Below are 57671 nucleotides of genomic sequence, written 5' to 3'. Positions count from 1 at the left end.
ACGCCTTCGGCATCGTGCTTGGCGGGCTGTTGATGTCGCTGCTTTTCCTCGGCGGCGAAGGCGTGCAGATGACGCTGGGCCTGCCCTCGGCACTGACGCGCATCTTCCAGGGCATCCTTCTGTTCTTCCTGCTCGCCGCCGACTTCTTCATTTTTTATCGCATCCGCCTGATACGGCCGGCCCGAGACACGCACGCGCTGGAGACAGCCTGATGGATTTGTTCATCGCCATCTTCACCGGCACCGTCATCGCCGCCACGCCGCTGATATTCGCGGCACTTGGCGAACTGGTGGTCGAGAAGTCCGGCGTGCTCAACCTCGGCATCGAAGGCATGATGCTGATGGGCGCGGCATTGGCTTTCTGGGCCGTCACAGCGGGCTATCCAATGCCGGTTGCGATCCTTGCTGGCGCCCTGGCAGGTGCCGCCGCCTCGCTGCTGTTCGGCGTTCTGGCACTGACCTTCCTCACCAATCAGTATGCGGCCGGACTGGCGCTGGCCATCTTCGGTTCCGGCGTGTCGGCCTTCCTTGGCCGCGGCTTCGGCAGCGAGCCTATCGAGGCGCTGCACGGCATCAACGTCCCTGTTCTGTCCGATCTGCCGCTGATCGGTCCGTTGCTCTTCCGCTTCGATCCGATGGTCTACCTGGCTCTGGTGATGTTCGCTGCCATCAGCTGGTTTCTCTACCGCACGAAGGCCGGGCTGATCCTGCGAACGATCGGCGAGTCACCGCAGACATCGCATGCGATCGGCTATCCCGTGATCAGGATCCGCTACATGGCCGTGCTGTTTGGCGGGGCGATGGCTGGCCTGGCGGGCGCCTATCTGTCCGTCGCCTACACACCGCTCTGGGTCGAGAACATGACTGCCGGCAAAGGCTGGATCGCACTGGCGCTGGTGGTTTTCGCCACATGGCGCCCGCTGCGCATCCTGCTTGGCGCCTGGCTGTTCGGCGGCATGACGATCCTCCAGCTGCAGGGACAGGCGCTCGGACTGGAAGTGCCGTCCGAACTGCTCTCGGCCCTGCCCTATCTCGCGACAATCATCGTTCTGGTGCTGATCTCGCGAAACCGGCAAATGCTGGCGCTGCACTTCCCGGCTTCGCTAGCAAAGCCTTTCCGCCCGGCGGGTTGAGCAGCAGGGTCTATTCCCTGTTGTAGGGAATGCCGAGCGCCACGGGCTGATGGGTGCGCGACCGCAGGCCCGCAAGCAGCACAAGTGACGCCACATAGGGCAAGACGAGGAACAACTGGTGGGGGACAGGAATCCCCACCACTTGCGCATGGATGCCCAACGCCTCCAGAAACGCGAAGATGAAGATCGCTCCAACGATCCGGAACGGCATCCAGTTGCCGGCGATGATCGCGACCACGACCAGCCAGCCGCGGCCGGCAATGAGATCGGGAACGAACTTGTCCGAATAGCCAAGCATCAGGAAGGCGCCGCCGAAGCCGGACATCATGCTGCCGAACATGATCGCGAGGCACTGCCTGAGGCCGACGTGCAGGCCCTTGACGTCAAGCGCCTTCGGATTTTCGCCGACACAGCGCACCTCAAGGCCGTATTTCGTTCGGTAGAGAAAGAACCAGACGAGGATGGGCACCAGGAAGCTGACATAGGTCAGCAGGCGTTGGGAAAACAGCACCGGCCCCAGGATCGGAATATCCGACAGATAGGGGATCGGAACCTGGTCGAAGCCGATGAAGGTCGGCGCCTCGCGACCGCCAATATAGGCCTGGAACCAGAACAGCGTCACGCCCGATGCCAGGAGATTAAGGGCAAGGCCGGCTACGAATTGCTCGGCCTTCAAAACAATCGTGACGAACGACATGATCAGGCTGCTCGCGGCGCAGGCCAGGATGGCTATCGCCAGAGCCAGCCAAGGCGATCCGGTTGTCGAGGCAACCATGTAGGCGACAATGGCGCCAATCAGCATGGTGCCTTCGACAGCGATGTTCCAGATGCCCGCGCGCTGCGTGACAAGTTCGCCCATTGCCGAAAAAAGCAATGGCGTGGCAATGCGGACCATCGCCGCCAGGAGGCTTATCAGAAGCGGGCCCTGCAGCAGCTCAAGCATGGACTTCCCTCCTCACGATCTGAAGGCGCGTTGCGACGGCGGCACTGAGAAAGAACAAAAGCACCAGCCCTTCCATCGCAGACACCAGGCCTGCCGGCGTGCCACTCTTCAGCCGCATGTAGATCGTGCCGCTTTCCAGCGCGCCGAAGAACAGGGCGGCGATCATCACGCCGCTCGGGCGCAGTCCTCCCACCATGGCAACGACGATCCCCGAACTGCCGATGCCAAGCAGCGTCTCGGCACGCAGCCGGTGCGAGACACCGAAAAGCTCGCCGGCGCCAGCCAGTCCCGCCAGGGCCCCCGACATCAGCATGACGGTCAGCAGAAGCCGGCGCACATTGGTGCCGCGAAACGTCAGCGCGGTCGGGTTTGAGCCGAACGCGCGGATTTCGTAGCCCAGCGACGTCTTGTCGAGCAGCACCGCTGCGAATGCCGAGGCGGCGAGAGCGAACAGGAAGCCGACATGCAGCTTTCCCGCCCCAACGGACAAGAGGATCGGCCACTCCAGACTTGGATCGATGGGCGGCGACTGGTGATAGGATACGGTCACGCCTGTCGCCATCCAGGGGCCGCCATCGAGAAGGTAGGCGAGCAGGTACATGACGACGTAATTCAGCATCACCGTCGAAATGATCTCGCTGGTGCCGAACCTGGTTTTCAGTGCGCCGGCCAACAGGCCGAGCACGCCGCCGCCCGCCATTCCGGCCAGCGCGAGTGTGCAGACGGCCAGCCAGCCTGGCAATGGCGCTATCCAGAAACTCACCCAATAGGCGGCCATCGCGCCGTCGAACACCTGCCCCTCCTGGCCGATGTTCCAGATCTTGGCCCTGAATGCGAACACCGTGCCCAGCCCGACAAGCAACAGCGGGGTCGCCTTCGCCAGCGAACCGAGCAATGCGCCTTGGCTGCCGAATGCGCCGACGATCAGGGCCGTGAAGGCCCTTGCAGGATCGCCGCCGGAAAGCCTCAGCAAAACAGCGGAAGCCAGGAGAGCACCTGATATCGCCGCCGAATAGCAGACGACGTTCCATCCCAGGCTGCTGCCCGAGCGTCGTTGAAATGAAATCATTGAATTCCCTGCGTAAGCTGGCTGGCATCGCCTGCCATCATCATTCCAAGTTTGAGGAGGCTGGTCTCCTCGGGTCGCACGATGCCCATGATCCGGCCCTTGAACATGACCGCTATGCGATCGCAAAGGCGCAGCAGGTCTTCGAGTTCCTCTGAGGCGAGCAGGATCGCAAAGCCGGCGGCCCGCTTTTCCAGGATTTTCTCGTAGACGAATTCGGAGGCCGCAACGTCGAGCCCTCGCGTCGGCTGGTTGGCCAGCAACAGCCGCCGCGCATGCTGGAACTCGCGGGCAAGAATGACACGCTGCGCGTTGCCCCCCGACAGTCGCTCCACCGGGAGGTCCGCCGAGGCGGTCGCGACCTTGTATTCGTCGATCTTGCGCCTCGCCAACTCAGCCAGTTTGCGGCGATCGAGGAACGGACCGCGACAATATTCCGGCGATCGCTGCCAGCCGAGGACAAGGTTTTCGGCGGTTCCGAACTCCGGGATCAACCCTTCGAGGAAACGATCGTCCGGAATGAAACCCACGCCGCTGTCGAGAATCTGGCGAGACGTCGGCGCGGTGACCGGGCTTCCTTCCAGCGAGAAACCGCCCGATTGAAGCGCGCGGACTCCCATCAGTACCTCGAACAGTTCCTTCTGGCCGTTGCCGGCAACGCCAGCCAGCCCGAGAACCTCGTTGGCGGCGACGGTAAACGTCACGTCCTTGAGGACATCCTCGCCCCATTCGCCAACCGCCGACACCTTCTCGACCGAGAGGATTTCTCCCGCCGGCATGACGGAATTGTCCCTGACGTTTTTCGTCACCTTGTGCCCGACCATGAGGGCGGTAATCGCCTCGGCTGTCGTATTGGCGGTGTCCACCGTAGCGACGACCTTGCCTTTGCGCAGGATGGTGACCCTGTCGGATTGCATCACCTCGCGCAGCTTGTGACTGATCAGGACAATCGACAATCCACGCTTGCGCATCCCATCAAGGATGACGAAGAGCTGGTCGGATTGCTGCGGCGTCAGGACCGCCGTCGGTTCGTCCAGGATCAGCAGCTCGGCACCGAAATAGAGTGCTTTGAGGATTTCCACCCATTGCTGTTCACCGACCGACAACTGCCAGATTTCGCGATCGAGGTCGATGTCGATGCCGCAGTCCCTGCAGAGGCCGAGAACCCTGCGGCGGGCATCGGCCTTCCTCAGCAGCAACCCGACATCGGCACTGCCGACGATGATGTTTTCGAGCACGGTGAAGTTCGACACCAGCACGAAATGCTGGTGAACCATGCCGATGCCTAACCGCAAGGCATCGCCGGGAGAGTTCAATTCCACCACCTCGCCCTTGAAGCGTATCTCGCCGCTATCGGCTTTGTAGTAGCCGTAGAGGCAGGACGACAGCGTCGACTTGCCTGCCCCGTTTTCACCGAAAAGGCAGTGGATCTCACCCTTGCGGATATCGAGATTAACCCCGTCATTGGCAATGACGCTGCCAAATCGCTTGGTAAGGTTCTGAACGTTCAGCAGGTCTTCCATTGGGTCGCACCGGGCTGCCTGGTTGATGTGTCTTACTTCACCTCGGCGGTGTTGAGCGGAACGACAAACTTGCCGGAAAGAATCTCCTGCCGCTTGGCAGATATTTCGCCCTTCACCGCCTGCGGGATCTTGCCGTCGAAATCATGATAGGGTGCGATGTCGGTGCCGCCTTCGGCCATCGAAAACCATTTCGGTTCGGCGTTGCCATTGAATTGCGCACCGGCCTTGTGTTTCAGCCATTCGCCGATGATCCAGTTGAGATCGGGCTTCCAGCTGATGATGGCGCTGGACGCAATGGCGTCGGGCGCGACCTTGCTCTGGTCGTTGATGTTGGCGAAGCACATGATCTTGTGCTCCTGGCAGGGCTTGAAATTGTCGGTCAGCATGAAAACGACGTCGGCGCCGGCCGCGATCTGCACATTGGCATGCTCAGCCGCCAGCGCATTGTCGGACCACGAGCCGATGAACGAAAGCCGATGCTGGATGTCCGGCCTGATCGACTTTGCACCCTCGAAGAACGCATTGATCTGGTCGTTGACGTCATTGGCTGGAAAGGTGCCGACGATGCCGACCATGCCTGTCTTGGTGGTATGGCCAGCCAGCATCCCAAGCAGATAGGAAGGCTCATGCAGCCGCTTGTAGATCCAGTATTGATTTGGCCCGGCTGGGTGATTGCCGGAGCCGGTGACAACAAACATCAGGTCGGGGAACTCGACGCTCAGCTTCTGGACCTGGTCCGAATAGGTGCCATGGCCCCAGATGATGTCGTATTCACCACTCTCTGCGTAGAAACGCATGGCGTTCTCAGCATCGTCTCCGTACAGCGGATCGGTATGTTCCCATGCAATCTCCAGCCCCTCGGGCCTTTCCTGTTTCAGTTGCTCAAGCGCGCCGAGCAGCGTCCGGTCCCAGCCGACGTCAGGCAGGTCCTGCAGGATAACAGCCAGTTTCAGCGTCTTTGGGACATCCGCGAATGAGCGTACAAGCCCCGACAGAAGCAGGGCGCCCGCCGTGCCCAGGATTGCCGTGCGTCGCGTAATGGTATTCGTCATCGCTTGATCCTCTCATTCCAGTCCGAGAACTGTCCAATGCCGCCCTGTCGTCATCCGGATGTTCTTGTCTTTTCCGGTTGCCTACTTGGAGGCGGCGATCGCCTGGACAACGTCCCCATGGCGTTGTTGGCAGCCGGTCTTCCGGCTTAGGTCCGAACTTCCACGGCGAAGGTCGGCTAACAATGGCTGCGATTTCTTTCGCGCATATCCACAATTAATCATGTCCGAAAATGCGCCCATGACTAGAGCATAGTGCCGAAAAGTGTGAAGCGGTTTTCACGGACAAACGGAAACCGTTTGTCCAGACATCATGCTCTATCTCTTTGATCTAGAGGCGGATTCCGATTTCAGGTCGATTCGACCTGAATTCATCCGGCTCTAGTGTGCGCCGATACCGTTGCCGGCCACGACGCCATAACGCAGGCCCCTTTCGCGCAGCCAGCGGCGGTAGGCGGCCGACGCGGCGTCGGCGCGGATCGGCACCTCGGAACGGGGATCCAGCGGCAGCCTCTTCGGAACCTGATTCTCCAGGATCGGCTTGTCCTGACCCAGGATGGTCTGATGAAATCGCCTCAGCGTCGCGAGGTCGCGGATCTCATCCAGCAAGCAGATGACGATATGGACGAGCACCCAGTCCTCTTCGACCGGCTGTCCGAACAGCGCGATGACGTCGCGTCGGTCGCGTTGCCGAGACCCCGTCTTGTAAAGGACGGCGCAGAACGGGTGCGGCACCCGGTAGATGTATTCCGTATCGGCCCCTGTCGTCGAATCCGCATTCGCCTGCGGCTGGTAGAACTCGCAATCGGTGACCATTATTTCGGGTGGCTCGGCCGAAACCTGCACTTTGTAAGGCTTGACCTCGGTGTGCGGCTCCTCGCCGAGAATGCCGGTGTGGACGAATGGGAAATGCCCCATGTCGAGAAAGTTCTCGACGGCCCTGGGCGCCGATACGTTTACCCTTACGACGCCCTGGATGATGTGGCGGCGATCGGCTTCGGAAAATTCCGGAATCTCGAACAGGTCGCGCTCCGGCGTGCCGAGCGTCGTCCAGACATAGCCGAACCGCTCGATGACAGGTAGCTCTGTTTGGGCAGCTTCGACGGTAGCGTGGCCTTGCCAGACGGCGGCCTTGCCCTCGCGCCGGCCAACGGCAATCGGCTCACCGAGCAGGACCGTCCTCACCGCCCGATCGATCGGCAAGTCCTCGACACAGGCGACGACATGCCAGTCGTTGAGCGCAACGGGATCGAGATGAGAGAAATTGCTCATGGTGCTGTCCAGCCTGGAATGTCTGTTGTCGGTGAACGGATCTGGCCAAGGCGCGACCGGCAACCAGGTTGCAAGACATCGGTCCGTTGCCTGACGCCGGATCAACCCTGATTGCCCGACAATTCATCTGTGCCTGGAAAACCGCCATGTCCGCTCTTGAGGAAAGCATATCGCCAGTTCACCCGCCCGGTTCTGGAGGCAATGCTTGCCTCGTCATCCGGAGGCACGTGGGCAACCATCAGGCGTTGCGCTTCTGCTCTCGGAGTTCGGTCGGTGAACAGTCGAACGCCAGCTTGACCTGCCGCGAGAAATGATAGGGGTTCTTGTAGCCGACCTGGTAGGCGATCTCGCTGATCGACAGTCCTGTCCGCTGCAGCAGATGCGTGCCGTAATCGAGGCGGCAACGCCACAGATATTTGGCCGGCGTCATGCCGAGATGTTTCTTGAACGCCGAGACCAGATATTGCGGGCTGACGCGCACCTGCTGCGCCACCCGCTCGATCGACAGATCGGCGGCAAAGTTCTCTTCGAGGAAACGGCGTGCCTGCAGGATCGTCTGCGGGATCGGCCGCTCCGCCTCGATCACCTCGGCCTCGTAGATGAAGGCGTGGAGCAAGGCGTTGGTCAGCGACTCGCGAACACCACTGCGGCCGCCACGCTCGCCGAGGCCAAGATCAACACCCAACTGCATGAGGGTGTGGACCATCGGCGAGGCGACGATGAACGGCGCGAACTTCTCGCGCTCCTTGTACAGCCACGCCGCGTTCTGCGGCCGGCCATCGCACCAGCTGACATGGGTCAGCGTTTCCGGCGCCACCGACGTCATGTAGCGATCACGCGTGAGCGACAGAGCACATTGTCCTGCCTCCAGTTGCAGGACGCTGTCATCCGCCTCAAGCGTCAGGGATCCGACGTGGACAAGCATGAAGGCCAGATAGTCGCCACCGATCGGCCCGTAGTCGCCGCCATTCTCATAGGTTAGTTCGCCGAAGGTGTTCTCGCGGCTAAGGTCGATCGGTGGCAGGCGCATATCGGCTTCCCCCTGTCAGACTGCCGGTGCCATGCAAATGAAGTCGATCCGCGTTCCGGCTGCGTCTCCAATTGTCGAAGCTATGGCCTCGTGACGCAAGATACCGCCAATCAACCTGCTCATGGCGGCAGACCGATGCTTCCACGCGCACAGCCCAGGCTAGCCGAGGCGATCCGCCAGGCGATCTCCAGAGAGGCCGCCCTTGAACGCTCGCTGGTCAACGGCTTGTCGAGATCGACGTCGAGCCGCGCTGGCCAGTCGTCGTCACTCGGGTGGGATCACACTGGTGGACATAGCCGAAATGAAGGGCGCCTTGGTCAAAGGCGCCCTTCGCATCGGCGGCGCGCTTCGGTCCTGGAGGTACGGACTCAAGCATTTTGAGAGGAGCCACCCGATGAGCTCACTGGGCCCGCTTGCCCAGCGAGCATTCGTATATTTCGGCGAAGTGCTACAACAATCCGCTAGAAATCGCGCTGGAAGCGGAGGAGGCCGCCGACACTATTCTCTTTCGTAGCGCCGACCCAGTTACGGTTGTCAATCTGGCCAAACTTGCCATCGTGGTTATAGTCAACTTCGGCCGTGACCGTGAAGCCGGGGACGACATCGTAGGCAACGTTTGCCGCGACACCGTAATTCTTGTCATCGTCAGCGGAAACCTGGAGATTGAACGAGGTCTTCTCGTTGAACTTGTAGGTGCCGCCTCCCCAGACTGCCCAGTTGCCGCCCCACTGCTTATAGAAGTTGCGGTCGATGTTCTTGTCGGTGCCGTAGCCGGCCATCAAGAACAGAGACAGAGCGCTCGAAGCGTTCACGTCCAAGCGAACCTTGCCGGCATATTCTTCGAAGGTGCTGTCATAAGCAGCGACGCCCGTGATCGCGCCCCAGCCCTGCGTGTACTTCACGCCGCCGACGACATGCGGGACATAGCTGTCGATCGTGTCGTAACCCGAACTGATGTACGCGAAAGGCGGGACGCCGGTCGGGCCAGCGCTGCCGCTACCTTCTTCGAGGGAAACCACGCCCGACAAACCGTTGCCGAGGTCGAAGTAGTACTGGACGACGTTGCTGTCGAAGCCGCCATAGGGGACGATCGTGTCGTTGATGACGTTGCCGGCGTAACCGATGAAGGTGTCGAAGGCCGGGTCGTCCTTACCGACGCGCAGACCACCGATCTGGATCCAGGCGAAGTTCAGCGTAATGCCCGTGTTGCGGGCCTGCCAGTTGTTGCGGCTGTCGTTGGTCGTGGCCTGGTTGGCATAGTCGCCGAAGCTGTTGCCGAAGTTGAAGCGGGTCTCGGTGTAGGTCTTCAACGTGCCGAGTTCGGTTTCCTGGCCGGTCCAGGTCTTCAGGTTGAAGCGGGCATTCTTCCAGTAGGTCGAGTGGTCGTCTTCGCCCATGCTGTCAGGAACGTGATTGACGCCATCGAACGAACCGGCATCACCCACGCCGACGTCGTAGCGGACATAGCCGCCGATGCGCAGGCAGGTTTCGGTGCCGGGGATGTAGAAGTAACCAGCGCCGTAGACGTCGCAGATCTTGACGTATTCAGCGGGTTCCGGCTCGGCAACAACGACGGCGTCGGCGGCGCGCGCACCGGAAACTGCGATCAGAGCCGCAGCTGAGCCGAAAAGAAGGCTCTTGATGTTCATTTTCCTCTCCATTCAAAAGATCAAAAAAAGCCAGGGTATCTTTCGAGGCTGGCAACCCGCTCCCCGGAAAACGCCGCACCCATGGATCCAAGCTCCTCCTGCCGTCCGCAGCCGAAGGCGCCACTTCCGTCAATCGACGGAAATTGCTTGCAAAATGGCTCGGACGACAAACTTGGCGGTGGATGTATGCGGTGATTTCGCGATGACGTTAGGACAGGCGCAACTCGTCACGAATGGCGCTGCTACGCAAAACCATATCTGTGGCTAATGCCCTGTCCGCGGCAGCCATGTATCTGCCTGTGGCGCGCTCCCGGACGGTCAACCGGGTCTGGGCTCGTAGATCGGGAATGCCTCGCAAAGCTCCTCGACCGACCGCCGAGCCGCCTTCTCCTGTTCGGCGCCCCATTGCGTTCCGACCGCATCCAGCACGTCGGCTATGAGATTGCCGACACGGGCAAACTCGCCCTCGCCGAAACCGCGCGTGGTGGCGGCCGGTGTGCCCAGCCGTATACCGGAGGTGACGGCAGGCGGCGCCGGATCGAAAGGAATGCCGTTCTTGTTGCAGGTCAGCCCTGCCCTGCCCAACGCCTCCTCCGCGTCCTTGCCGGACAGGCCTTTGCCGCGCAGGTCGACCAGCAGCAGATGCGTATCGGTTCCGCCGGAGACAATGTCGAATCCGCGCTCGCCAAGCGTCGCGGCCAGCTTTCTGGCATTCGCCACCATCTGCCGGGCATAGGTCTTGAACCCGTCCTCCAAGGCTTCACCCAGGGCAACGGCCTTGGCAGCAATGACATGCATCAGCGGGCCTCCCTGCAGGCCAGGGAACACCGCCGAATTCAGCTTCTTGGCGATGTCCTGGTTGTTGGTCAGGATCATGCCGCCGCGCGGGCCGCGCAGCGTCTTGTGCGTCGTGGTGGTGACGATATCGGCGACCTCGACCGGGTTGGGATGCACGCCGCCGGCGACCAGGCCGGCGAAATGCGCCATGTCGACCATCATCAGCGCGCCGACGGCATCGGCGATCGCCCGGATGCGCTTGAAGTCGATGATGCGCGGATAGGCCGATCCACCCGCGATAATCAGCTTTGGCCGTGTTTCCCGCGCCTTGGCCTCCAGCTCCTCAAAGTCGATAAGGCAGTCGCTCTGGCGCACGCCGTATTGCACGGCGTTGAACCATTTTCCCGACAGTGTCGGCCGGGCACCGTGCGTCAGATGCCCGCCGGCGGCGAGCGACAGACCCATGAAGGTGTCGCCCGGCTTCAGCATGGCGAGCATCACCGCGCCGTTGGCCTGGGCGCCGGAATGCGGCTGCACATTGGCGTGCGCCGCGCCAAACAGCCGGCAGGCCCTGTCGATGGCAGCCGCTTCGGCCAGATCGACATATTGGCAGCCGCCGTAGTAGCGGTGCCCCGGATAGCCCTCGGCATATTTGTTGGTCATCACCGAGCCTTGTGCCTCCAGCACAGCCGGCGAAACGATATTTTCGGATGCGATCAGCTCGATTTCGGACCGCTGCCGGCCCATCTCGCGTGCAATCGCATCGGCGACCACCGCATCCTGGAGCTTGAGGTTCCTCTGGAAAAAGCCGGTCATTCTGCTCGTCTCCTGGCGGCAAAAGGCGGACACGGTTTTCGGCGTCGCCATTGCCTGGTGTTGGAATTGAAACGGGGAGCTAGTTCACCGCGTCAGGCGGGGTGCGGCCTTCGAAGAAGGCCGACAGATTATCGATCACCCGCATGCCCATTGCGATGCGCGTTTCGCTGGTGGCGCTACCCAGATGGGGCAGCAGCACGACATCTTCACGCTCCGTCAAGGCGCGCGGCACAGACGGCTCCGTCTCGAACACGTCGAGCCCGGCACCAGTAATCCGACGCTCACGCAGCGCCTGGACCAGTGCGTCCTCATCCACCACATCGCCGCGCGCGGTGTTGATCAGGAAGGCTGATTTCTTCATGCGGGCAAGACGACGTTCGTTGATGAGGCGGGTGTTTTCGCCACCGCCCGGACAATGCAGCGACACGAAATCCGAGGCCGCCAGCACCTCGTCCACAGTCGCCAGCTGCCGCGCCGGCATGCCGGGGTGGGGAACCGGCTGGCTGTCGAAGAAGACGACCTCCATGCCGAAGCCGAAGTGACAGCGCCTGGCCATGGCCTGGCCGATCCTTCCCATGCCGATGATGCCGACGGTCTTGCCGCTGACCTGGGTGCCGCAGAGATGCGTCGGCCGCCAGCCGGTCCATTTGCCGGAGCGCAGCTCGCGCTCGCCCTCTCCGGCACGGCGCGCGCACATCAAAAGCAGCGTCATGGCGAGATCGGCGGTGGCATCGGTCAACACGGCGGGCGTGTTGGTGACGATCAGCCCTGCTGCGCTGGCGGCGGCAATGTCGATGTGGTTGAAGCCGACACCGAAATTGCCAAGTATTCTTGCCCTGACTCCGCCTGCAAAGAGATCCGCGCCAAGCCGATCGGTTACGGTCGGCAGCACGGCATCGGCAAGCAGCAGGGCCTGGCGAAGCTCTTGTTGCTCATAGGGCCGATCGGCTTCATTCAGCGTGACATCGAAATGGTCGCCAAGGCGCTGTTCGACCTCATGCGGCCAGCGCCGTGTAACGATTACCTTCGGTTTGCTCATGGCTACGATCCTCTCAAGCCGCGCGTTCATGCCGCGGCTGCAAGGTCCGGCCGATCTCGGCGCGGTACCATTCCTGCGCAGCGGCAACACCGGAGCCGGCCTCGATTCGGGCTCCGGCGTCGCGTAACGACATTTCCGCCGAGGCCAGGGCGGCGAGGCACATGACCTCGTTGAGGTCGCCGAGATGGCCGATGCGGAACACGCGGCCAGCCACCTTGCTGAGGCCCGCGCCGAAGGATGTGCGATATCTGGAATATCCGTTGGCGATGACCTGTCTGGCATCGACGTCCTCGGGGACGACGATCGCCGAAACCGTATCCGACCACCATTTTTCCTCGTTGGCGCAGAGCTTTAGTCCCCACGCATGCACGCCGCGGCGCACACCTTCGGCGAGCCGGTGGTGCCGGGCAAAAATCTGCTCCAGTCCCTCGGCAAAGATAAGGTCGAGGCTGGCTCTCAGGCCAAGCAGCAACTGCGTTGGCGGCGTATAGGGGAAGAAGCCGGTCTTGGACGAAGCCTGCATATCCTCGAAGCTGAAATAGCAACGCTCCATGCGCGACTGCTTGTGCGCTTCCAGAGCCTTGGCGCTCACCGCCAGGATGCCGAGACCGGCAGGCAGCATCAGCCCTTTCTGCGAACCGGTGATGGCGAGGTCGACGCCCCATTCGTCCATTCGGAAATCGATCGAGCCGATCGAGCTGACGCCGTCGACGAACAGCAGCGCATCGTGAGCCGTTTCGTCGAGCGCGGCACGCACGCCGGCGACGTCGGACGTCACGCCGGTCGCGGTCTCGTTGTGGGTGGCGAATACCGCCTTGATCTTGCTGCCCTTGTCGTCGCCCAGCCGTTGCCGATAGGCGTCGAGCGGAACCCCCTCACCCCATTCGACATCGATGCAATCGACCTCAAGTCCAAGGCGCTCGGCCATGTCGACCCACAGGTGCGAGAACTGGCCGAAACGCGACATCAGCACCCGGTCGCCACGATTGAGCGTGTTGGAGATCGCCGCTTCCCAGGCACCGGTGCCCGAGCCGGGAAAGATGAAGACGCTGCCGGTCTCGGTCTTGAATATCCGCTTCAGGTCGTGAAACAAAGGCAGGACCAGTTCCGGAAAATCCGGGGCGCGCATATCCTGCATCGGCACGTTCATGGCCCGCCGCACAGCGTCGGGAATGTTGGTCGGACCCGGGATAAAGAGATGCGCCGTTCCATTTTTCATGATCTGGTTCTCCTGTTGATATGAGCATCGCCACACACGGGTCGGTGTTGCCGCCTTACGCGAACACAACCGTTTTTCGTCCGTTGATCATGACGCGGGCTTCGAGGTGCCGTTTGATGGCACGCGCCAGAACGCGGCTTTCGATGTCACGGCCGGTCGCGATAAAATCCTCGACGCTCATGGAATGCGTTACCCGCTCGGTTTCCTGCTCGATGATCGGCCCCTCGTCGAGTTGGGCGGTCACATAGTGAGCCGTGGCGCCGATCAGCTTCACTCCGTGCTCGAAAGCCTGGTGATACGGCCGCGCGCCCTTGAAGCTTGGCAGGAACGAATGGTGGATGTTGATGACCTTGCCGAACAGGCGCCCCGCGAGGTCGTCGGAATACACTTGCATGTAGCGAGCCAGGACGACGAGGTCGGCGCCGACGTCCTCGATCACCGCCAGTATCCGGCCTTCCTGTTCCTGCTTGTTCTCCTTCGAGATGGGCAAGACGTGGTAGGGAATGCCGGCCCATGCCGCAGTTTCGCGGCTGTCTTCGTGGTTGGAGATGATCGCTGCGACCTCGGCTTCGAGCCAGCCAACACGGATCTGGTAGATGAGGTGAAGCAATGCATGGTCAAACTTCGAGACCATGATGACGATTTTCGGCCGACGGCTCCGCTCAAGCAGGCGGCTGCTCAGGCCGAAGCGATCCACCACAGGCGCAAGTCCCTTGGTGATGGCATCGGCAGACACCCAGGCGGGCGCCGAAAAGGCAATGCGCATGAAGAAACGGTTCGAGGCCCTGTCCCAATGCTGGCTGCTTTCAGCAATGTTCGTGCCAAGGTTGGCGAGTTCGGTCGTCACTGCCGCTACGATCCCGGCCTGGTCTTCGCAGGACAGCGTCAGAATGAACGACAGTCGAAGCGCTGCACAATTCATCGTTCGTTGACCCGCGGCCAGCACGCCTCGCGATAATCGGCGAACCAGGCAAGCGTCTTTTCCCATCCGCCGAATGGGAAGAAATGGAGGTGTAGTGGCGCGGTCGGCGCCGGGTAGCTTGCCGCCATGGTTTGTAAGATCTCGGCTGGGTTCCGGTCGGCCACGATGTTGAAGAGGCCGCTGGCGGAACGCCGCAGCGCCGCGATCGAAGGGCCGACACCGCACATCATGGCGAACCGGATGAGTTTGGTAAGGCTGGTCACACCGGCCAGACCAACATGAACCGGCAGCCCGGGATGCGCCGTATGCAGACTGCTCGCCCAGGCGGCGATCGTGTCGCCATCGAAGGCGAATTGCGATACGACCCTGGCTTCCAGCGACCGCTCGGCACAGATGTCGAGCTTGCGCCGCAATGCGTCCGTCAGTACGGCTTCGACGATGCTTGGATGCCCTTCCGGATAGCCGGCGACGAAGGCGGTTCGTATCGCACTGTCTTTGACCACGGGATGGGCGAGCAACTGGGTTGCCTCTCCCAACGGCCCCGGAAAGAGAGCCGGATTGCCGCCAAGAAAGAGCGCTTCGCTTATCCCGTTTCGACTGTGGGCGGTGACAAGATCGACATAGTCCTGCTCCGAATTGAAGTTCCGCGCGCCCAGATGTGGCACCGGCACAAAACCCAACTCCTTGATCCGGCGCGCTGCTTCGATTTGCAAAGCCTCGGGCTTGCCGGGAAGGTGAGTAAGAAAGACGCGCGAGCCAAGCGGGAAGCAGTCGGCTGGTGGCGCAAAGGTGCGTGCCTGCGCCGGTGCCAGTTCGATCGACACCTCCGCGTCGAACGCAAATGTAGCCGAACCTCGCGTCTGGATAAGCTCTTGGCGCATGTCGTTCATGATCTTTCCAGGTCTCTCCCGACCAGCTCCACGATTTCGCGGCACCGTAGGCCGCGGCAATGGGAGCCGGGCAGACCAGCTGCCCGGCTTGTCGTCACGGGAGGATGCAACGACAGGACTCTCAGTTCTGAAACAGCGTTTCGCTAACCGTTGGCGGCGCGTTTGAGCGACAGGAACGGCAGCCCCACGACATGCGCCCTGACATCGGCCGCCACGCCGTCCTTGTTCCACTTCAGCGTGAGCTCGGTGCCGGTCTCGGCGGCCTCACGCCGCAGATGGCCGAAGCCGATCATCCTGCCGGTCGAAGGTGACCAGGCGACGCTGCTGGCGTGCCCAACTTCCTTCCCGCCGCGAAAGGCTTTCAGCGGATACCACTGCACGCGCCGCAGATTTCCGGGCGCATTGCTCTCAAGCCCCTTGCCGTCGAGGGCTTGCGACCAGTCGATGTCGAGCCCGACGAGCTGGCGATGGTCACCCGTGTTCGACATGCGCTGCAGCGCCGCCTTGCCGATGAAATCGGCCTTGCGAAAGTCGACCAGCCGGCCCAGGCCGAGGTCGAAGGGCGACGCACGATACTTTCCAGCTGCCTGAATGCTGGCGCCGCCATGGTCTGGGCCGGCACTTGTATAGTCGTAGCCAACGATCAGCAGCCCGGCTTCGAGACGTGCTATGTCGAGCGCCCAGGCGCCGGCAGGAAGGATGCCAAAAGGCTTGCCTGCCGCCTCGACCGCGTCCCACACGGCGGCGCCGTCATCCGCCTTGACCCACAATTCATAGCCATGCTCGCCGGTAAAACCCTGGCGCAGGATCTCGACCCGTCTGCCGGCAATTGTGACGATGGCCAAGCGAGAGAACGGCAATTCCTGCACGGACTGGGTGACAGCCTCCAGCACTTCGCGGGAACGCGGTCCCTGCAAGGTGAGGATGCCGTAGCTATCGGATATGTCGGTGACACGGACGTCGAGGCCTTCGGCATGCTGCTTCCACCAGGAAAGGCCGGGATCGGCGGAAACGCGGAAGGTGGTTTCATCCATGCGGAAAACCAGACCGTCGCCGACGACATGGCCGTTCTCGTCGCACCACGGTGCATAGTAGATCTGGCCGACCTGCAGCTTCTTGATGTCGCGCGGGATGAGCGCATCCATCATCCTCTCGGCATCCGGACCGGCAATGACATATTTCGACAGTGGTGACATGTCGCCCATGGCCACCCTGTTGCGGATAGCCGCCAGTTCCTCGACCATATCGGAGTAGCAATCGACGACCATGTTCCTGTCCCAGCGCATCCAGAGTGCGTTCTGGTTCAGCGGTGCCGTCCGTTCGACGAAGGGCGTGCCGCGAAAGGCGACATGGGCATCTGCCACCACGCTCAGGCCGGACGTGAATTTGATGTCGTTCATTCCAGGTCTCCTCCCAGTCGCAAGGCACTTTGCTGCGACATTCGACGACAACGGGTGAAGAACAGCGCACCTCGCGCCATGGAAACGAAACCATCCAAGCGCAGACCGCAGGGACGGCTTCCTGCGAGCAGCAACCCGCTCAGTCAGATGTCTCTTGCCTCATCCGTATCTTGGGTGAGACTTTCACTTCGCAGCGTTTTTCGGAATGCCCCCGGTTGCCGACGGCATACCCGCAGTTCAACCTGAATATTTGAAGCCGCCGTCGGATTGCTTTCGCTGTCAGCCTTCACCGGCAAATGCTCGCTTGCGGTCGACCAGGTAACGCCGTCTCACCGCACAAGCTCGGCCCGTTCAGCCGTAGCATCGAAGCCTGAATTGGCAGCTCGACGCGTGGGGGGAAAGGCGGTAGCGCGCTGGCGCTACCAAATTTCTCACCCAGGAGTGCGGTGAGACGTCCGGCGATTTCGACTTCGATTCCGCGGATCATCGTGCGATCGAATGCTGGCATTTCAACCAGGTCCAGCATCGCCTCCGCAGAATCGTCAGCCGGCCTGCTACGCTGCGAGGGAGCCCGCCGGTCCGCCGTAGATTATAGCAATATGTATATTAGCTATTCCTTGACAATCGATGTGGGCTCTGGTTTCCTGATTTTACGGGTATTTAACCAAGTTCGTTGCGTTTTTTACGGACGGTGTTCGCATGTCAACAGTGGTTGTCGCGGACCCGCGGGGGGTATATCTCGCCGGTCTGGAATGGGTGTTGCAGAAGGCTGGACACGATGTTGTCGCCCAGTGTCGCCGCCCTGTGGACGTTCTCGCTCATGTGGAGCGCCATCAGCCTGATATGGTCATCATAGGCGTGGATCTCGCGGATCAGCAGACATCAGGTCTTTCCTCACGGCTGAAGGCCGGCAACAGCGCTCTCGGCATCATCTTCATCGTACAGCCAACCGGCAGGCTCGATGTCAGGGAAATACAGACGCTCGACGTCGATGGCCTGTTTCTGGACGGCATCAGCCACCGCTTTCTCATCGAATGCGTGAATGCGGTGGCGGCGGGCAAGAAGTGGATCGACAACAAGATCGTCCAGCAGCTGCTGATGCCCGGTTCGCAGCCGCAGCCAATGTCCCGGCTGACCGGGCGGGAGACCGAAATCGCCGATCTCGTCTCGCGCGGGCTGCGCAACAAGACCATCGCGCAGCGGCTGCATTTATCCGAAGGCACGGTGAAGATGCACCTGCATCACGTCTACGAGAAGTTGCACCTAGGCGGCCGGGCGGAACTGGCCTGGATGACGCACGGCAAAGCCGCCGAGCGTCCGGGAATGGGCCGAACCGGCCTGCTCTGAACACTCTCCACTCGCACCGACATTGTACGCACGGCAACGGCCGCAGAGCCGTCTGACGGCATCTGGCGCGTGCCTGCGCGACCTCCCGCAGCGCCGGTCAACCTGATCGAAGGATATATATCCTTCGATCAGGTGCGGACATTGACCGCAATACTATCGAAGCGGGAATGGACGCGCCCTCTGCGCCGGCGGCACATTGCAGGATCAAAGGCCGCAATTCTGTGCGCCAGCGGATGCACTTGGGTAGGGGCATCCGGCACCTGGGGGGGTGAATCCCCTTTTCTTGATGCGTTTAAACAGGGGAGAACCTCCATGCTCGACATCACAGCCCAAGACATCATCATCGACGAGACCACTGGCCTTCAGGACAGCGATGTTAACCCGACCGTTCCGCCGCACAACAACGCCACCGTGAGTTATCTCCTTGGCCTCGACGGCCCGGGCGGGCTGACCTCGCCGGAGGTCGCCTTCAAGTCCAACTTCGTGGTGGCCTCGGCGAGCGCAGGGGAAACCATCACCTCGGTCGTTCTCACGCAGAACGCCTCCGGAACCCCGTTTTCCACCACCGTCGGCGTGAACAGCGGCATCCGGACGGTCGATGGCAATTATGTCTGGCTGTTCAAAGACGCAACTCATGCAAACGTCGTGATCGGCGTCATTGGTACCTCTAACCCGCTCGTCGCACCCGCTGCGACCGGGCCGCTCGCCTACTCGTTTGCGCTGATAACCACCGACGCCACCCATGCGGACTTGTACACGGTCCAGTATGTGCCGTTGCTTCATCCGGTCGCGACCGACCCGGACGACCGCATCGATCTGACAGATCATGTGTTCGCCTCGGTCTCGGGGACCACCGTGGCCAATTTCTCTGGCCAGAACGCCGCACCCGGCAATCATGACTTCTACGCGATCAATTCGTCCGGCGGCGCCGCCAGTCAGCTTCTGGTGACAGGGTTCCTGGGGGCGAACAATGCCACCGCCAACGTGAGTACCCAAGGCTTCGGCGTCAACAACCAGAGCATCAATCCGACCGAAACGCTGCAGGTCGATTTCGTCTCCGGTGCCAACCTGCCCGCAGGTTCTGCCTCGCAAATCCAGTACGGCAGCCATATCGATAATATCACGCATGCCGGGTTCACGATCAACCAGATCACGCCTTCCAATCCGAATTTGCGGGTGGACATCAAGATCACCGCCCTCGACGTTCAGGGCAACGAGCAAGGCTTGAACTTCTATGACGGCAGCCCGACCACCGCCGCGCCCATCACCAGCCTCACGCTGATCGGCCAGTCGGGGGTTGCATCCCCCATCACCGCCAATGGTACCTATGACGTCGCGGGGAACGTTGATGTCACCATCAGTGGGCTCGGGACCAACATCGTCACAATCACCGGACTCGATAACATCACCACTGTCAACGTCACCACTAGCAGCCAAATGGATCGGTTGCTGGTTACGGGTGTCGATTCAAACGAAGGGTGCGACATCACCGAGTTCCATTTCTCGACAACGACCACCAACGCCTACACCGAACAGGTCGGCTCGTTCATCAACTTCGACGACGACGGGCCGACGCTTTCGATCACGGCCGCGCCGGTGGTTGGTGCCGCCGAAGTGGTCGAGGCGAGCGGGGCTGGCGGGCACAGCCAGGCGACGATCACGCCACCGACCTTCACCGCGAGCGCGGTGGACGGCGTCACCACGAATGTGACCTACGCACTTGCCCTGGCCGGCGGGGCGGCGACCGGGCTGCTGACGACGGAGGGCAACCATGCGATCACGCTGGTGGTCGACTCGGCCACCCAGGTCTCGGGCCAGTACGACAGCGACGGCGACAGCGTGCTCGACGCGACGGCGTTCACGGTGACACTGTCTGGCACGACGGTGACGCTGACGTCGTTGGTTGCCCTTGAGCACTCGAACACGCAAGGCGTCGGCGAGGACAACACGCTCGACCTCAACGGTCTGATCAACGTGGTGGCAACGGTGACGGCGACGGACGGCGACAACGACGTCGTATCGCAGCAAAGCTCCAGCTCGGGGCTGTCGCTGACCTTCGACGACACCGATCCGACACTTTCGATCACGGCCGCGCCGGTGGTTGGTGCCGCCGAAGTGGTCGAGGCGAGCGGGGCTGGCGGGCACAGCCAGGCGACGATCACGCCACCGACCTTCACCGCGAGCGCGGTCGACGGCGTCACCACGAATGTGACCTACGCACTTGCCCTGGCCGGCGGGGCGGCGACCGGGCTGCTGACGACGGAGGGCAACCATGCGATCACGCTGGTGGTCGACTCGGCCACCCAGGTCTCGGGCCAGTACGACAGCGACGGCGACAGCGTGCTCGACGCGACGGCGTTCACGGTGACACTGTCTGGCACGACGGTGACGCTGACGTCGTTGGTTGCCCTTGAGCACTCGAACACGCAAGGCGTCGGCGAGGACAACACGCTCGACCTCAACGGTCTGATCAACGTGGTGGCAACGGTGACGGCGACGGACGGCGACAACGACGTCGTATCGCAGCAAAGCTCCAGCTCGGGGCTGTCGCTGACCTTCGACGACACCGATCCGACACTTTCGATCACGGCCGCGACGGTGGTTGGCGCAGCCGAGGTGATCGAGGCGAGCGGGGCTGGCGGGCACAGCCAGGCGACGATCACGCCACCGACCTTCACCGCGAGCGCGGTCGACGGCGTCACCACGAATGTGACCTACGCACTTGCCCTGGCCGGCGGGGCGGCGACCGGGCTGCTGACGACGGAGGGCAACCATGCGATCACGCTGGTGGTCGACTCGGCCACCCAGGTCTCGGGCCAGTACGACAGCGACGGCGACAGCGTGCTCGACGCGACGGCGTTCACGGTGACACTGTCTGGCACGACGGTGACGCTGACGTCGTTGGTTGCCCTTGAGCACTCGAACACGCAAGGCGTCGGCGAGGACAACACGCTCGACCTCAACGGTCTGATCAACGTGGTGGCAACGGTGACGGCGACGGACGGCGACAACGACGTCGTATCGCAGCAAAGCTCCAGCTCGGGGCTGTCGCTGACCTTCGACGACACCGATCCGACACTTTCGATCACGGCCGCGACGGTGGTTGGCGCAGCCGAGGTGATCGAGGCGAGCGGGGCTGGCGGGCACAGCCAGGCGACGATCACGCCACCGACCTTCACCGCGAGCGCGGTCGACGGCGTCACCACGAATGTGACCTACGCACTTGCCCTGGCCGGCGGGGCGGCGACCGGGCTGCTGACGACGGAGGGCAACCATGCGATCACGCTGGTGGTCGACTCGGCCACCCAGGTCTCGGGCCAGTACGACAGCGACGGCGACAGCGTGCTCGACGCGACGGCGTTCACGGTGACACTGTCTGGCACGACGGTGACGCTGACGTCGTTGGTTGCCCTTGAGCACTCGAACGCGCCGCAAGGCGTCGGCGAGGACAACACCCTCGACCTCAACGGTCTGATCAACGTGGTGGCAACGGTGACGGCGACGGACGGCGACAACGACGTCGTGTCGCAGCAAAGCACCAGTTCGGGGCTGTCGCTGACCTTCGACGACACCGATCCGACACTTTCGATCACGGCCGCGACGGTGGTTGGCGCAGCCGGGGTGATCGAGGCGAGCGGGGTTGGCGGGCAGGCGACGATCACGCCGCCGGCCTTCACCGCGAGCGCGGTGGACGGCGTCACCACGAATGTGACCTACGCACTTGCCCTGGCCGGCGGGGCGGCGACCGGGCTGCTGACGACGGAGGGCAACCATGCGATCACGCTGGTGGTCGACTCGGCCACCCAGGTCTCGGGCCAGTACGACAGCGACGGCGACAGCGTGCTCGACGCGACGGCGTTCACGGTGACACTGTCTGGCACGACGGTGACGCTGACGTCGTTGGTTGCCCTTGAGCACTCGAACACGCAAGGCGTCGGCGAGGACAACACGCTCGACCTCAACGGTCTGATCAACGTGGTGGCAACGGTGACGGCGACGGACGGCGACAACGACGTCGTATCGCAGCAAAGCTCCAGCTCGGGGCCGTTGTCTCTGACCTTCGACGACACCGATCCGACGATCACGGTGCCGTTCGACGGTGACCAGAACGCCGGCAACGGTACCGGGACCCACGAGACTCTGGCCAACACGCTCAACGCGTCGGCTATCGGAGCCTTCGGGTACGACATGGTGGACAAGCATACGGCCGCAGAATATTTGGCGGGTGCTAGCGATTTCGTCGATGTCAACGGTGCCCTTGCCGGCATCCAGATCACCCTTGACGGCAATCTCACCGGCCTTGTGCCGGCACCCGGCACGACCCCGTTCCTTAGCTCGGTCGCGACGCTGCAGTCGGAAAGCGCTACCTCGGCGACGTTCAACTGGACCGCTAGCTACGACAGCGACCCGAACACGGCTGGCATTCAGCCGGGCTCGGTGGGTGGTACTCTCGTCTTCCACAAGGATGCCGGCACTTATACCATCACCTTGAGCGACACGGTGGAGGGCTTCACCAAGGACATTCTGCACACCAGTGAGCTTCTATTCAAGGAGCCCTTGAGCAACACCGGTCACCCGAACATCGTGGTGGAGAAGCTCTTCGAGGCGGACAGCACACCCGAAACGACCGACCGGGACTTCTTCGTGCAGTTCACCGGCAACTCGAACCCCAACGGTAGCCCGTTAGGTTTCAATGCGACAGGCGATGGCGCGCCGGCTGGATTGCCTAACAATCTTGACACGGCTTTCGACGCTGGCCAGCAGATCAGTAGCAACTTCGAGGATTGGATTTCTGCAACCCAAGCCACGAACGGAGTTGCCGGTGACACGATCCAGAAGGGTGAGTTGCTTACACTGCGGTTCTTCGACCACAGCCCCGGCATCGTCACCGACGACGGAGTCAACAACGTCCCGAACCAGTCTGCCACCGACATGGCCATCAAGTTCGACGGTATCGGGAACAGCGAAGATCTTATGCTGATCCTCAATCTCGTCAACTACGGTTCCGACGGGATTGCCGGCGGCAGCGGCACCGCCGCCGACACGTTCACCACGAAGGCGATGTACGTGTCGAACACGAACATCTTCAAGGCGGGGCAGGTCCCCACCGCATACGCGGCGGACTTCCCGCTCGATAACAACGACGGTCTCGTCATCATCGAGAAGAACGACTACAACGCAACCGGTGAGAACTGGGTGCTCCAAGGCGCCCAGATCATGCAGTCCGGCAACGGGCTCACCGGTACTGCAATCGACCTGAACAAAGCAACCGGTACTGGTACGACTGGTGCCAGCACGGGAACCCACGCCTTCGACGTGACCGACAATGACGTGCTGAAGATCACGGACATCGGCTTCACCTCGACCCAGACCACGACGCCGGATGCACATCTCGACTTCGCCTTCCAGGTGGCGGACGCTGATGGGGATGTGACCGTCCCCCAGCACATACTTGTCGACGTCGTCTGACACTTGACCAGCGGGGGCAGCCAATGCTGCCCCCAACCTTCCCGCACGAGATGTCATCCCGCACACCAGAGAAATAACGATGAAAACCAAACAACAGCCCCCTGCCCTGCAGGTGGTGATGAAAGAGGCCAGACGTGCCATCCGGCCGCTTGTCTGGTTCAGCGGCGGCATCAACGTGCTGATGCTGACCGGAGCGCTCTACATGCTCCAAGTCTACCACCGCGTGTTGTCCAGCCACAGCCTGGAGACGCTGGTGATGCTGTCGCTGATGGCGGCAGGGGCGCTCGCGGCAATGGCGGGGCTTGAGGTGGTGCGCGGGCGCCTGCTGGCTACCGTCGGATCGTGGATGAACGCGCGATTGGCACCGGTTCTCCTGACCGCATCGGTGGAATATGCCGCCTCGGCGCCAGGCCAAGCCAACGCCCGTCCGCTGCGCGACCTGGATCAAGTGCGCAACTTCTTCACCAGCCCCAGCATCTTCCCGATCCTCGACGCGCCTTGGGCACCGTTGTTCTTCGTTGCCATATTCTTCATGCACCCATGGCTGGGCTGGTTGGCGCTTTGCGGCGGGATCGTGCTGTTTGCTTTGGCGCTGCTCAACGAATACCTCACACGCAAGCCGCTGACCGAGGCCGCAAGCGCACAGTCGCGGGCCTATGTGCAAGCCGAGGCGGCGATCCGCAACGCCGAGGTCGTCCAGGCGATGGGCATGTTGAAGCCATTGCTGGAAGGCTGGAAGGCCCAACAGGACGAGGCCAACAAGGGACAGGTTCTTGCCGCCAACCGTGGCGGCGTCATCGCGGCCATCGCGCGTTGCCACCGGCTGGCCCTGCAAATGGCCATACTCGGCCTCGGCGCCTATCTGGTTCTTCGCAACGAGGCCTCGCCAGGCATCATGATCTCCGCCTCGATCCTGATGGGTCGCGCCTTGTCGCCGGTCGAGCAAGCGATCGGCACATGGAAGGCGACGGTGGGAGCGCGTGCCGCTTACAAACGCCTCACCGCGGTCGCCGGACAGCACCGGGAAGCCACACCGGTCCTGCCACTGCCCCGTCCGAAAGGCAGGTTTGAGGCCGACAACCTTGTGCTTGCCCGACAGGGTGGCGAGCACATCCTGAAAGGCATCAGCTTCCGTCTCGAGCCGGGTGAAGCGATGGCCCTGATCGGTCCGAGCGGGGCCGGCAAGACGAGCCTGGCGCGCATACTTGCCGGTGCCTGGCGCCCGTCGGGGGGGCGTGCCTTGCTGGACGGAACGGATGTTGCCCAATGGGCGGCGGAAGACCGTGGCCGTTATGTCGGCTATTTGCCGCAGGACATCGAACTCTTCGCCGGCACCGTATCCGACAACATCGCCCGCTTTGCGACGGTCAATCCGGCGGTCTTCCAGCACGTGATCAAGGCAGCGCAGTTGGCCGGCGTCCACGAACTCATCAAGGGGCTGCCGAAGGCCTACGGCACCGAGATCGGCGAGGCGGGTGCGATACTGTCGGGCGGGCAGCGCCAACGCATCGGGCTGGCGCGGGCACTTTACGGCGACCCCACGCTGCTTATCCTCGACGAACCCAATTCCAACCTCGACAGGGAGGGCGAGGAGGCATTGATTGCCGCTCTCGGCGTGGCCAAGGCGACGAACACAACCGTTATCCTGATCGCGCACCGCGCCAACATCTTGGAGAAGGTAGACAAGATACTGGTCCTCAACAGGGGTCAGCAAGATCTCTTCGGGCCGCGCGACCATGTCTTCAACGAACTCGCCAGCCGCGTCAGCAAGGTGGCCCATCTGCCCAAGGCTACCCAGTTGCCTGCCCTCGAAGTGGTCAAGGAAACCAAAGAGGTCAAGGAAGCATGAGCCGCCCCCCGGAATTGAACGTCGTGCCGTTGCCCCTTCCGCCGCCCTCCCTGCTGCAACCGATGCCGCTGCGTCTCACAGGCGTGACCTGCACCGGGTTCGCGATCATGTTCCTGTTCTTCGGCGTCGCGGGAGGTTGGGCGGCCCTGGCACCGTTGGACAGCGCCGCTGTGGCGCCGGGCGTTATCAAGGTCGCCGGCGACCGCAAGCTGATCCAGCACCTCGAGGGCGGCATCATCGCGGAGTTGAACGCAGCCAACGGTGATGTCGTCAAGGCCGGCAAGATCCTCGTCCGGCTCGACGACACGCAGGCAAAGGCGCAGCTCGACCTGATCCAGAACCGGATAGCAACGCGTGAGGCGCTGGCCGCGCGTCTCAGGGCCGAGCGTGACGGCAGGGCCGAGATCGAGTTCGATCCGGCGTTGCTCGCCAACCCCGCCACCGCCGCAAGGGACGCGGTGGCCGCACAGCGTGACGTGCTCGCTGCGAAGCACCACAATCTGGCGGACGAGCGGGAAATCCTCAGCCAGCGCCGCCACCAGACCGAGGAGGAGATAAAGGGACTGGAAGAGCTTATCGTCACCAAGGACAAACAGATCGAGGCAATCGAGGGTGAGACCAAAGACCTCGAGAGTCTCCTCAAGAAGGGGCTGACTACCCGCGAGCGGAACCTGTTGCTCAGACGACAGCAGCAGGAGATCGAGGGCGAGCGCGCCACCAACATCGCCGCAATCGCCCGCGCCAGAAGCGCCATGGCCGAGATCGACATGCAGATCCTGAACCTCGACACCGTGCGGCTCAACGAGTCCGTCGATGAGTTGAGCAAGGTCGAGGCGGAACTGTTCGACCTGAGACAGGAGGAGCGTGCCGCCAGGGACGTGCTTACCCGTACCGATGTCGTCGCACCGGTTGACGGCATCGTCATGGATCTGAAGGTCCACACCGCGGGCGGTGTCGTGAAACCCGGCGATACATTGATGACGATCGTACCGCTCGGACAACAACTCGTGGTCGAAGCCATGGTCAAACCGGAGGATGTCGAGACGATCGCACCCGGACAGCCCGCGCGCGTCAGCTTCCCGGCCTTCGCCCGCTACAACCTGCCGCCGCTCGAGGGTGTCGTGGAGATCGTGTCGGCCGACCGCATGGTTGAGGAGCGCAGCGGCGCACCGTATTTCGCCGCGACGGTTGTGATCGACAAAAGCGAACTCGGCAAGCTGGAGGGCCGCAAGCTGCTGCCCGGCATGTCGAACGAGACGATGATCCGGACGGGGGCTCGCACCGTTCTCTCTTATCTCGCCGAGCCGATCACGCAGAACTTCCGCCGGGCCATGCGGGAAAAATAGCCGTACGCCGCCCAGCGAAATTCAAGACAGCAGCATTCGCCCGGCCGTGATCGCCAGGAAGAATGCAAAGGCAAGTTTCAGGTAGCGCGGGTTGAGCGCGTGGGCGAGCCTTGCGCCCAAGGGTGCGAAGAGGAAGCTCACGGGCGCTATGATGGCAACCGCCGGCAGGCTGACGTAACCCAGGCTGAGCGGAGGCCTGCCTGCGATTGCGAGACCCGACCAGATGAAGCCAGCCACTGCCGGAAGCGCAATAAGCAGGCCAAGCGCCGACGATGTGCCGACGGCCCGGTGCACAGGAAAGGAAAAGCTGGAAAGCGTCGGCACCGAGAGCGTGCCGCCACCGATTCCCATGAGCGAAGAGACAAAGCCGATGACAGAGGCGATCGCGCGGTTGATCCAGCCGCTTTGCGGCAGGTGATCGGAGATCACGAGGTGCTTCGGCAACGCCATGTTGAGGGCCACCAGCAGGCCGACGACGCCGAAAACCAGCCGCAAGCCGGCGCCCGGGATGAACTTCGACGTGATGCCACCGATCAGGGCACTCACGAAAACGGCCGGTCCCCACAGAGTGAGCAGAGGCCGATCGACATTGCCGCGCCTGTTGTGCGACCGCATTGACGAGATCGAGGTGGGGATGATGACCGCAAGCGACGTCGCGACAGCCAGATGGCTGATCACAGCAGGCGAAAAGTGGAACAGGCTAAGCACCCAGAACAGCACCGGGACGATGACGATGCCGCCGCCGACCCCCAGCAGACCGGCGAGCACGCCGGAGGCCATTCCGGTCATGGCCAGACCGGCGACCAGCATTGCAATCGTCAGCCCGTCGAAAACCGACGTGTCGAATCCGAAGTCCACTGTGATTTTTCCTTGATTGGCCGACTGCGGCCTTGCGGATACATTTTTGGCCGCGCCTGTCCGCCCGTCGCGACCTGGGTGCAGATCGCCCGAAAGCGTACAGGGGTTTGGGGTGCGGAATGCTTTAGTGGCGCACCATCCCGGCGTCGACATTGAGCGTCTGGCCGGTGATCCAGCGCGCATCGTCGGAGGCCAGGAACGAGACCACATCGGCGATATGTTCCGGCTGCCCCTTGCCTTTCATCGCCTGAAGCATCTCGACGAAGCCGAACGCCTCATTGTGCGGGCTCGCCTTGACGCCGTCGCTCTCGATCAGGCCGGGCGTCACCGCATTAGCGGTGATGTTGTATTTGCCGAGTTCGGTGGCGAGCGCCCTGGTGAAGCCGATGACGCCACCCTTGGCCGCGACATAGGCCGCCATGTTCGGCGTGCCGGCAAAGAAGGTGTTGGATGCGATGCTGATCACCCGCCCAGCTTTGCCTGCCGCACGCATCTGGTCCGTGCCGGCGCGGCTGACGATGAAGGTGCCTGTCAAATTGACGTCGATAATCTTGCGCCAATGGTCGAGGTCGACATCGTCCCAGGCGACGAACGGCACGATGCTGGCATTGTTGACCAGGATGTCGATGCCCCCGGTCAGGGTCTGGATTTCGGCGAAGAGTGCCTTGACGGAGGCCGGATCGGAAATGTCGGCGGCAATCGCCCTCGCCCTTCCGCCTATTGCCGCGGCCGCCGCGTTGGCGCCTTCGGCATTGATGTCGCTGACGATGACGATTGCCCCGTCGGCGGCGAGCCGCGCGGCGATCGCCTTGCCGATACCCTGCGCAGCGCCCGTAACCAGGGCCGTCTTCCCCGCAAGCCGTTCAGTCATGAAAATGCTCCCTCAATCCGTGGTGATATCTGTTCAGGCGTCGGCGTCGATCACGGCCAGCGCCGCGTCGATACCCCTGCCGATCGCCAGTTTCTGGCCGGCCGCGTTCATGGCGCCGCCAAGTGCCGTCAGCGCCGCGATCGCATAGATCGGCTGGGCGGTCGGACCCATATGGCCGATGCGCGTCAGCTTGCCCAAGGTCTCGCCGCGGCCAGACGAAAACACCACCCCGTAGCGGGCACGGGCAGCCTGGCGAAGCGCCTTCTCGTCGACACCTTCGGGCGTGCGGACAGCGGTCGTGGTCGGCGACGCGATGCTGTCGCTGGCGGCCCAGATCGACAGGCCCATCGCGGTGACGCCGGCGCGCATGGCCTTGGCGGTGAGCGCGTGGCGCGCCCACACCGCCTCCGGTCCCTCATCGAGGTAGAGGTCGAGCGCGACATCGAGCCCGTTGATCTCCGAGACCGACGGCGTGAACGGAAACGGCTTTTCCCGCGACCACGCATGCTCCCAGTCGACGATGCTCAGCATCGACGCGCGGGGGGCTGCCTCGTTGCCCTTCATCTTGGCCCAGGCCCGCTCGCTGACGCCCATCATCGTCAATCCGGGAGGCGCCCCCAGGCATTTGTTCGGGCCGGTGACATAGATATCGGCCTTGCAATCCTGCGGATGCGTCTTCATGCCGCCAAAGGACGAGACGGCATCGACGATGAGATAGCCGCCATGCGCTGAAACCAGCGCACCGATGGCGTCGATCGGATTGATGGTGCCGGACGGCGTGTCATGGTGGCAGACCGACACGATGGTGATTTCCGGATGCTTCTTCAGCATTGTCTCGACCGCCTGCGGATCGATCGCCTCGTTGTAGGGCACCTCGATCTCGAGCAGATGTGGCGAATAGCGCTTCGCCCAATAGCCGAACCCCTTGCCGTAAACGCCGGAGGCAAGGTTGAGCACGACATCGTCCGGCGTGATCAGCGAGGCCGCGGCGGCCTCCAGGCCAAGCACCGGCTCGCCATGCAGGATGACCGGCTTGTTCGACAGCCGCATCGCCTTTTGCGCCTTGTCGACCACACCCTCATAGAAAAGCTGGAACGCCGGGTCGTAGTCGTAGAGCACCGTGCGGCCGAGACCGCGCAGCACTTCGGCATAGGCGTTCACCGGTCCCGCGGTCAGGGTGATGACCGGATCGGCGTGTTCGAGATAGCGCATCGTCTTGTCTCCGGATTGGCGGCGGTCAGCCGTAGAATTGCGTGCCGGTCTTGTAGGTCTTGAAGTTGTCCATGTCGTGCGAGTACATCAGCTCGGCGTCATGGTCTTCGGCGAGTTTCTTCACCTTGCGCATCGAATTGACGCCCGCCACCGGATCGATGTGGAAGGCCGCCTGGCACAGCGTCTCGAGGCTCTTCTGCGTATAGGCCGCATCGATCGTGAACATGATCGGCTTGCGCTTGGGGAACTCGACCAGCAGGCTGTAATGGCCGATCGAATGGCCGGGCGTCGAGATCAGCCGGACGCCCCTGGCAAGCTCGACGTCACCATCGATGCCTTCAAAGGTCGAATTCGCCCGTGTCGTTCCCGCAAGCAATTGCCCGGTCGCGCCACGCGCTTCGGCAGCCTCCGCCGAAAAACTCAGATCGGAATAGCCGAGATGCTCGAAAGGTTCGGGATTGCACGCCTGCGGCACCTCGGTCCGGTGGCAGATCTTCTTGGCGTGCGGAAAATACTTGTTGCCGCCGCAATGATCGAAGTGGAAATGCGAATTGACGACGACGTCGATGTCCTTCGGCTCGAGGCCGAGCAGCGCCAGCGCACCGGGAATGGTCTGGTGCTTTTCCTGGATCGGCTTTTCGAACGGCAGCACCTTCATCACGTGATCGTAGTCGTAGCCGGTGTCGATGAGGAACCGGCCCTCGGCATGTTCGATCAGGATCGAATAGACCGGGAAGCGCACTTCGCCGCCAGGGCCGCGGTTCCAGAACACATGATAGCCGTCGAGAACGAGCGAGCCGCCGTCGAGCAGGTAGACCTTGGTATCCGACATTCTTGCCTCCTTTATTGGCGCGGGTCCCGTCCGCGCATGAATTGTCCTCAGCGCGCGCCGCGCTCATATGGAATGCCGAGCGCCGCCGGCAGGCTGGCGCGCCGGCCGAACAGCACCAGCATGATCATCACCGCCAGGAACGGCAGCATCTGGATGATGTCGGTCGGTATGTTGATGCCGGCCACTTGCATGGCCGTCGTCAGCGAAAGGCAGACACCGAACAGCAACGCGCCGAACAGCACCCAGATCGGGCGACCGCGCGCCAGCATGGCCAGCACGATGCCGAGAAAGCCCGCGCCATTGGTGATGAACGGAATGAACAGGCCGGCCCCGACATTGGCGAGATACGCGCCCCCGAGCCCGGCCAGCGCTCCGGTCGTCAGCACGGCGATGGTGCGGGTCCGCACGACATCGATGCCGGCGACATCGAGCGCGGCCGGCTTGTCGCCTGCCGCCTGCAAATTGAGGCCCAGCTGCGTGCGCCGGTAGATGTAGCCCATGCCGAAAACCAGTGCGACCGCCAGATAGACGATCAGATGATGCTTGAAGAATGCAGGCCCGATGACCGGGATGTCCGAAAGCAGCGGAATGACAGTCGCATCCGCCGCGGGCAGGCGCGGATAGCTGCGCGAGAACTGGAAATGGTGGAGCAGCGCCGTCAGGCCTTCCAGCCCCAAGGTCAGCGCGATGCCGATGACGATCTGATTGAGCCCGATGCGCACGCAAAGCAGCGCCATGACAAGCGCCACCGCAGCACCCCCGGCGGCGCCGGTGAGAAAGCCCAGCCACAGCGACCCGGAATAGAAAGCGCCGACAAAGCCGAGATAGGCGCCGGCCAGCATCATGCCTTCGATGCCGATATTGAGCACGCCAGCCTTCTCGGAGATCTGCTCGCCGAGCCCGGCAAGCAGCAGCGGGATCGCTGCGGTGACGGCGCCGAACAGCAGCGCGCTGAGAAAGACCTCGCTGAAGAGCCCGGTCATGCCCTAGGCCCTCCGCGACTGGTTGTATCGGTGATCGAAATATTCGGCGAGCGCGAGCACGATCAGCACGATGGAAACCAGCACCAGCGTGAAATGATTGGGCACACCGAGCCGGCGCGCCGCGCTCTCGCCGCCGATCGAAAGCACCGAAAGCAGGAATACGAAGCCGATGGCCGCAAAGCCGTTCATACGGGCGAGAAACACGGCGGGTATTACGGCAAGCCCGTAGGCGGGATTCCAGTCTGCGCGGACATTGCCCTGGACGCCGATGATGTCGACGGCGCCGGCAAGCCCGGCCAGCCCGGCCGAAATGGCGAAGACGGCGACGGTCAGGCCGGGAACGCCGAGCCCCGAGTGAACCGCCGCTCGTGGATTGGCGCCGACGATCCTCAGCTTCAGCCCGAACGCCGTGCGCGTCATTACCAGATGCACGATGACGATCGCCGCCAGCCCAAGCAGCAGGCCACTGGTGATGGTCGTTTCGAACAGGCGCGGCAGCCGGTCCTCCACCGGCAGCGTACGGGTCTGCGGCACGGTCGTGCTTGGGTCGCGAAACGCCAGCTTGACCAGCACATTGGCGAGCGAGGTGCCGAGGAACGTCATCATCAGGGTGGTGATGATCTCGTTGACGCCCTGATAGGCACGCAGCAGCGCCGGCACCAGCGACCAGATCATCGCCACCACCATGGCGATGAGGAACGAGCAGACCAGCGCCAGCCAGGCTGGCATGATCTGCACGAACACGGGAGCGCTGGCAGCCGCCGTCACCGCGCCAAGCAGGAACTGGCCGTCGCCGCCCAGATTCCACATGCCGGCGCGAAAGGCGACGATGAGGCCGGCGGCGAGAAACAGCAGCGGCGCCATGCGCGTCAGTGTCTGCTGGATGCCGAGCGGCGAGAACAGTCCCTTCTCCAGCACGAAGCCATAATAGGCCAGCGGGTCGACGCCGACGGCAAGCAGGATACAGCCGGCTATGACCAGCGCGATAAGGATCGGGCCGAGCGTCATCAGCAGCCGATGCAGGATGTCGCGGCGCGTCGCTGCCCCGCTCGTGGCATCGAGTGCGGTGGCGCTGACCGTGGGTGCGGTGTCGATGCTCATGCGGCAAGTCCGATCATCAGGCGACCGACCTTTGTGCGGGCGTCGTCTACGTTCTCGACGGTGCCGACCAAAGCGCCGTCGGCGATGACGGCGATGCGGTCGCACATGCCAAGCAATTCCTCGAGGTCGGTGGAGATCAGCAGCACGGCAAGGCCACGCGCCGCCGTATCGCGAATGCGCTGGCGCGACGCCAATGTGTTGGCGAGATCGAGCCCATAGGTCGGCTTGTTGAAGATCACCACCTTGGCGCCTTCAGCCAGTTCCCTTGCCAGAAGCACCTTCTGGATGTTGCCGCCGGACAGCCGCGCGACGGGCGTCTTCAGGCTCGGCGTGCGCACGTCGTATTCGCGCACGAGCTGCGCGGCGCGCTTGTCGATCTCCGCGCGCTGCTCGACGCCGTTGCGCCAGAACGGGGCCGCGCCGACCTGCTTGAGGAAGAAATTGATCGAGACCGGGAAGGTGCCGACAGTGCCCTCGCCCAGTCGGTCGTCGGTCAGGTAGCGAAGGCCGCGCCGGCGGCGCTCGCCGACGCTCAGCGTCTCGATGGCGGCGCCGTCCAGCCGCACCGAGCCGCTTGTGGCTGTACGCTGGCCGGCCAGCGCTTCCGCCAGCTGCTTCTGGCCGTTGCCGTCGATGCCGGCTATGCCGAGGATCTCGCCCGGGCGGATGTCGAAGGAGATCGACGACAGGCCCGGCGCATTGTCCGTCGCCGCTACCGCCAGGTCCGTCACCTGAAGCAGCGGGTCAGCGCCGGCGCGGGCAGTGCGGACCGGACGCTCGACGGCTTCCGGGTCATCCTTCTGCTTGCCGAACATCAATTCCACGATCTCCGAGACGATCTCCTGTTCGCCCAGCGTGCGAAACCGCTCGGGTGGAATCTCGCCGACCTTGCGGCCAAGCTTCAGCACCGAGATGCGGTCGCCGAAGGCAGCCGCCTCCTTGAGCTTGTGGGTGATGAAGACGATCGCAAGGCCCTGCTCGACAAGGCGGCGCATCAGCGCGCCCAGTTCGTCGATACCTTTCGGCGTCAGCATGGAGGTGGACTCGTCAAGGATGAGCAGCCGGCTGTTGCGCAGCATCGCGCGCAGGATCTCGACCTGCTGCTGCTCGCCGAGCGACAACTCCGATACCTTGGCTTGAAGCTTGACGGTGATGCCGAGCGTGCCGGTGATCTCGGCGACGCGCGCCGCCAGTTCCTCGGTCCTGGGGCGCTGCCACCACGGCCCGCCAAGCAGGAGGTTCTCCGCCACCGTCAGCGTCGGCACCAGCATCATGTGCTGGAATACGGTGCCTATGCCGAGTGCCAGCGCATGGCGTGGCGAGGTGATCGGCGTCGGTTTGCCGTCGACCAGTATGCGTCCTTCGTCAGGCTGCTGCAGGCCGGACAACATGCCGATCAATGTCGATTTTCCAGCGCCGTTCTCGCCCAGCAGCACATGCACTTCGCCCGGGCGGATCGACAGGTCGACGCTGTCATTGGCAACGATGCCGGGGAACCGTTTGGTCACGCCTTCAAGCGCGACAATGTCGCGCCCGGCAACGGACGATGAAGAAAAACCGCTCATGAAGCCCAGCACCAAAAAACAGGAATCGTCCGGAGGGGTGAACGGATCACCCCTCCGGCAGCCGACCATGATCGCCTTACTGGGCGACGCTGGTCATCAGTGCCCTTACGGCGGCCGCGTCATAGACCGGCTCGACCTTGATCTTGCCGGAAATGACGTCCTCGCGCAGCGCCTGGATTTCCGTCCAGACATTGTCCGGGATCGCAGCGGTCTTCAGCAACTTGACCGAGTCGTCCTTGAGGCCGATCGTATAGTGTTTGGTGCCGAACGTGTCGGCCTTCAGGTCGGCAATCATCGCCGCATAGACCGGCTCGATGTTCCACACCACCGACGACAGCAGGAAGCCCTTGTCGATCGGTGACTTGTCGCCGATGACGTCGATGAAATAGACCTTGCCGCCATCGGCTGCCTTGGTCGTCTCGACCGCCTGCAGCATGCCGAAGCTCGAACCGTTGCCTTGGCCGAAGATGATGTCGGCGCCCGACGCGATCACGCTTTCGGTGACGCGCTTGCCGCCGGCCGCATCGCTGTAGGCGGCCGGGCCGATCACCGCGTAGGTGATCTTGACGTCCGGGTTCTCCGCCTTCACGCCTTGCGCGAACGCCGCCGACTGCGAATTCCACGATGGCGGTTCGCCCGACACCACGATGCCGACCGACTTGGAACGCGACACCTTGGCGGCGAGACGGCCGGCGAGATAGGCGCCCTCGTGGCCGCTCAGCGTATAGTCGGCGACAAGGCCCTTCTCCAGGCCGGCTGGCGTGTCGACGATTGCCACCGGAACTTTCAATTCCTTGGCGATTTCAGGCGCCGAGGTGTTGTAGCCGCTGGCATGCGCGATCAGCAGGCTGGCGCCGTCGGAGGCAAGTTCCCGCAAGGTCGGGCGAACATCGCCATAGCCGAGGCCCTGGGCCACGACCACTTCGACGCCGGCGGCCTTGCCAGCCGCCTTGGCGGCATCGATGCCTTGCTGGTTCCAGCCGTAGTCCGTGCCTTCTTCGGGCGTCAGGATGGCGATCGACTTGACCTCGCCGGCAAGCGCGCCGCTCAACAAGACACTGGTCAATATAACTGCACTTACACTGCTCTTAAGAAGCTTTAACATTTTACCCTCTCTGTTGTTTCACCAATCAATATTCTTATTGTTATTGCGCGAAAGCGAGATAGACTGCCTAGGAAAAATTACATTGTGGAGCTCAGGCAAAGTGAAGATCCGTTATGCCCTTCCGGTGATGCTGGCGTTATCGTCCTTCGCCAACGCGGTTGAGTTGCACCATGTCGCCGTCCGCACCGGCACTGACGGGCTCGACATGGTTCCGTTGACGATTTCGAATGCGGGCAGCGAAGGCCTCTCCTGCAACGCCGACTTCGCCCACTGGTATTCGGCCGGGATCGCAACGATCGAGCCGGGCAAGAAGACCCGCGTCGAGCTCTGGTTCGATGCGAAGACCGGCACGTTCACGATCCTCAACGGCAAGCGCGAGAACCTGCCCGTCGAGCGGCTGTGGTGCGGTCTGGCGAGCCGAGCATATGCCACCCGCGTGCAGATCACGCTCGACCGCACCGATGCGGCGAAAGGCGAGCGTGATGTGTCCTGCGCCATGGCGCAGGACAGCCTGGTCTGCCGGTAGGCGCTCATTGCCGCGTCCGTTCGAACATCGCGAGCCTCTTATTCTTTCGCCAGGAACGCGTCGGTGAAGACGTCGTCCGCCGACAGAGCCGCCTTGAGCACGCCCTGGTCCGTCAGCGTCTTCAAGGTCTCCTCCCACTGCGTCTTCGTCATCCAGCCGAGACCGTGTTCCTTGGTGTCGGGGCTGGTGAACGTCGAGGCGATGTCGGCGTTGATCTGCGCCAGCAGTACGTCCTTCTTGTCCGCATAGCCGGGCGCTGCCTTGGCCGTGATCTCGGCGGCCTCTTCCGGATGAGCCACGACATAGTCGAAGGCCTCCCTATATGCCTTGACGAAGCGGCGCACGACGTCCGGCTTGTCCTTGATCATCGCCTGCGAGGTGAACAGGCCGGAGCCATAGGCTTTCCACCCATAGTCCGCCCCCATCATGATGCTGAGCGAGCCGGGACCCCCGGCCTTCGCTTCCAGTTCGGGAACCTCCGCATCGATATAGCCGACGACCGTCTGAACCCGGCCAAGCAGCAAATAGCTTTCATAGGGAGGCGAGACGCTGTTCAGCGTCATGTCCTTTTCGGTCAGGCCGTTGGCGGCCAGGAAGCCTTTGAAGAAGATGTAGGTGGAACCGGCCGGATGAATGCCGATGGTCAGTCCCTTGAGGTCGGACGGCTTGGTGAGCTTCAGCGTCTTGGCCAGCGAAATGATCCCCAGCGGCGAGTGCTGATTGACGGCTGCCAGCGCCACGACCGGGACATTCTGCGACCGTGCGACGGCAAGCGTGGGAAGATCGCCGAACCCGAAATCCGCGTTCTCATTGCCCACCAGCCGCATCGCGTCCGGCGAGCCGGATCCCTTGCGGATCTCGGCCACATCGATGTCGTTCTTGGCGAAGAAGCCCTTTTCCTTGCCGACGAAGAACATGGCGTGATTGCCGCGCACGACCCAGTCGAGCTGGACGTTGACCTTGTCCGCCGCCAGAGCCGCGTTGGAAAAACCGAGTGCTGCAACAAACGCCGCGAAGGTAGCGGCCTTGATAAGTGAGCGTCTCAGCATTTTTTGTTCCCTTTTATGAATTGGTTGATCGAGCGGGCCTAGGATTGGCTGAATTTCGGCGCCCACGGCACCACGATGCGTTCTAGGATTTCGGCGGCGTAGTAGAAGGCGATGCCAAGCACGGAAACGAGCAGCAGCGCTGCGAAGACCAGCGCCGTGTCGAGCTGGGTCGACGCGAACTGGATGACGTAGCCGAGACCGTCCGACGCCCCGGCGAACTCACCGACGATGGCGCCGATCACGCTCAACGTGGCGGCGATCTTGGTTCCGGCCATCAGGTTCGGCAGCGAGTGCGGAACGCGGATCCTGAACAGAATCTGCGTCGGGCTGGCCCCGACGGAATTCATCAGCGACAGCAGCGAGCGGTCGACCGATTGCATGCCCGCCAGCATCGACAGCGTCACCGGGAAGAAGGCGATGACCAGGATCAGGCCGATTTTGGGCGCCAGCCCATAGCCGAACCAGAGGATGAAGATCGGCGCGAGCGCGACTTTCGGCACGTTCTGGAACAGCACCACCAGTGGATACAGCGCGCGTCCCAACCAATCGAAGCGCACGATGACCAGCGCAATGGCAATGCCGACCACGACCGAGACCAGGAAGCCGAACAGTATCTCGCCCGCCGTCACCAGCGTCGCCTGCATCAGCGTGCCCCATTGCGCCACCAGCGACTTCGCGATCTCGGACGGGGCGGGAATGATGAAGGCGGATATGGCAAAGATCCGCACCGCGGCTTCCCACAGCACGATCGTCACCAGCAGGAGGATGACAGCCGGCAGCCAGCTGCCGGTCGCCGCACTCCAGCTGGAGGCGAGGCGCGGCTCGGAAAGGTCGAATATGGGTTGGTCGCTCAAGATGCGCCTCCCGGTTGATGGCTGGAGCGCAGCATCGTTCGCAACTGGACCACCAGCCTGACGAACTCCGGATCTTCGGTGACCGACAGGTCGCGCGGGTAAGGCAGCGCAATGTCGAGGCTCTCGGTGATCCGTCCCGGCTTGATCCCCAGCACGTGAACATGGCGCGACAGATGGATGGCCTCGTCGATGGAATGGGTGACGAGCACGATCGTCTTGCCGGTCCGCTGCCAGATCTCCAGCAGCGACTGGCCCATCGAATCGCGGGTGATGGCATCGAGCGCGCCGAACGGTTCGTCCATCAGCAGGACCGCCGGATCGAGCGCCAGGGCCCGTGCAATGGCGACCCGCTGCCGCATGCCGCCCGACAGCTCGTTTGGCCGCTTGTGGGCGCTGTCGCCCAGCCCCACCAGTTCCAGCATCTCCTGCCCGCGCGCCCGCAGATCCGAGCGCGAGAGCGACTTGTCGGCGATGCCGAGCAGCATCGAGGCATTGTCGACGGCGTTTTTCCAGGGGAGCAGGTTGGCGTCCTGGAAGACGAGGCCGATCATCCGCTTGCGCGCCGCCTCGACCGGCGCGAGCCCGGCGATCGAAACGCTGCCCTGGGTAGGCTGCACCAGCCCGGCCAGCACCTTGAGCAAGGTGCTCTTGCCACATCCGGAAGGACCGATAAGGGAAACGAATGATCCCTTTGGCACCGAAAGATCGATGTTCCTGAGGATCAGCTGACGGGCCATGACCACCGAAACGCCCTTGGCGGAGATTAGATCGTCATGGCGGATATGGGCCGGCCTGTCGCCGGCGGCTCGGATGGTTTCAATGCGCATGGCTTGTCGCCCCGCGCGCTGTTTTCTGCCGCACCCGCACCATCTTGATGGCGAAGGCGCCCTTCACACAAACAGCCGACCGGTGGAACTCCTCAAACCGGCTGGCCCTGTGCGCACCATGTGACATTGGCTACTCCCGGCCTTCCAGGATGCGCCGCACCGCGACGAGCTTGCGCGCCCGTTCACCTTGCAGCGCCTTTGTCTGCTCGGGCGTGTAGGCAAACATGCCCTCGCCCGACTTGATGCCGAATTTCGACGCAGCCGCCTTCTCCAGCACCATCGGCGCGACATCGTCGCGGTTGGAGAGATCGGCGTTCAGGAAGGACGAGACGGATTTGTAGATATCCAGCCCCGCCATATCGAGCAGCGCCATCGGGCCGATGACGGCGATCTTGTAGCCGATGCCCCACGACACGCAGGTGTCCAGGTCTTCCGGCTCGATGACGCCGCGCTCGACAAGATCGACCGCCTCGCGCAGCAGCGCATAGAGCACGCGGTTCTCGACGAAGCCTGGAACGTCCTTCTTCACCACCACCGGCAGCAGGCCGATCGAGCGGATGAGATCGCGGATAGCAGCCACGGTTTCAGGCGCGGTCTTCTCGCCGCCGATCACCTCGATCATCGGGATGATGTGCGGCGGGTTCGACCAGTGCATGCCGACCATCCGCTCGGGATGCGAGATATGCGCCTGCAGCTTGGTGATCGGGATGCCCGACGTGTCGGACGCGACGATGACGGACGGGCCGATCAGCGGATCGATGTCACGATAGGTCTGCGCCTTGATGTCGATATTCTCGGGCACGTTCTCGATCACCAGTTCGGCGCCATCGACGGCCTCGGCGATCGTCTCGACGAAACGCACTTTGCCGGCACCAGTCCCGGGCGCCTCGATGTCGAGACGGTCGAGCACGCCGCCGGCAAGATCGAGCATGCCGCGGGCGCGCTCGATTGCCCCTGGCGAAACGTCATACGCCGTCACATCGAGCCCGCCGCGCGAAAGCCGCGCGGCGATGCCTGGACCCATCGTTCCCAGTCCGATGAGAGCGGCGCGCTTGATCATCATGCGGCCTTTGCGGGAGCAGCAGTGGTTGCCGCCTTGAAGGCCGGCCGAGCGGCGATCGCGGCCACCCAGCGCTCCAGATTGGGCATTGACGGCCGGTCGATCTTGAAGTCGACGCAGCGCTTCAGGATCGGCGCGCAGGCAATGTCGGCAAGGGTCAGCTTGCCGAGCGCCAGGAAGTCCTTGCCGGCCAGGTGGCCGTCGACGATCTTGAGCTGCGCGACAAGGTCCTTCACTTGTTCCTTGTATTCGGCGGTCTGTTCCTCGGGCGTGAGCTTGGCGCCCTTGAAGGCCGCCAGGTAGCCCGGATTGACTGCCGCCAGCAGGAAGTCCATCCAGCGCTCGACCTCGGTCTTTTCCGCCGGCGTGGCGCCATTCAACTGTTCGCCGCCGAATGCCGCGAGATAGCGCAGGATGGTGTTGGACTCCCAGATCACGGTGTCGCCGTCGACCAGCGTCGGCACCTTGGAGGTCGGGTTGAGCGCCTTGTATTCCGCCGTCTGCGTGTTCTCGAACTGGCGGCCATAATCCTCGCGCTTGTAGGACGCTCCCAACTCTTCGAGCATGAAGAGCACCTTCTGGACGTTGCCTGATGTCTGGCGGCCTAACAGCTTGTACATGTCTTCTCCTCGCTAGTGTCCAGGGCCTACTTGCTCGCCGGCAGCGGCTTGTAGACGATGGCGTCCATTTCGATCTTGGTGTTGATGACCGCTTTTGCCTCGACGGTCGTGCGCGCCAGAACGGCGTCGCCGATCCCTTCGAGGAAGGCCTTGTTGTAGCGGCCGAAATCGCGCGTATCCTCGAGATAGGTGGTGATCCGCACGACATCCGACAGCGTCGCGCCTTCATGCGCGATGACGCGCGCGATGGTCTTCAGCGTCGCCAGCGTCTCTTCTTCGATCGTGCCGCTGATCATGTTGTTGTTCTCGTCTTTCGGCACCTGGCCCGAGACGAAGATGAAATCGCCGGCACGCACCGCCGGATGAAACGGCAGGTTCGGGTTCTTGTTGCCGATGGCGTAGTGGCTGGCGGATTTTCGCGTGCTGTCGCTCAACATATCCCCCTAGAGAACGCTGGTTTCGATGATGTCGACGCCACGGATGCGGTCGATCAGGTAGACGATGCCGCGGTCGTCGATGGTCACGTCGTTGGACGAGGAACGCTCCGCGCCCTCCGGCGCGTCGGGCATGAAATGACCGACTTCCTTTGGCGCGAACGGATCGGCGATGTCGACGAGGCGCAGCCCCTGCGCGAACCACGCAAACGGAATGACGGTGCCATTGAACCGCTCGGAAGGCTGATGGCAGCCGGTCATCTGCGGCTGCGGTGAACCGTCCGTGTCGAGGCCCGGCACCTGGAAGGTCGAGATCGGCAACGGGTTGGTCTCGTCGGTGATATCGTAAATCCAGGTGAAGGCCGGCGGCGATGGCCGAAGCTTGGCGACATCCTCGTCCGCCACCACCATGATGTTGCGGCCTTTGAGCGGCTGTGGAATCGGCAGGCAGGTGTGCGTGGGATGCGGAAAGCTCGGGCTCGAATTGACGTGCGAGACCAGCTTCGGCTTGGTGATGTCCGAAATGTCGAGGATGAACAGGCCATGATGCCAGTAGCTGACATAGAGCCTGTCGCCCATTCGCAGCGGATGGTGACAGCGCGGCGTGACATAGTCGTGCCAAGGATACTCTTCGCCGCCCCCGGTCCACTGGCCCGGTATCCACCAGCGTCCGACCTCGACCGGCTTCGCGGGATCGATCAGGTCGAGGATCATCACGATATTGCCGACATAACCGTCGGCGGTCGGCGATATGTAGGCGTAACGGCCGTCGAAATCGTAGCGGTGGACGCCCTTGCCGCCGGTTATCCATTTCGAGATGAGCTTCGGCTGTGCCGGCTTGGTGGTGTCGTAGAGCGCCAGTCCGCCGCCGAAATCAGCCGGGCCGGCGTCGCCAAAGCGCTCGTGGTTGATGATCATCAGTCCGTCCTTGGCGCGCACCTTGTGTGAGTGCCAACCGGGCGGGACATCGATCGTCGTAATTTTGCGCGGATTGCGCGGGTCGGAAATGTCGACCAGCGTCGTGCCGCTCGGCGGCCGCATGTGGCCGATATAGAGGATGTTGCCGTCGACCCAGACCTGACCGCCGCCTGGGCAGTCGACATGGCCGATCTGCTTTGTGTTGAACGCCGAAACCAAATGCATACGCCCTTGCTGCTGAAATTCCATTTCGATGTCCACGCCGCCAATGGCGGCGCGGACATTGCCTGCCGGAGGACCGGAACTAGACGAGACGGAGCAGATCGCCGGCCTGGTTGCGGCCCCAGCGCTTGTAGAGGAGCAGCGCCTTTTGCGTCGGCGCATCGGTGGCGCCGAAGAAGATCACCGGCTCGCTCGACGAGCCGTTGACATGCTCGACCCAGGAACCGCCGGGTATGGCGATGGTGTCGAACTGGTTCCAGTCATAGCGTTTGCCGTCGATGATCGAATGGCCGTTGCCGCGGAACGGCGCCAAGAGCAGGCTGGCGGTCTCGCGCTGCGGCAAGGTCTTCTCGCCGGGGCGCAGCATCTGCACGTAGAAATTGATGGTGTGGAAGACGGGTCCGCCGGTCGTCGGATCGACATAGTCGATGACGATGCCTTCATGGGGGTCGCCATCCCAATCCTTGTGGGCGTCGAGAACCGCTTCCATCTTCTCCCAGCGATAGACATACATCGGCGACGACAGGCCGCCGCCGCGCTTGTGGTCGACGAAACGCGGCATCAGGCCACCTTCGCCATAGATGCGCTGTGAGTAGTCGCTGGGATAGCGGGCGGTCTGCACCTTCTTCTCGACTTCCTTGCCGTCGACCATCTCGGTGTATTTGTGATCGAAATGGACGGCATGCAGCGTTTCGACCAGCGGCAGGTCGAGCACCGACAGGTTGACCGCCTGCTCGCCGCCAACGGTGCCATGATTGTGCCAGGCGTCGTTGGGCGTCAGCACCATGTCGCCCGGGCCGAAGACCACGTCTTCGCCCTCGACGCCGGTGAAATTGCCCTTGCCCGTCAGGCCGAAGCGGATGGCGCTCGGCGAGTGCTTGTGCGGCGGCATGATCTCGTCGGGATCGTTCAAGCGGTAGGCGGTGTACATGGTGCTGACCGATGCACGCTTGGGTGCAAGACCGGGATTGACGAGGATCAGCGAACGGCGCTCGCTGTCGTCCATGGTCACCAGTTCGGCGGCGCGCTGGAGCAGGGGCTCGATGTCCGAATAGGACCACACGAAGGGAACGGCTTTCGACGTCGCCATCAACTGCTTGATCTCGTCATGGTCGACGCCTTCCGACGTCGCCCAGAACGGAAACATGTTCTTTGCGTAGAGGGCGTCATAGAGGCCCTTGAGTGCCGCCTTCTTGTTGGTGAGCACATCGTTAGCTGGTTGCGCCAGGGACATATCGGACACCTCTCGTCACGAAGAAAATACTTCTAACCAACTCAACCGTATTCGCATTGGTTTTGCTCGACAATACCCAAATTGCGAATTTTATAAGTTTTTGGTTGAGGTGCATTTTTGAGAGGCAAATGCCCAGAAATAGGCAGGAATAGCCTAGAAATGCACGAAATTCAGCTCACAATCAGGGCGTGAAACCGCTTCGTCACGGCCATGCTGACGCGCATGACAGTCCAACCAACGCAGTTTTTCAGTCTCAACCAAAAGACTTTGGTTGCATTCCGGCCGCCTTATCAGGCCGCCACGCTCTGTCGAGCGCGGCTGCCGATCAGATCCGCGGCCTTTTCGGCGATCATGATGACCGCCGCATTGATGTTGCCGCAGACGAGGTCTGGCATGACCGAGGCGTCCACGACACGAAGCCCGGCAATGCCGCGCACCCGCAATTCCGGATCGACCACCGATGCCGCATCGACGCCCATGCGGCACGTGCCGGCCGGATGATGCACGGTGATCGAGGTTTTGCGGATATGCTCGTCGATCTCTTCGTCGCTCTCGCATTTCGGGCCGGGGAAGAACTCCGCGCCGACGAACGGGGTCATGGACGGCTGGCTGGCAAGGTTGCGCGCAACACGAAAGCCGGCGCGAAGCGACTGCCAGTCGCGCTGCGAGGACAGGAAATTCTGATGGATCAGGGGCGCGGCGACCGGATCGCTCGACGCCAGCTTGACGCTGCCGCGGCTCTCCGGCTGCACCGCAACGATACGGGTCGCAAAGCCGTCGGCGAACGGCGCCTTGAACGGCGACATGTAAGGCCATGCCCCAAGCGGCGCGGCGGTGAAAAGCAGCTGTACGTCCGGCAACGGCCGGCTTGCGTCGCTCTTCAGGAATGCCACGACGCCGCCAGGCACATCTCCCGAAAAGCCCTTTCCGGTGAGATAAGTCTTGACGAAATCCAGCCCGATACGATCGGCCCGCATCATCTTGAGAAACGGTCCAGGCTGTTTGCGCCGATACATCACGATAACCGAAACGTGGTCCTGCAGATTCTTGCCGACTTGCGCACGATCGACCTTCGTCTCGATGCCATGCGCCGCCAGCTCGCCGCTGTCGCCTATGCCTGACAGCATCATCAGCTGCGGCGTGTTGATGACGCCGCCGGCAAGCAGAACTTCGCGCCGCGCCAGAACTTCATGGCTCGCCCCGCCTCTGGTGTAGGCAATGCCGGCTGCGCGGCCATCCCTGAGCAGGATCTTCGTCGCCATCGCGCCGGTCAGCACCTTGACATTGCCGCGCCGCATGGCGGGCCGCAGATAGGCGGTTGCGGTCGAGCAGCGGCGGCCGTTGGCAATTGTCATCTGCAGCCGGCCGAAGCCTTCCTGTATGGCGCCGTTATAGTCATCGGTCTGCGGGTATCCGGCATCACGGCTGGCTGTGGCGAAGGCATCGATCAGTTCGTCCTTGTAGCGGCAGAACTGGGTGTTCAGCGGCCCGCCGCCGCCACGGTACCGGCTTTCGCCCGCTTCCCAGCGCTCCTGCTTCTTGAAGTAGGGCAGCACCTTGTCGAACGACCAGTCCGTCAGGCCGCTTGCCGCCCAGCGATCGTAGTCGCCGCGATTGCCGCGCACATAAGCCATGGCGTTGGTGGAGGAAGAGCCGCCGATGACCTTGCCGCGCGCGCATTCGACCTTGCGGCCGCCGACATTGGCCTCGGGCTCGCAGAAATACATCCAGTCGTGGCGGCGCTCCGTCAGTATCTTGCCCCAGCCGAGCGGGATGTGGATCATCGGATCGCGGTCCCAATCCCCCGCCTCCAACAAAAGCACCGACACGGCAGGGTCTTCGCTCAGCCGGTTCGCCAGCACGCAGCCGGCCGATCCCGCACCGACAATGACGTAGTCAAAGGTTTCGCCAGCCGGCATGCGTGATCCTCGGGAGAAAGACGTCTGCCGCGATGGCAACCGTCGACATGGGCAGTCAACCATCGCGCAACTGGTGTTGTCAACCATTGCGTACAGTTGTAGATTGGTTGAATTGGTTGAGTGCCGTCGAACAGGTTTTCGTGTCACAATATGATGTCGGGACGTTGAGTCGGCGGTCTGCCGATCGGACAGGAGATTTGGTTTTGAGCGCATTCGAGCCGCAGGTCGGACCATCTGATCTCGACGACATCATCGCCGCGGTCCGCCAGTTGCAGCAGGGCGGCGGCAAGCTTCCGTCCGAGCGCGATCTTGCGGAACATCTGAGCGTCAAGCGCCATCAGCTTCGCAAGGCGCTTGAAGTGCTGCGCCTTTCGGGCGACCTCAAACCGGCGCGAGCCAGGCGGGCGCCGACCGCCCTTCCAAGATATGGCGAGGAACTGGTCAGGGTAACCAATCCGATCGAGGTCCTGGAATTGCGCCTGATTATGGAGCCGGGCCTTGCCCGACTGGCGTCGCTGCGCGCCTCCTCTTTCGAGACGGCGCGGATCCTCGACGCGGCAACCACGCCGGAGAACGCCCCGTCGGGTGAGGTCGATTTCGCTTTCCATCTCGCGATCGTTGCCGCGGCCCGCAACCATCTCGCCGCGGAATTCTACAAGATGCTGCGCCAGGTCGGTGTCGATGCGCGAGTGAAGGTTGCGCGCACCGCGGCACCCACCTGCCCCAAGCGGATCGCCCACCGCGACGGCGAGCATCGCCTGATCGCCGAAGCGATCTCGCAGCGCGACCCCGAAGCGGCAGAGGCCGCAATGCGCGCGCACCTTCTGTCGGTGCAGAGACAGATCATGGAACGGTCGAATGCCGGCGCCTTTGCCGCGTGATCGCATCATCTCTGACATCGAGCCTGTGCAGGGAATTTCAAATTGAAACGTCATTTCGACATGCTGGTCATCGGCGCGGGATCCGCTGGCTCGGTTGTTGCCAGCCGTCTCAGTGAAGACCGGTCGTGCCAGGTCGGCCTCATCGAAGCCGGGACGATGCCGGCCGATCCCGACATCGCCGACCCGCTGAAATGGACGATGCTCCAGGGCCGCGCCTACGACTGGAGCTACCGGACCGTGCCCCAGCCCTTCACCGCCAACCGCGTCCATGAATGGCCGCGCGGCAAAATCGTCGGCGGCTCGAGCTGCCTGCATGCAATGGCCTATGTGCGCGGCCACCCCGATGATTTCGAACCCTGGGTGCAAGCCGGCGGCGAGCGCTGGTCCTATCGGGGGTTGTTGCCGGGCTTCATCCGCAGCGAAGCCTTCACCGCCTTCGACGGGCCAACACGCGGCAAGAGCGGCCCGCTGGACGTCTATCTGCCGGACGCCGAGGTCAGTCCGGTCGTGCGTGCCTACATCGCCGCCGGGCGATCCATGGGGGCCCCCGCCCTGAGCGACCACAACAGCGGCGAGCTGGTCGGCACCAGCCCCAATTCACTCAACATACGCGACGGCAAGCGCCTGAGCGTCGCCGACGCCTATCTGCCGCCGCGGGTCATGGCGCGGCCGAACCTGACCTTGCTCACCGGCCACGAGGTCGAGCATCTGGTTCTGGACGGCCACAGGGTCACGGGCGTGAGCGTGGTCTGCGAGGGCCAGACCAGAACGCTCTGTGCCGACCGGATTGTCCTTTGCGCCGGCGCCGTGTCCACGCCGCTCATCCTCATGCGGTCGGGCATTGGTTGCCCGGATACGCTGAAGCAGGCTGACATACGCTGCCTTGCCGATCGCAGCGAGGTGGGCCGCAACCTGCAGGATCATCTGCTGGCTCTTGGAAATGTCTACAGCACCAAAAAGCCGGTGCCGCCTTCCCGCCTGCAGCACTCCGAATCGCTGATGTATCTGCACAGCGACGACCCGACCCGCTCCATGGGAAGTCCCGATATCGTGCTCGCCTGCGTCGTCGCTCCGTCGGCGGCCGAGGGCCTGAATGCCCCGCTTTATGGCTCGGCCTTTACCATCCTTTGCGGCGTCACTCATCCGACAAGTCGCGGGCGCATCACACCGAGCGGGCCGGGCCGCAACGATGCGCCGGTCATCGATCCGCATTATCTGGAAACCGAACACGATCGCGCGACATTCAGGATGGCGTTGAAGCGGGCGCGCATGGTCGGCCATCATGAGGCCCTGGACGAATGGCGCGATACGGAGATCCTGCCAGGCGCACCGGTTCGGTCCGATGCCGAACTCGATGCTTTCATCGCCAGGGCTGCTTCCACCCATCATCATCCGGCCGGCACCTGCCGGATGGGTCTTGACACCGAGGCCATCGTCGATCCCGACTTGCGGCTGAACGGCTTCGACAATGCCTTTGTCGTCGACGCCTCGGTGATGCCGGCGATCCCGAGCGGACCGATCAACGCGGCGATCGTCGCCATCGCCGAAACCTGGGCGACGTCTTCACGGGTTACCCCGCCGGCAGCGTGAGGGCGTCCGCGTCCGACAATTCCCCTGGCTCCGGTTCCCGGCGACTATCAGCTATGGAGATGCGTCAGCTCAAACGCCGCTCCGTCCTGGACGCCGGCCATGCGCTGCTCGGCGGACCGGAACATGTCCGCGAACTCCACCTGGTTCTCGAACACCACGCCGCCGACCTTGACCGTCAAGGCATCCTCGGTGCCTTTTGGCGCGAAATAGACTTGTGCGATGCGCGCCCTGATACGCTCGCCGATTTCCCTGGCTTCTGCTTCGGTCGCGCCGGCGAGGAAGACCCCGAACATCGACGTCCCCATGCGTCCAACCAGATCCTCCGCGCGCACTGACGATTGTATGGTTGAGGCTATGAGCCGCAAGGCTTGATCGCCCCATTCAAGACCAAAGCGCAGGTTGATGGACCGCAGATGCTCCGAATGGATGACCAGGAAGGCGCCGGATTTCGGCCCCGGCACCGACGGCCTTGCGGTTCTTTTTTCGACCATCGACGTGAAGACCGCTCCGTTCAGGCAGCCGGTCGTGGTGTCGAAGGTTGCCGACTTGTCGAGTTCCCGGCGATAGCGACGAAGCTCGATCTGTTTCAATCCAACGAACAGAAAAAGCGGAACACCAAGAACAACAGGCAACAGGATTGCCGTGACCATGCTGCGCCCAAATGGCGTCAGCGCCTCCGAGAACAGAAGCAGATAATTGAGACCGACGGAAACGCCCAGGATTGCAGTGGTTCCCAGAAAGGTCAGCAAAGCGACGCCTTTCCATGCCTGGTCGGTGGTGCTCGCCATAGTCTTTGTCACTGGCCGATCTCCTGTGGATGGGCTTGTATAAGGCCGGTGTGTTGCAATTTCAGTTTCAAGGAACATTGCAATTTAATCGATTGCGCGATGACCCCATCAAGGCTGCGCCCGTGGCGGTTAACAAACAAAACATCAGGGATTGAATGACAGCCTATTGTGCCGGGCCGAACATGCCCATCCCGGCGTTTCTGGCTGTCGCCTCCGCCTTGCCGTAGATGCCGCTCGGCAGCGCCGTGGCCCAGCCGTTGGAGACAAGCCAGGCGCCAACATCCTGCTTGCCCAGCCTGCACGGTGCGGCGACGGCAAAACGCTCGACGTCCGGCGGTACGAAACAGTGCAGCGCGCGTCCCCTCAGCCAGGAATTGAAAACGGCGCGGGCGCGCACGCCGCAAGGCCAGGTGACGTCATGAAACGAGCAGGAGCTGTCGAGATCGATGCCTCGCACTCCGCTGATGACCACCTTGCGGCCCATGGCTTCGAACATCGCCGATGATGTGGCAACCGGGCGGTAGAGCAAGACCTCCCGCCAATCCCTGGGCATCGGCGTTTTCGGGGGCACGGCGAGACCGAGCTCGCTGAGCGGCGGACGGGGCTCGGTCCGTTCGATCTCAGCGGGATCAAGCCGTGGTGGAGCGATCAGGTCTTGAGCAACCTTGCGCGCCGGCTCCAGGCGTTGTGCGCCGGCACCCCGGGCAACCGGCCGGATAGGCTGCGTATCGTCAACATCCCGCGACCGGGCACGGACAGGCCGATCGACCGAAAGCAACGCCCCGCCCTGAATGATCAGCAGTATCCCGGCCAGGAGCAGGAGGCTTCCAAGTGCGATCGCCAAGCGGCTGCGGCCCGGCCTGGCCATCAGCTTGAACAGGACCCCAGGGATTTGCGCCGGTCAGAAACCCGACGTCGATTTGGCAACCAGTTTGAGCGCACCTTTTTCAATCCGATAGAACGGCATCGAGCGTTGGCTCGATCCGTCGGCCCGAAACCGGAACAGGCCGGTCGACCCCCGAAAGCCGTTTGGATTCTCAAGAACCTTTTTGCTGAAACCATCGGGCCCGACCGCGCTGGCAATCCCTGCCGTCAGCGCAACCATATCATAGGCGTAGGCCACATTGACGTCAGCCGGATAGCTGTATGTCGTCCTGAAGCGGTCGGCGATCGGCCCGGTTTCGCTTGGATCGAGCGTGGCGATAAACGCCCCCTCGAAGAGCGGATCCATGGGGTGCTCCAGCCAACGGTTCGTCCCGACGACGGAGATCGTCTTTCCCGGAATGCCCTTCGATTTGAGGGCGGCAAGGACAGGCGACGGACTGCCATTGCCGCTGGCGACGATGACGGCGTCGGGGGCGTCCACGAGTGAGCCCATTTCGTCGACCGTCTTCGCGCCGTCGCCGGCAGAATATCGGAGAGTGACCGCGAGCGCCGCGCCGTAGATGCTGAGGCTGTTTGCGACCCGCTTCTCCATGGCGCCGGCGTTTGGGCCATCCGCGACAAGCAGTACGAACTTCTTGCTGCCTTTCGCGGCCAGTCCCGCGGCGCCCGCGGCGGCGCTGTCCGCTTCGCCAAGGAGCACGGCATAGACCCCGGGGCCGCCGGCGAAATTGTCGGCGAGCGCCAGAACCGGTGGCCGCTTCGACCCCGACAGCGTGGCAATATGCTGGGCCGCCGGCAGCTCGGTCGGGCCGATGACGACTTTAGACCCCGTCGTAATGGCCGTAACCGCCAGTTTGCCGGCCAGTGCGCTGTCGCCTTTGGTGTCTTCTACCGTCAGCGCCAGCAATCCGTTGCCGATATCCGTCATCGCCAGCTTGGTCGCATCGAGCATCTTCCTGCCGTTTTCCCCGGCCGTTCCAGGGGCGGACAGCGGCAGCAGCATCGTGACTTTGGTCGACCCGGTGCCCAGCGACTGGGTCGCCTGGACGGGACCGGCACCGGCGGCGCCGTTCTGCCCGGCAGGCGCGGTAACCGCCGCCGGATCGAGCACTTCGGACACGCCGCCCTTCGACTGGCAGCCCGACACGATCGCGGCGAGCGCCAAGGCGATTGCCCATGTCCGCGGACGGTGGACCTGTCGGCCAGCTTCCATGAATGCTCCACCCCTATGTGCCGCCGGATATTGTTCCCGGTCTGGTCTTCAACGCATGTTACGGCGGACTTGCAGTGCCGTCTGTAGTTCTTTTAGCCGCCGAACAGCCTGCCTCTGAGCGCCCTGATCTGCCTTGCTTGCCCGGCACTTCGATAGTCGGCGCATTTCATGTATCGCGGCCCGGGCACGAACACGCGGCGCACGCAGACGCCCTTTGCCTGGGCAGGGGCTCCACCCTCCTCGCCTGGCGAAAATGCGGAAAAGCCGAACGTCGCCACCGGCAAAGGCCCGGTCACTTCGATCCCTTCCCTTGCCAGGATTGCCCGCGCACGCTGGCAGTAGCGGACTGAAAGGGCCGAGAACCGGCTTTCATTGTGCCCGGCGCGATACTTCATGACGGTGGTGCAGAGATCACCCGCGGCGAGCCTGTTGGCCTGTGCAAGATATTTGACCCCCAGCGCGATGTTGGCCGCCGGCGCGCTGAGATCGTCGAGGGAACCTCGAAAGCCGAGCATCCTGGCGGTCGCCGGCATCACCTGCATCAGGCCGACTTCGCCGTCGCCGCCTTGTACGCCGGGATCGAAGCCGCTTTCGATCTCCATCACGGCGTGCGCCAGCATCGGCTCCAGGCCATAGATCGATGCCTGGCAACTGGCAAACGCCTTGAAAGCCTGCCGGGTCCACTCCGTGGCAGTGTCACAGTGTGCCGGCCGCGTCAGGCTGGACGGCTGCTGTTGTTCCACAAAAGGCCGTTCCAGCCAGTTGGCGGGGGCCAGCGTGACAGTGAGGCCAAAGCCGACGAACGCGATCGCGCCTGCGATCGCCTTCGAGAATGATCCGTCGGCTGTCATGATGGCCAACAGGCGTCGGTTCGCCTATCCGGTCAGTGCATGTACTCGACCATGCGATCGTGAAAACACTCGCATTTGTTGAGGGTGTCTTCGTCCTTGTAGTTCGTCTTCAGGTAGCCGTAAGCCATGCCGCAGGCGACCTTGGCTTCCGATGCCCAGACGAAGACGGGCCGGGACGAGTTGATCCACTCCGAGCTGTTGGCGGCGGCGACCGACTCGTCCATCAGCTTCACCACCTGCTGCTTCAGATCGACGATGTTGTCGTTCAAGACCAGATTGGACGTGCCGACGACCCGGCAATAATCGCCTGTCGGACCTTCGATGATGTCGGCGGCATACCCCGTCGACCCGACTGCCAGCAACAGCGTCGCAGCGGAAACAAGCAGTCTTGCAGAACGTTTCATGTTTAGCTCCCCTAAATATTAGCGACGTATAACATAATCGCGTGGTTGTGCGCTATGCCGTTAGACCAGGTTTGCCGTCGTCGTATGCTGGGTCACGCCATCGTCGTAAAGCAGCGTGATCGTGCTGGACACGGGCGGGGTCGTCAGGGTTGCTACGTCGACGAAATTGGCACCGTTGGCGGTTCCGTCGTGATCGACACTGAGTGTGCCTGTCGCCGAATTGTAATTCACGAAATCGCCAATATTGGCCCCTCCGGGCGCTGTGTCGAACAGAGACGTCAGGTCTATCTTGTCGCCTTGCCCGCCATTGTAGTCTACGATGAGATCCTTCATGTCGAGACCGTCGAGCTTGAACGTATCGGCGCCTGTGCCGCCGGTGAGGGTATCTTGGCCAGCGCCGCCGATCAGAGTGTCATTGCCAGCTCCGCCGTTGATCGCATCATCGCCGAGGCCCCCGAAGAGCACGTTGGTGGCACCGTCACCTGTCAGCGTGTCGTTGAAGTCCGAACCGATGATGTGAGGCGCCGCCGGCGTCGACGTGTACGAGTGGCTGTCTCCTATCAGCGAGGCCGAATAGTTCTGAATGCCTTCGCCTGACGGGCTCAACGTGATGCCGATCGTGCCGCCAGCGATGTCGCCGTCACCATCGACGACGCTCACGGGAACATCGAAGCTTACCGGGCTGTGCGTTGCAGCAGATGCGCCGAAATCTCCGAGCTTGAAAGTGTCGCCTGATTCGTAGCCAATCTGGAGGCTGTTGTACCCGTTGGCCGTATAGGTCGCTATCGACGTGTTCGACACGATTGAACCGACGACTGCTTCGTATTGTGTTCCAGGAGCAGCGCCATCCACGAAATGCACCGTAAATAGATGACCACCGACAGTAACGTTCGTCGTCGTTGTGCTAATGTCGGCGAACGACACCAAAGTCGTCACGCCATTGTAGGTTATTGCGACCGCGCTAACAGAATCCTGAACTCCGTCGCCCACTTTCGCGTTGCCGTCCGGGTCATCGAAGGCAGCGAAACGAGCAGCCGACCCGGACGTGCTAGTGAACATCGCCGACGCGCCGTTGGTCGTATAGTGTTGGTCGAAACCATGGTTTTGGTTCGCCAGTGTCGAATAGTCTCCGTTTGGCGGGCTCCCAGTCAGGTCCACGACAAAGTCAAGGCGCATTTTCTCACCTGACCCAACCGAATTGGCGTCGCTGACGCCACCTTCATTCGCGTTCGTGTTCAGAGTTCCGGCGCTGACGCCACCTTCCATCGGCGTTAGCAGCAGATCCTTACTGTCGTCATTGGCCGCTGTATTGAAGCCCGCCCATACCCTGTTTCCGCCGACGAAATCATAGCCGCCTGCATTGAAGTCGACAGTGGTTATGCTGTCCACAATTCCGTTCATGTCCACGGAGTATGAGGCGGTCGCCGGGTTGAGCGTAATGACAAATACCGAAGTGGCGCCAGCCAGACCGGTAAGCGTGTGGCCATCTGCTGAGACATCGTAGACGATCGAAACGCCATTGGATGTCAGCCCGCTCGCGGTACCCTCAAGTGATGTCGGGAAGATGACAGTTCCACCGTCAGCACCGTAGTTGTTGGTAAGCACCCCATCGATGTCGAGGTCGAACGTGACGGGTGTTCCTTCTCCGTTTGCCACGACCGCGGAGGCTGGAGATATGACCGTCGGCACGTCGTCGACGATGTCGACCAGGATGGAGCCGGTGGTGGTGTTGCCGTGGGCGTCGGTCACCGTATAGGTGAAGCTGTCCTTGTCCTGCTCGGTGGTGATGCCATTGTTGGTCGTCGCACCATCATAGGTCTGGGTCAGCGTGTAGGTGTAGGTGCCGTTGGCGTTGAGCACCAGATTGCCGTAGCTGCCGCTGGCCGGCGAAGTCAGCGTATAGGTGTACGGGCCGGTGCCGCCGGCCGGCGTGATCGCGCCGTTGAAGATCTCGCTGTTGCCGGCCGCGTCGCTGCCCGTTGCAAGGCCCTTCTCGCTGACCAGAGCATCGGTGTCGGATGCCGTCACCGTCACATTGTTGACGGTGATGTCCAGCGTCACCGTCGAGGTGTCGCCGTCGCCGTCGGTGATGGTGTAGACGAAGTGATCGACCGCATTGGTGGTCACCGCGTTGGGGTTGGCCGTGTAGGTGTAGGCGCCGTTGGCGCCCAGGACCAGCGTGCCATACTGGCCCGCGATCCCGGCTCCGCCGAGATTGCCGCTCACCGGGTTCGACACGTTCGAACCGGTTGCCACGCCCGTCACCGCCCCGCCAGGTGCCGCGCCGTCGGCGCCCAGGACGTCCGCCGTCCCGTCCGTCAGCACGTTGCCCGAGGCCTGCGCGCCTTCCGACACGCTGTTGGTGTCGGCATGCGCCGTGGGAATGTCGTCGACGATGTCGACCAGGATGGAGCCGGTGGTGGTGTTGCCGTGGGCGTCGGTCACCGTATAGGTGAAGCTGTCCTTGTCCTGCTCGGTGGTGATGCCATTGTTGGTCGTCGCACCATCATAGGTCTGGGTCAGCGTGTAGGTGTAGGTGCCGTTGGCGTTGAGCACCAGATTGCCGTAGCTGCCGCTGGCCGGCGAAGTCAGCGTATAGGTGTACGGGCCGGTGCCGCCGGCCGGCGTGATCGCGCCGTTGAAGATCTCGCTGTTGCCGGCCGCGTCGCTGCCCGTTGCAAGGCCCTTCTCGCTGACCAGAGCATCGGTGTCGGATGCCGTCACCGTCACATTGTTGACGGTGATGTCCAGCGTCACCGTCGAGGTGTCGCCGTCGCCGTCGGTGATGGTGTAGACGAAGTGATCGACCGCATTGGTGGTCACCGCGTTGGGGTTGGCCGTGTAGGTGTAGGCGCCGTTGGCGCCCAGGACCAGCGTGCCATACTGGCCCGCGATCCCGGCTCCGCCGAGATTGCCGCTCACCGGGTTCGACACGTTCGAACCGGTTGCCACGCCCGTCACCGCCCCGCCAGGTGCCGCGCCGTCGGCGCCCAGGACGTCCGCCGTCCCGTCCGTCAGCACGTTGCCCGAGGCCTGCGCGCCTTCCGACACGCTGTTGGTGTCGGCATGCGCCGTGGGAATGTCGTCGACGATGTCGACCAGGATGGAGCCGGTGGTGGTGTTGCCGTGGGCGTCGGTCACCGTATAGGTGAAGCTGTCCTTGTCCTGCTCGGTGGTGATGCCATTGTTGGTCGTCGCACCATCATAGGTCTGGGTCAGCGTGTAGGTGTAGGTGCCGTTGGCGTTGAGCACCAGATTGCCGTAGCTGCCGCTGGCCGGCGAAGTCAGCGTATAGGTGTACGGGCCGGTGCCGCCGGCCGGCGTGATCGCGCCGTTGAAGATCTCGCTGTTGCCGGCCGCGTCGCTGCCCGTTGCAAGGCCCTTCTCGCTGACCAGAGCATCGGTGTCGGATGCCGTCACCGTCACATTGTTGACGGTGATGTCCAGCGTCACCGTCGAGGTGTCGCCGTCGCCGTCGGTGATGGTGTAGACGAAGTGATCGACCGCATTGGTGGTCACCGCGTTGGGGTTGGCCGTGTAGGTGTAGGCGCCGTTGGCGCCCAGGACCAGCGTGCCATACTGGCCCGCGATCCCGGCTCCGCCGAGATTGCCGCTCACCGGGTTCGACACGTTCGAACCGGTTGCCACGCCCGTCACCGCCCCGCCAGGTGCCGCGCCGTCGGCGCCCAGGACGTCCGCCGTCCCGTCCGTCAGCACGTTGCCCGAGGCCTGCGCGCCTTCCGACACGCTGTTGGTGTCGGCATGCGCCGTGGGAATGTCGTCGACGATGTCGACCAGGATGGAGCCGGTGGTGGTGTTGCCGTGGGCGTCGGTCACCGTATAGGTGAAGCTGTCCTTGTCCTGCTCGGTGGTGATGCCATTGTTGGTCGTCGCACCATCATAGGTCTGGGTCAGCGTGTAGGTGTAGGTGCCGTTGGCGTTGAGCACCAGATTGCCGTAGCTGCCGCTGGCCGGCGAAGTCAGCGTATAGGTGTACGGGCCGGTGCCGCCGGCCGGCGTGATCGCGCCGTTGAAGATCTCGCTGTTGCCGGCCGCGTCGCTGCCCGTTGCAAGGCCCTTCTCGCTGACCAGAGCATCGGTGTCGGATGCCGTCACCGTCACATTGTTGACGGTGATGTCCAGCGTCACCGTCGAGGTGTCGCCGTCGCCGTCGGTGATGGTGTAGACGAAGTGATCGACCGCATTGGTGGTCACCGCGTTGGGGTTGGCCGTGTAGGTGTAGGCGCCGTTGGCGCCCAGGACCAGCGTGCCATACTGGCCCGCGATCCCGGCTCCGCCGAGATTGCCGCTCACCGGGTTCGACACGTTCGAACCGGTTGCCACGCCCGTCACCGCCCCGCCAGGTGCCGCGCCGTCGGCGCCCAGGACGTCCGCCGTCCCGTCCGTCAGCACGTTGCCCGAGGCCTGCGCGCCTTCCGACACGCTGTTGGTGTCGGCATGCGCCGTGGGAATGTCGTCGACGATGTCGACCAGGATGGAGCCGGTGGTGGTGTTGCCGTGGGCGTCGGTCACCGTATAGGTGAAGCTGTCCTTGTCCTGCTCGGTGGTGATGCCATTGTTGGTCGTCGCACCATCATAGGTCTGGGTCAGCGTGTAGGTGTAGGTGCCGTTGGCGTTGAGCACCAGATTGCCGTAGCTGCCGCTGGCCGGCGAAGTCAGCGTATAGGTGTACGGGCCGGTGCCGCCGGCCGGCGTGATCGCGCCGTTGAAGATCTCGCTGTTGCCGGCCGCGTCGCTGCCCGTTGCAAGGCCCTTCTCGCTGACCAGAGCATCGGTGTCGGATGCCGTCACCGTCACATTGTTGACGGTGATGTCCAGCGTCACCGTCGAGGTGTCGCCGTCGCCGTCGGTGATGGTGTAGACGAAGTGATCGACCGCATTGGTGGTCACCGCGTTGGGGTTGGCCGTGTAGGTGTAGGCGCCGTTGGCGCCCAGGACCAGCGTGCCATACTGGCCCGCGATCCCGGCTCCGCCGAGATTGCCGCTCACCGGGTTCGACACGTTCGAACCGGTTGCCACGCCCGTCACCGCCCCGCCAGGTGCCGCGCCGTCGGCGCCCAGGACGTCCGCCGTCCCGTCCGTCAGCACGTTGCCCGAGGCCTGCGCGCCTTCCGACACGCTGTTGGTGTCGGCATGCGCCGTGGGAATGTCGTCGACGATGTCGACCAGGATGGAGCCGGTGGTGGTGTTGCCGTGGGCGTCGGTCACCGTATAGGTGAAGCTGTCCTTGTCCTGCTCGGTGGTGATGCCATTGTTGGTCGTCGCACCATCATAGGTCTGGGTCAGCGTGTAGGTGTAGGTGCCGTTGGCGTTGAGCACCAGATTGCCGTAGCTGCCGCTGGCCGGCGAAGTCAGCGTATAGGTGTACGGGCCGGTGCCGCCGGCCGGCGTGATCGCGCCGTTGAAGATCTCGCTGTTGCCGGCCGCGTCGCTGCCCGTTGCAAGGCCCTTCTCGCTGACCAGAGCATCGGTGTCGGATGCCGTCACCGTCACATTGTTGACGGTGATGTCCAGCGTCACCGTCGAGGTGTCGCCGTCGCCGTCGGTGATGGTGTAGACGAAGTGATCGACCGCATTGGTGGTCACCGCGTTGGGGTTGGCCGTGTAGGTGTAGGCGCCGTTGGCGCCCAGGACCAGCGTGCCATACTGGCCCGCGATCCCGGCTCCGCCGAGATTGCCGCTCACCGGGTTCGACACGTTCGAACCGGTTGCCACGCCCGTCACCGCCCCGCCAGGTGCCGCGCCGTCGGCGCCCAGGACGTCCGCCGTCCCGTCCGTCAGCACGTTGCCCGAGGCCTGCGCGCCTTCCGACACGCTGTTGGTGTCGGCATGCGCCGTGGGAATGTCGTCGACGATGTCGACCAGGATGGAGCCGGTGGTGGTGTTGCCGTGGGCGTCGGTCACCGCATAGGTGAAGCTGTCCTTGTCCTGCTCGGTGGTGATGCCATTGTTGGTCGTCGCACCATCATAGGTCTGGGTCAGCGTGTAGGTGTAGGTGCCGTTGGCGTTGAGCACCAGATTGCCGTAGCTGCCGCTGGCCGGCGAAGTCAGCGTATAGGTGTACGGGCCGGTGCCGCCAGCCGGCGTGATCGCGCCGTTGAAGATCTCGC

The 57671-nt window shown here is 62.9% G+C and carries 45 protein-coding genes (2 of these 45 cut by a window edge); 9 read left to right on the top strand and 36 right to left on the bottom strand.

Annotation, left to right across the window (positions count from 1 at the left end):
- Together A9K65_RS10705 and A9K65_RS10700 are read left to right on the top strand one after the other, a co-directional pair.
- On the top strand, window positions 1–212 hold the 3' end of the coding sequence (locus tag A9K65_RS10705) for an ABC transporter permease (protein WP_064995477.1). Its footprint begins 880 nt before the window's first position; the window shows 212 of its 1092 coding nt (coding positions 881–1092); its start codon lies off the left edge, out of view; it ends in the stop codon at window positions 210–212.
- The gene (locus tag A9K65_RS10700) at window positions 212–1132 is read left to right on the top strand and encodes an ABC transporter permease (protein WP_084016228.1); all 921 of its coding nucleotides are present in this window, start codon (window positions 212–214) and stop codon (window positions 1130–1132) included. Before A9K65_RS10705 ends, A9K65_RS10700 begins: the two co-directional genes overlap by 1 nt.
- A 10-nt stretch (window positions 1133–1142) precedes the next feature.
- Here A9K65_RS10700 and A9K65_RS10695 read toward each other — a convergent pair whose 3' ends face one another.
- The 13 genes from A9K65_RS10695 to A9K65_RS10635 all read right to left on the bottom strand — a co-directional run bounded on the left by A9K65_RS10695 (window position 1143) and on the right by A9K65_RS10635 (window position 16727).
- Complete coding sequence (locus tag A9K65_RS10695; RefSeq protein WP_013529890.1) at window positions 1143–2075, bottom strand: ABC transporter permease; 933 nt, start codon at window positions 2073–2075, stop codon at window positions 1143–1145.
- Complete coding sequence (locus A9K65_RS10690) at window positions 2068–3144, bottom strand: ABC transporter permease (protein ID WP_064995317.1); 1077 nt, start codon at window positions 3142–3144, stop codon at window positions 2068–2070. The genes A9K65_RS10695 and A9K65_RS10690 overlap by 8 nt, the downstream gene beginning before the upstream one ends.
- Window positions 3141–4664, bottom strand: coding sequence for an ABC transporter ATP-binding protein (locus A9K65_RS10685; protein WP_064995316.1), 1524 nt, complete (start codon window positions 4662–4664; stop codon window positions 3141–3143). Before A9K65_RS10685 ends, A9K65_RS10690 begins: the two co-directional genes overlap by 4 nt.
- A gap of 32 nt (window positions 4665–4696) precedes the next feature.
- Window positions 4697–5716, bottom strand: a complete 1020-nt coding sequence (locus tag A9K65_RS10680) for a BMP family protein (RefSeq protein WP_064995315.1) — start codon at window positions 5714–5716, stop codon at window positions 4697–4699.
- Between the two features lie 378 nt (window positions 5717–6094).
- Window positions 6095–6985, bottom strand: coding sequence for an aromatic ring-hydroxylating dioxygenase subunit alpha (locus tag A9K65_RS10675; protein ID WP_064995314.1), 891 nt, complete (start codon window positions 6983–6985; stop codon window positions 6095–6097).
- Between the two features lie 238 nt (window positions 6986–7223).
- The gene (locus A9K65_RS10670; protein WP_013529886.1) at window positions 7224–8015 is read right to left on the bottom strand and encodes an AraC family transcriptional regulator; all 792 of its coding nucleotides are present in this window, start codon (window positions 8013–8015) and stop codon (window positions 7224–7226) included.
- 461 nt (window positions 8016–8476) lie between these two features.
- Window positions 8477–9664, bottom strand: a complete 1188-nt coding sequence (locus tag A9K65_RS10665) for a porin (protein ID WP_063172972.1) — start codon at window positions 9662–9664, stop codon at window positions 8477–8479.
- A gap of 318 nt (window positions 9665–9982) precedes the next feature.
- Window positions 9983–11257 carry a serine hydroxymethyltransferase gene (gene glyA / locus A9K65_RS10660; RefSeq protein WP_064995476.1) on the bottom strand — a complete coding sequence of 425 codons (1275 nt, stop codon included), beginning with the start codon at window positions 11255–11257 and terminating at the stop codon, window positions 9983–9985.
- A gap of 79 nt (window positions 11258–11336) precedes the next feature.
- Window positions 11337–12296 carry a D-glycerate dehydrogenase gene (locus A9K65_RS10655; protein ID WP_024505108.1) on the bottom strand — a complete coding sequence of 320 codons (960 nt, stop codon included), beginning with the start codon at window positions 12294–12296 and terminating at the stop codon, window positions 11337–11339.
- 13 nt (window positions 12297–12309) lie between these two features.
- Window positions 12310–13515, bottom strand: coding sequence for an aminotransferase class V-fold PLP-dependent enzyme (locus A9K65_RS10650; RefSeq protein WP_027163728.1), 1206 nt, complete (start codon window positions 13513–13515; stop codon window positions 12310–12312).
- Between the two features lie 55 nt (window positions 13516–13570).
- A complete protein-coding gene (gene purU, locus A9K65_RS10645; protein ID WP_064995313.1) occupies window positions 13571–14437 on the bottom strand; it encodes a formyltetrahydrofolate deformylase in 867 nt (288 codons plus the stop codon).
- Window positions 14434–15327: a methylenetetrahydrofolate reductase gene (locus A9K65_RS10640; protein WP_064995312.1), complete on the bottom strand. Its 894-nt coding sequence runs from the start codon at window positions 15325–15327 to the stop codon at window positions 14434–14436. The genes purU and A9K65_RS10640 overlap by 4 nt, the downstream gene beginning before the upstream one ends.
- A gap of 143 nt (window positions 15328–15470) precedes the next feature.
- On the bottom strand, window positions 15471–16727 hold the full coding sequence (locus A9K65_RS10635) for an aminomethyltransferase family protein (RefSeq protein WP_064995311.1): 1257 nt from the start codon (window positions 16725–16727) through the stop codon (window positions 15471–15473).
- Window positions 16728–17570: 843 nt separating this feature from the next.
- Between A9K65_RS10635 and A9K65_RS10630 the strand changes: the two genes are divergently transcribed.
- From A9K65_RS10630 to A9K65_RS10615, 4 genes are all read left to right on the top strand, one after another.
- On the top strand, window positions 17571–18074 hold the full coding sequence (locus A9K65_RS10630) for a response regulator transcription factor (protein WP_245322029.1): 504 nt from the start codon (window positions 17571–17573) through the stop codon (window positions 18072–18074).
- A gap of 312 nt (window positions 18075–18386) precedes the next feature.
- Window positions 18387–23543, top strand: coding sequence for a DUF5801 repeats-in-toxin domain-containing protein (locus A9K65_RS35630; protein ID WP_198327579.1), 5157 nt, complete (start codon window positions 18387–18389; stop codon window positions 23541–23543).
- Between the two features lie 79 nt (window positions 23544–23622).
- Window positions 23623–25392: a type I secretion system permease/ATPase gene (locus A9K65_RS10620; protein ID WP_064995308.1), complete on the top strand. Its 1770-nt coding sequence runs from the start codon at window positions 23623–23625 to the stop codon at window positions 25390–25392.
- Entirely contained in the window at window positions 25389–26738 is a 1350-nt protein-coding gene (locus A9K65_RS10615) for an HlyD family type I secretion periplasmic adaptor subunit (RefSeq protein WP_084016226.1), read from the top strand. Before A9K65_RS10620 ends, A9K65_RS10615 begins: the two co-directional genes overlap by 4 nt.
- Window positions 26739–26759: 21 nt before the next feature.
- On the opposite strand, the gene A9K65_RS10610 is transcribed toward A9K65_RS10615, so the two are convergent.
- The 8 genes from A9K65_RS10610 to A9K65_RS10575 form a co-directional block, all read right to left on the bottom strand.
- Entirely contained in the window at window positions 26760–27596 is an 837-nt protein-coding gene (locus A9K65_RS10610; protein ID WP_027163700.1) for a sulfite exporter TauE/SafE family protein, read from the bottom strand.
- Window positions 27597–27720: 124 nt separating this feature from the next.
- Window positions 27721–28467, bottom strand: a complete 747-nt coding sequence (locus A9K65_RS10605) for an SDR family NAD(P)-dependent oxidoreductase (protein WP_064995307.1) — start codon at window positions 28465–28467, stop codon at window positions 27721–27723.
- Window positions 28468–28500: 33 nt separating this feature from the next.
- The gene (locus A9K65_RS10600; protein WP_064995306.1) at window positions 28501–29679 is read right to left on the bottom strand and encodes an alanine--glyoxylate aminotransferase family protein; all 1179 of its coding nucleotides are present in this window, start codon (window positions 29677–29679) and stop codon (window positions 28501–28503) included.
- Between the two features lie 25 nt (window positions 29680–29704).
- A complete protein-coding gene (locus tag A9K65_RS10595) occupies window positions 29705–30511 on the bottom strand; it encodes a 4-pyridoxolactonase (RefSeq protein WP_064995305.1) in 807 nt (268 codons plus the stop codon).
- 47 nt (window positions 30512–30558) lie between these two features.
- Window positions 30559–31494 carry an ABC transporter permease gene (locus A9K65_RS10590; protein WP_027039488.1) on the bottom strand — a complete coding sequence of 312 codons (936 nt, stop codon included), beginning with the start codon at window positions 31492–31494 and terminating at the stop codon, window positions 30559–30561.
- A 3-nt stretch (window positions 31495–31497) separates the two neighbouring features.
- Complete coding sequence (locus A9K65_RS10585; RefSeq protein WP_013529869.1) at window positions 31498–32595, bottom strand: ABC transporter permease; 1098 nt, start codon at window positions 32593–32595, stop codon at window positions 31498–31500.
- Window positions 32592–34160, bottom strand: a complete 1569-nt coding sequence (locus tag A9K65_RS10580) for an ABC transporter ATP-binding protein (protein ID WP_027163702.1) — start codon at window positions 34158–34160, stop codon at window positions 32592–32594. The genes A9K65_RS10585 and A9K65_RS10580 overlap by 4 nt, the downstream gene beginning before the upstream one ends.
- A 76-nt stretch (window positions 34161–34236) precedes the next feature.
- A complete protein-coding gene (locus tag A9K65_RS10575) occupies window positions 34237–35265 on the bottom strand; it encodes a BMP family protein (protein ID WP_013529867.1) in 1029 nt (342 codons plus the stop codon).
- 100 nt (window positions 35266–35365) lie between these two features.
- Between A9K65_RS10575 and A9K65_RS10570 the strand changes: the two genes are divergently transcribed.
- Window positions 35366–35791 (top strand): hypothetical protein, encoded by a 426-nt coding sequence (locus tag A9K65_RS10570; RefSeq protein ID WP_013529866.1) that lies wholly within the window; start codon window positions 35366–35368, stop codon window positions 35789–35791.
- Between the two features lie 38 nt (window positions 35792–35829).
- Here the strand turns inward: A9K65_RS10570 and A9K65_RS10565 are convergent, their stop codons facing one another.
- From A9K65_RS10565 to A9K65_RS10525, 9 genes are all read right to left on the bottom strand, one after another.
- Window positions 35830–36840: an ABC transporter substrate-binding protein gene (locus A9K65_RS10565; protein ID WP_024505123.1), complete on the bottom strand. Its 1011-nt coding sequence runs from the start codon at window positions 36838–36840 to the stop codon at window positions 35830–35832.
- A 38-nt stretch (window positions 36841–36878) separates the two neighbouring features.
- Window positions 36879–37694 carry an ABC transporter permease gene (locus A9K65_RS10560; protein ID WP_027163703.1) on the bottom strand — a complete coding sequence of 272 codons (816 nt, stop codon included), beginning with the start codon at window positions 37692–37694 and terminating at the stop codon, window positions 36879–36881.
- Window positions 37691–38521 carry an ABC transporter ATP-binding protein gene (locus A9K65_RS10555; RefSeq protein ID WP_013529863.1) on the bottom strand — a complete coding sequence of 277 codons (831 nt, stop codon included), beginning with the start codon at window positions 38519–38521 and terminating at the stop codon, window positions 37691–37693. Before A9K65_RS10555 ends, A9K65_RS10560 begins: the two co-directional genes overlap by 4 nt.
- 130 nt (window positions 38522–38651) lie before the next feature.
- Window positions 38652–39581 (bottom strand): 5-formyl-3-hydroxy-2-methylpyridine 4-carboxylate 5-dehydrogenase, encoded by a 930-nt coding sequence (gene fhmpcd1, locus A9K65_RS10550; RefSeq protein WP_027163704.1) that lies wholly within the window; start codon window positions 39579–39581, stop codon window positions 38652–38654.
- Window positions 39581–40201 carry a glutathione S-transferase family protein gene (locus A9K65_RS10545; RefSeq protein WP_013529861.1) on the bottom strand — a complete coding sequence of 207 codons (621 nt, stop codon included), beginning with the start codon at window positions 40199–40201 and terminating at the stop codon, window positions 39581–39583. The genes fhmpcd1 and A9K65_RS10545 overlap by 1 nt, the downstream gene beginning before the upstream one ends.
- A 26-nt stretch (window positions 40202–40227) precedes the next feature.
- Window positions 40228–40638 carry a RidA family protein gene (locus A9K65_RS10540; RefSeq protein WP_013529860.1) on the bottom strand — a complete coding sequence of 137 codons (411 nt, stop codon included), beginning with the start codon at window positions 40636–40638 and terminating at the stop codon, window positions 40228–40230.
- 6 nt (window positions 40639–40644) lie between these two features.
- A complete protein-coding gene (locus A9K65_RS10535) occupies window positions 40645–41802 on the bottom strand; it encodes a hypothetical protein (RefSeq protein WP_013529859.1) in 1158 nt (385 codons plus the stop codon).
- 55 nt (window positions 41803–41857) lie between these two features.
- Window positions 41858–43009 carry a cupin domain-containing protein gene (locus A9K65_RS10530; protein ID WP_024505127.1) on the bottom strand — a complete coding sequence of 384 codons (1152 nt, stop codon included), beginning with the start codon at window positions 43007–43009 and terminating at the stop codon, window positions 41858–41860.
- 290 nt (window positions 43010–43299) lie between these two features.
- Window positions 43300–44928 (bottom strand): choline dehydrogenase, encoded by a 1629-nt coding sequence (locus tag A9K65_RS10525; RefSeq protein WP_024505128.1) that lies wholly within the window; start codon window positions 44926–44928, stop codon window positions 43300–43302.
- A 203-nt stretch (window positions 44929–45131) separates the two neighbouring features.
- Between A9K65_RS10525 and A9K65_RS10520 the strand changes: the two genes are divergently transcribed.
- Together A9K65_RS10520 and A9K65_RS10515 are read left to right on the top strand one after the other, a co-directional pair.
- A complete protein-coding gene (locus A9K65_RS10520; RefSeq protein ID WP_013529856.1) occupies window positions 45132–45809 on the top strand; it encodes an FCD domain-containing protein in 678 nt (225 codons plus the stop codon).
- 60 nt (window positions 45810–45869) lie between these two features.
- Window positions 45870–47399, top strand: coding sequence for a GMC family oxidoreductase N-terminal domain-containing protein (locus tag A9K65_RS10515; RefSeq protein ID WP_064995474.1), 1530 nt, complete (start codon window positions 45870–45872; stop codon window positions 47397–47399).
- Between the two features lie 47 nt (window positions 47400–47446).
- On the opposite strand, the gene A9K65_RS10510 is transcribed toward A9K65_RS10515, so the two are convergent.
- The 6 genes from A9K65_RS10510 to A9K65_RS35125 all read right to left on the bottom strand — a co-directional run.
- Window positions 47447–48199 carry a GGDEF domain-containing protein gene (locus A9K65_RS10510; RefSeq protein WP_013529854.1) on the bottom strand — a complete coding sequence of 251 codons (753 nt, stop codon included), beginning with the start codon at window positions 48197–48199 and terminating at the stop codon, window positions 47447–47449.
- 151 nt (window positions 48200–48350) lie between these two features.
- Window positions 48351–49031: a thermonuclease family protein gene (locus A9K65_RS10505; RefSeq protein ID WP_245322027.1), complete on the bottom strand. Its 681-nt coding sequence runs from the start codon at window positions 49029–49031 to the stop codon at window positions 48351–48353.
- A gap of 57 nt (window positions 49032–49088) precedes the next feature.
- On the bottom strand, window positions 49089–50237 hold the full coding sequence (locus tag A9K65_RS10500) for an ABC transporter substrate-binding protein (RefSeq protein WP_245322025.1): 1149 nt from the start codon (window positions 50235–50237) through the stop codon (window positions 49089–49091).
- Window positions 50238–50377: 140 nt separating this feature from the next.
- Window positions 50378–51136 (bottom strand): transglycosylase SLT domain-containing protein, encoded by a 759-nt coding sequence (locus A9K65_RS10495; RefSeq protein WP_064995302.1) that lies wholly within the window; start codon window positions 51134–51136, stop codon window positions 50378–50380.
- 32 nt (window positions 51137–51168) lie between these two features.
- Window positions 51169–51540, bottom strand: a complete 372-nt coding sequence (locus A9K65_RS10490; RefSeq protein WP_027163714.1) for a hypothetical protein — start codon at window positions 51538–51540, stop codon at window positions 51169–51171.
- Between the two features lie 60 nt (window positions 51541–51600).
- Window positions 51601–57671: the 3' portion of a VCBS domain-containing protein gene (locus tag A9K65_RS35125; RefSeq protein WP_157678463.1), read on the bottom strand. Its footprint extends 3037 nt past the window's final position; only the last 6071 of its 9108 coding nucleotides appear in the window; its start codon lies off the right edge, out of view; it ends in the stop codon at window positions 51601–51603.

It is taken from the genome of Mesorhizobium sp. WSM1497 (genome assembly GCF_001672455.2).
GTDB classification, from domain to species: Bacteria; Pseudomonadota; Alphaproteobacteria; order Rhizobiales; family Rhizobiaceae; genus Mesorhizobium; species Mesorhizobium ciceri.
This window is presented reverse-complemented; position numbering and strand designations above follow the sequence as displayed.

What these genes read in the sequence shown, in the direction of transcription:
- A9K65_RS10700 (WP_084016228.1), top strand. Translation starts at nt 212, where the DNA reads ATGGATTTGTTCATCGCCATCTTCACCGGCACCGTCATCGCCGCCACG.
- A9K65_RS10695 (WP_013529890.1), bottom strand. Translation starts at nt 2,075, where the DNA reads ATGCTTGAGCTGCTGCAGGGCCCGCTTCTGATAAGCCTCCTGGCGGCG.
- A9K65_RS10690 (WP_064995317.1), bottom strand. Translation starts at nt 3,144, where the DNA reads ATGATTTCATTTCAACGACGCTCGGGCAGCAGCCTGGGATGGAACGTC.
- A9K65_RS10685 (WP_064995316.1), bottom strand. Translation starts at nt 4,664, where the DNA reads ATGGAAGACCTGCTGAACGTTCAGAACCTTACCAAGCGATTTGGCAGC.
- A9K65_RS10680 (WP_064995315.1), bottom strand. Translation starts at nt 5,716, where the DNA reads ATGACGAATACCATTACGCGACGCACGGCAATCCTGGGCACGGCGGGC.
- A9K65_RS10675 (WP_064995314.1), bottom strand. Translation starts at nt 6,985, where the DNA reads ATGAGCAATTTCTCTCATCTCGATCCCGTTGCGCTCAACGACTGGCAT.
- A9K65_RS10670 (WP_013529886.1), bottom strand. Translation starts at nt 8,015, where the DNA reads ATGCGCCTGCCACCGATCGACCTTAGCCGCGAGAACACCTTCGGCGAA.
- A9K65_RS10665 (WP_063172972.1), bottom strand. Translation starts at nt 9,664, where the DNA reads ATGAACATCAAGAGCCTTCTTTTCGGCTCAGCTGCGGCTCTGATCGCA.
- glyA (WP_064995476.1), bottom strand. Translation starts at nt 11,257, where the DNA reads ATGACCGGCTTTTTCCAGAGGAACCTCAAGCTCCAGGATGCGGTGGTC.
- A9K65_RS10655 (WP_024505108.1), bottom strand. Translation starts at nt 12,296, where the DNA reads ATGAGCAAACCGAAGGTAATCGTTACACGGCGCTGGCCGCATGAGGTC.
- A9K65_RS10650 (WP_027163728.1), bottom strand. Translation starts at nt 13,515, where the DNA reads ATGAAAAATGGAACGGCGCATCTCTTTATCCCGGGTCCGACCAACATT.
- purU (WP_064995313.1), bottom strand. Translation starts at nt 14,437, where the DNA reads ATGAATTGTGCAGCGCTTCGACTGTCGTTCATTCTGACGCTGTCCTGC.
- A9K65_RS10640 (WP_064995312.1), bottom strand. Translation starts at nt 15,327, where the DNA reads ATGAACGACATGCGCCAAGAGCTTATCCAGACGCGAGGTTCGGCTACA.
- A9K65_RS10635 (WP_064995311.1), bottom strand. Translation starts at nt 16,727, where the DNA reads ATGAACGACATCAAATTCACGTCCGGCCTGAGCGTGGTGGCAGATGCC.
- A9K65_RS10630 (WP_245322029.1), top strand. Translation starts at nt 17,571, where the DNA reads ATGGTCATCATAGGCGTGGATCTCGCGGATCAGCAGACATCAGGTCTT.
- A9K65_RS35630 (WP_198327579.1), top strand. Translation starts at nt 18,387, where the DNA reads ATGCTCGACATCACAGCCCAAGACATCATCATCGACGAGACCACTGGC.
- A9K65_RS10620 (WP_064995308.1), top strand. Translation starts at nt 23,623, where the DNA reads ATGAAAACCAAACAACAGCCCCCTGCCCTGCAGGTGGTGATGAAAGAG.
- A9K65_RS10615 (WP_084016226.1), top strand. Translation starts at nt 25,389, where the DNA reads ATGAGCCGCCCCCCGGAATTGAACGTCGTGCCGTTGCCCCTTCCGCCG.
- A9K65_RS10605 (WP_064995307.1), bottom strand. Translation starts at nt 28,467, where the DNA reads ATGACTGAACGGCTTGCGGGGAAGACGGCCCTGGTTACGGGCGCTGCG.
- A9K65_RS10600 (WP_064995306.1), bottom strand. Translation starts at nt 29,679, where the DNA reads ATGCGCTATCTCGAACACGCCGATCCGGTCATCACCCTGACCGCGGGA.
- A9K65_RS10595 (WP_064995305.1), bottom strand. Translation starts at nt 30,511, where the DNA reads ATGTCGGATACCAAGGTCTACCTGCTCGACGGCGGCTCGCTCGTTCTC.
- A9K65_RS10590 (WP_027039488.1), bottom strand. Translation starts at nt 31,494, where the DNA reads ATGACCGGGCTCTTCAGCGAGGTCTTTCTCAGCGCGCTGCTGTTCGGC.
- A9K65_RS10585 (WP_013529869.1), bottom strand. Translation starts at nt 32,595, where the DNA reads ATGAGCATCGACACCGCACCCACGGTCAGCGCCACCGCACTCGATGCC.
- A9K65_RS10580 (WP_027163702.1), bottom strand. Translation starts at nt 34,160, where the DNA reads ATGAGCGGTTTTTCTTCATCGTCCGTTGCCGGGCGCGACATTGTCGCG.
- A9K65_RS10575 (WP_013529867.1), bottom strand. Translation starts at nt 35,265, where the DNA reads ATGTTAAAGCTTCTTAAGAGCAGTGTAAGTGCAGTTATATTGACCAGT.
- A9K65_RS10565 (WP_024505123.1), bottom strand. Translation starts at nt 36,840, where the DNA reads ATGCTGAGACGCTCACTTATCAAGGCCGCTACCTTCGCGGCGTTTGTT.
- A9K65_RS10555 (WP_013529863.1), bottom strand. Translation starts at nt 38,521, where the DNA reads ATGCGCATTGAAACCATCCGAGCCGCCGGCGACAGGCCGGCCCATATC.
- fhmpcd1 (WP_027163704.1), bottom strand. Translation starts at nt 39,581, where the DNA reads ATGATCAAGCGCGCCGCTCTCATCGGACTGGGAACGATGGGTCCAGGC.
- A9K65_RS10545 (WP_013529861.1), bottom strand. Translation starts at nt 40,201, where the DNA reads ATGTACAAGCTGTTAGGCCGCCAGACATCAGGCAACGTCCAGAAGGTG.
- A9K65_RS10540 (WP_013529860.1), bottom strand. Translation starts at nt 40,638, where the DNA reads ATGTTGAGCGACAGCACGCGAAAATCCGCCAGCCACTACGCCATCGGC.
- A9K65_RS10535 (WP_013529859.1), bottom strand. Translation starts at nt 41,802, where the DNA reads ATGGAATTTCAGCAGCAAGGGCGTATGCATTTGGTTTCGGCGTTCAAC.
- A9K65_RS10530 (WP_024505127.1), bottom strand. Translation starts at nt 43,009, where the DNA reads ATGTCCCTGGCGCAACCAGCTAACGATGTGCTCACCAACAAGAAGGCG.
- A9K65_RS10525 (WP_024505128.1), bottom strand. Translation starts at nt 44,928, where the DNA reads ATGCCGGCTGGCGAAACCTTTGACTACGTCATTGTCGGTGCGGGATCG.
- A9K65_RS10515 (WP_064995474.1), top strand. Translation starts at nt 45,870, where the DNA reads ATGCTGGTCATCGGCGCGGGATCCGCTGGCTCGGTTGTTGCCAGCCGT.
- A9K65_RS10495 (WP_064995302.1), bottom strand. Translation starts at nt 51,136, where the DNA reads ATGACAGCCGACGGATCATTCTCGAAGGCGATCGCAGGCGCGATCGCG.
- A9K65_RS10490 (WP_027163714.1), bottom strand. Translation starts at nt 51,540, where the DNA reads ATGAAACGTTCTGCAAGACTGCTTGTTTCCGCTGCGACGCTGTTGCTG.